This is a genomic window from Corynebacterium sp. UMB10321 (assembly GCF_030228725.1).
Taxonomy (GTDB): domain Bacteria; phylum Actinomycetota; class Actinomycetes; order Mycobacteriales; family Mycobacteriaceae; genus Corynebacterium; species Corynebacterium pseudogenitalium.
Genome location: NZ_JASOZC010000009.1, coordinates 57672 through 102603 on the forward strand (window position 1 = coordinate 57672; position 44932 = coordinate 102603).

General features: G+C 63.2%; 34 protein-coding genes (1 of these 34 running past the window's edge). 15 read left to right on the top strand and 19 right to left on the bottom strand.

The window, feature by feature from the left end:
• Positions 1-106: the 5' end (the start) of an OPT family oligopeptide transporter gene (locus QP752_RS08990; protein WP_284805297.1), read on the bottom strand. Its footprint begins 1895 nt before the window's first position; only the first 106 of its 2001 coding nucleotides appear in the window; the start codon lies at positions 104-106; its stop codon lies beyond the left edge, outside the window.
• Positions 107-184: 78 nt separating this feature from the next.
• Between QP752_RS08990 and QP752_RS08995 the strand changes: the two genes are divergently transcribed.
• Positions 185-1528, top strand: coding sequence for a dipeptidase (locus tag QP752_RS08995; protein ID WP_070975572.1), 1344 nt, complete (start codon positions 185-187; stop codon positions 1526-1528).
• 221 nt (positions 1529-1749) lie between these two features.
• Here QP752_RS08995 and QP752_RS09000 read toward each other — a convergent pair whose 3' ends face one another.
• From QP752_RS09000 to QP752_RS09010, 3 genes are read right to left on the bottom strand one after another with little or no spacing between them, the layout of a single operon-like run.
• Positions 1750-2022, bottom strand: coding sequence for a type II toxin-antitoxin system Phd/YefM family antitoxin (locus QP752_RS09000; RefSeq protein ID WP_070361863.1), 273 nt, complete (start codon positions 2020-2022; stop codon positions 1750-1752).
• Positions 2023-2032: 10 nt separating this feature from the next.
• Positions 2033-2860, bottom strand: coding sequence for a nucleotidyl transferase AbiEii/AbiGii toxin family protein (locus tag QP752_RS09005; protein WP_070361862.1), 828 nt, complete (start codon positions 2858-2860; stop codon positions 2033-2035).
• Positions 2857-3390: a type IV toxin-antitoxin system AbiEi family antitoxin domain-containing protein gene (locus tag QP752_RS09010; RefSeq protein ID WP_284805298.1), complete on the bottom strand. Its 534-nt coding sequence runs from the start codon at positions 3388-3390 to the stop codon at positions 2857-2859. The genes QP752_RS09005 and QP752_RS09010 overlap by 4 nt, the downstream gene beginning before the upstream one ends.
• A 593-nt stretch (positions 3391-3983) precedes the next feature.
• Here QP752_RS09010 and QP752_RS09015 point away from each other — a divergent pair.
• From QP752_RS09015 to QP752_RS09040, 6 genes are read left to right on the top strand one after another with little or no spacing between them, the layout of a single operon-like run.
• Positions 3984-7013, top strand: a complete 3030-nt coding sequence (locus tag QP752_RS09015) for a Na+/H+ antiporter subunit A (protein ID WP_252932177.1) — start codon at positions 3984-3986, stop codon at positions 7011-7013.
• The gene (locus QP752_RS09020) at positions 7013-7507 is read left to right on the top strand and encodes a Na(+)/H(+) antiporter subunit C (RefSeq protein WP_070361859.1); all 495 of its coding nucleotides are present in this window, start codon (positions 7013-7015) and stop codon (positions 7505-7507) included. Before QP752_RS09015 ends, QP752_RS09020 begins: the two co-directional genes overlap by 1 nt.
• Positions 7497-9281 (top strand): Na+/H+ antiporter subunit D, encoded by a 1785-nt coding sequence (locus tag QP752_RS09025; protein ID WP_284805299.1) that lies wholly within the window; start codon positions 7497-7499, stop codon positions 9279-9281. Before QP752_RS09020 ends, QP752_RS09025 begins: the two co-directional genes overlap by 11 nt.
• On the top strand, positions 9278-9799 hold the full coding sequence (locus QP752_RS09030) for a Na+/H+ antiporter subunit E (protein ID WP_070361857.1): 522 nt from the start codon (positions 9278-9280) through the stop codon (positions 9797-9799). Before QP752_RS09025 ends, QP752_RS09030 begins: the two co-directional genes overlap by 4 nt.
• 3 nt (positions 9800-9802) lie before the next feature.
• Positions 9803-10078: a monovalent cation/H+ antiporter complex subunit F gene (locus tag QP752_RS09035; RefSeq protein WP_070478203.1), complete on the top strand. Its 276-nt coding sequence runs from the start codon at positions 9803-9805 to the stop codon at positions 10076-10078.
• A gap of 13 nt (positions 10079-10091) precedes the next feature.
• Positions 10092-10514 carry a monovalent cation/H(+) antiporter subunit G gene (locus tag QP752_RS09040; protein ID WP_284805300.1) on the top strand — a complete coding sequence of 141 codons (423 nt, stop codon included), beginning with the start codon at positions 10092-10094 and terminating at the stop codon, positions 10512-10514.
• Positions 10515-11159: 645 nt separating this feature from the next.
• Here QP752_RS09040 and QP752_RS09045 read toward each other — a convergent pair.
• The 4 genes from QP752_RS09045 to QP752_RS09060 all read right to left on the bottom strand — a co-directional run bounded on the left by QP752_RS09045 (position 11160) and on the right by QP752_RS09060 (position 14709).
• Positions 11160-11549, bottom strand: a complete 390-nt coding sequence (locus QP752_RS09045; RefSeq protein ID WP_255365794.1) for a Panacea domain-containing protein — start codon at positions 11547-11549, stop codon at positions 11160-11162.
• Positions 11550-11865: 316 nt separating this feature from the next.
• Complete coding sequence (locus tag QP752_RS09050) at positions 11866-12999, bottom strand: glutamate--cysteine ligase (protein WP_284805301.1); 1134 nt, start codon at positions 12997-12999, stop codon at positions 11866-11868.
• 42 nt (positions 13000-13041) lie between these two features.
• On the bottom strand, positions 13042-13764 hold the full coding sequence (locus QP752_RS09055) for a LytR C-terminal domain-containing protein (RefSeq protein WP_284805302.1): 723 nt from the start codon (positions 13762-13764) through the stop codon (positions 13042-13044).
• Positions 13765-14493: 729 nt separating this feature from the next.
• Positions 14494-14709, bottom strand: a complete 216-nt coding sequence (locus tag QP752_RS09060; protein WP_070361851.1) for a DUF3263 domain-containing protein — start codon at positions 14707-14709, stop codon at positions 14494-14496.
• Between the two features lie 16 nt (positions 14710-14725).
• On the opposite strand from QP752_RS09060, the gene QP752_RS09065 reads away from it, so the two are divergent.
• The 4 genes from QP752_RS09065 to cls are packed head-to-tail and all read left to right on the top strand — an operon-like array spanning position 14726 to position 18129.
• Positions 14726-15298, top strand: a complete 573-nt coding sequence (locus QP752_RS09065) for a peptide deformylase (protein WP_070363431.1) — start codon at positions 14726-14728, stop codon at positions 15296-15298.
• Between the two features lie 15 nt (positions 15299-15313).
• Positions 15314-15841, top strand: a complete 528-nt coding sequence (locus QP752_RS09070; protein ID WP_284805303.1) for a hypothetical protein — start codon at positions 15314-15316, stop codon at positions 15839-15841.
• A gap of 9 nt (positions 15842-15850) precedes the next feature.
• Positions 15851-16642, top strand: coding sequence for an exodeoxyribonuclease III (locus QP752_RS09075; protein WP_284805304.1), 792 nt, complete (start codon positions 15851-15853; stop codon positions 16640-16642).
• Positions 16643-16644: 2 nt separating this feature from the next.
• On the top strand, positions 16645-18129 hold the full coding sequence (gene cls / locus QP752_RS09080; protein WP_284805305.1) for a cardiolipin synthase: 1485 nt from the start codon (positions 16645-16647) through the stop codon (positions 18127-18129).
• A gap of 198 nt (positions 18130-18327) precedes the next feature.
• Here cls and QP752_RS09085 read toward each other — a convergent pair whose 3' ends face one another.
• Both QP752_RS09085 and QP752_RS09090 read right to left on the bottom strand, forming a co-directional pair.
• On the bottom strand, positions 18328-20787 hold the full coding sequence (locus QP752_RS09085) for a hypothetical protein (protein ID WP_284805306.1): 2460 nt from the start codon (positions 20785-20787) through the stop codon (positions 18328-18330).
• Between the two features lie 4 nt (positions 20788-20791).
• Entirely contained in the window at positions 20792-24175 is a 3384-nt protein-coding gene (locus QP752_RS09090; RefSeq protein WP_284805307.1) for a Rib/alpha-like domain-containing protein, read from the bottom strand.
• Positions 24176-24473: 298 nt separating this feature from the next.
• Between QP752_RS09090 and QP752_RS09095 the strand changes: the two genes are divergently transcribed.
• The gene (locus tag QP752_RS09095) at positions 24474-25280 is read left to right on the top strand and encodes an endonuclease domain-containing protein (protein ID WP_284805308.1); all 807 of its coding nucleotides are present in this window, start codon (positions 24474-24476) and stop codon (positions 25278-25280) included.
• A gap of 101 nt (positions 25281-25381) precedes the next feature.
• On the opposite strand, the gene QP752_RS09100 is transcribed toward QP752_RS09095, so the two are convergent.
• Genes QP752_RS09100 through QP752_RS09110 form a run of 3 tightly spaced genes read right to left on the bottom strand, consistent with a single transcriptional unit; the run spans position 25382 to position 27529 of the window.
• Positions 25382-26110, bottom strand: coding sequence for an ABC transporter permease (locus tag QP752_RS09100; protein WP_071573089.1), 729 nt, complete (start codon positions 26108-26110; stop codon positions 25382-25384).
• A gap of 2 nt (positions 26111-26112) precedes the next feature.
• The gene (locus QP752_RS09105) at positions 26113-27057 is read right to left on the bottom strand and encodes an ABC transporter ATP-binding protein (protein ID WP_284805309.1); all 945 of its coding nucleotides are present in this window, start codon (positions 27055-27057) and stop codon (positions 26113-26115) included.
• Positions 27050-27529, bottom strand: coding sequence for an NUDIX domain-containing protein (locus tag QP752_RS09110; RefSeq protein ID WP_256005573.1), 480 nt, complete (start codon positions 27527-27529; stop codon positions 27050-27052). The genes QP752_RS09105 and QP752_RS09110 overlap by 8 nt, the downstream gene beginning before the upstream one ends.
• Before the next feature lie 59 nt (positions 27530-27588).
• Here QP752_RS09110 and QP752_RS09115 point away from each other — a divergent pair, with 59 nt between their 5' ends.
• From QP752_RS09115 to QP752_RS09125, 3 genes are read left to right on the top strand one after another with little or no spacing between them, the layout of a single operon-like run.
• Positions 27589-28950 (top strand): hypothetical protein, encoded by a 1362-nt coding sequence (locus tag QP752_RS09115; RefSeq protein WP_284805310.1) that lies wholly within the window; start codon positions 27589-27591, stop codon positions 28948-28950.
• Positions 28947-29951 carry a transporter substrate-binding domain-containing protein gene (locus tag QP752_RS09120; protein WP_284805311.1) on the top strand — a complete coding sequence of 335 codons (1005 nt, stop codon included), beginning with the start codon at positions 28947-28949 and terminating at the stop codon, positions 29949-29951. Before QP752_RS09115 ends, QP752_RS09120 begins: the two co-directional genes overlap by 4 nt.
• Complete coding sequence (locus QP752_RS09125; RefSeq protein ID WP_284805312.1) at positions 29938-32202, top strand: serine/threonine protein kinase; 2265 nt, start codon at positions 29938-29940, stop codon at positions 32200-32202. The genes QP752_RS09120 and QP752_RS09125 overlap by 14 nt, the downstream gene beginning before the upstream one ends.
• 610 nt (positions 32203-32812) lie before the next feature.
• Here QP752_RS09125 and QP752_RS09130 read toward each other — a convergent pair.
• From QP752_RS09130 to QP752_RS09155, 6 genes are all read right to left on the bottom strand, one after another.
• Positions 32813-33103, bottom strand: coding sequence for a hypothetical protein (locus QP752_RS09130; RefSeq protein ID WP_145945225.1), 291 nt, complete (start codon positions 33101-33103; stop codon positions 32813-32815).
• A 540-nt stretch (positions 33104-33643) separates the two neighbouring features.
• On the bottom strand, positions 33644-36082 hold the full coding sequence (locus tag QP752_RS09135; RefSeq protein WP_284805313.1) for a hypothetical protein: 2439 nt from the start codon (positions 36080-36082) through the stop codon (positions 33644-33646).
• Positions 36083-36095: 13 nt separating this feature from the next.
• Entirely contained in the window at positions 36096-39422 is a 3327-nt protein-coding gene (locus QP752_RS09140) for a YPDG domain-containing protein (RefSeq protein WP_284805314.1), read from the bottom strand.
• A gap of 173 nt (positions 39423-39595) precedes the next feature.
• On the bottom strand, positions 39596-40798 hold the full coding sequence (locus QP752_RS09145; protein ID WP_284805315.1) for an acetate kinase: 1203 nt from the start codon (positions 40796-40798) through the stop codon (positions 39596-39598).
• Positions 40799-42142 carry a phosphate acetyltransferase gene (gene pta, locus QP752_RS09150; protein ID WP_284805316.1) on the bottom strand — a complete coding sequence of 448 codons (1344 nt, stop codon included), beginning with the start codon at positions 42140-42142 and terminating at the stop codon, positions 40799-40801.
• Positions 42143-42990: 848 nt separating this feature from the next.
• A partial coding sequence (locus QP752_RS09155; protein ID WP_284805317.1) for a hypothetical protein occupies positions 42991-44932 on the bottom strand: 1942 nt, incomplete at its 5' end.

The window sequence follows — 44932 nt, forward strand, 5'->3', positions numbered from 1 at the left end:
ACCCGACTTTCAACCCCAAATACACATTCGCAGCAGTAAACACCAAGGTGATCAAGCCACCAATGATGATCCCGCGCAGCGTCAACTCACGCATCGTCGAGGCCATTGCAAGACCTTTCAATATATAGGCATAAAAACGAACGGAAAGGATTGTACTCCTCCGGTTGGTGGTACTTTCGACCACATGACACAAACAGCTTTTACCCCAAACCGCGACCGCATTTTCGACGACCTCTCCGCCCTCGTAGGCTTCAACTCCCCACACTCCACGCCTGAGCTTGCCGACCAGCACGAAGCTGCCTGCGCCTGGACCGTTTCCGCGCTCGAGGCCCTCGGACTGGACGTGACCCGCCACGCGACCGTCGATAATGCTGACACCATCATCGCCACCAAAGCCCCAGTCGGCGACGCCCCCACCGTCCTCCTCTACTCCCACTACGACGTCGTGCCTGCCAACAACCCCGACGCCTGGACCAGCGACCCCTTCACCCTCACCGAACGCGACGGCCGCTGGTACGGCCGCGGCGCCGCCGACTGCAAAGGCAACCTCGCCATGCACCTCGAAGCGCTGCGCCTCATCCAGGCCAACGGCGGCACCGACCTCGGCATCAAGGTCGTCGTCGAGGGCTCTGAGGAGCTCGGCGGCGACGACGGCCTCGGCAAACTTATCGACGCCCACCCCGACCTCTTCCGCGCCGACGCCATCATGATCGCCGACTCGGGCAACGCCGCCGTCGGCGTCCCAACGCTCACCACCTCCCTGCGCGGCGGCGCCCAGATCAACGTGACCGTCGAGACGCTGCAAGGCGCCATCCACTCCGGCTCCTTCGGCGGCGCAGCCCCCGACGCCGCCCACGCCCTGGTCCGCATCACCGACTCCCTCTTCGACGAAACCGGCCGCACCAGCATCGACGGCGTCGACTGCACCGCCACCTGGAACGGCCAGCCCTACCCAGCCGACACCTTCGCCACCGACGCCGGCGTCCTCGACGGCGTCGCCCTCAACGGCACCCCCGACGACAACCCCGCCGACATGGTCTGGGCCCGCCCCGCCATCACGATGATTGGGTTCACCTCCACCCCCGTCGCCGACGCCGTCAACGCCGTCAACCACCGCGCTGAAGCCCAATACAACCTCCGCGTCCCCGCAGGCACCGACGCCGCCGCCATCGCCAACGCCGTCAAGGAACACATCCACGCCCACACCCCCAACGGCGCCCACGTCACCGTGGAAATCTCCGGCGTCAACGAACCATTCGCCACCGACCCCAACCACCCGGCCATCGCCCTGTTCGGCGACTGCCTCCAAACCGCCTACGACGGCGCCGACCTCGCCCTCATCGGCTCCGGCGGCTCCATCCCGCTGACCATCACGCTGCAGAACCACTTCCCCGACGCCGCCATCGCCCTCTACGGCGTCGAAGAACCGCAGTGCGGCATCCACGGCGTCGACGAATCCGTCGACCCCACCGAAATCGAACGCATCGCGGTGGCCGAAGCGCTCTTCCTGCAGCAGTACGGGAAGTAGCCGGGTTTCGGCCGGGTTTCGGCTGGGTTTCGGCTTGTTTTTGCTGGCTGGGGCGCTGTCTGGGCGCCTGCTGGGCGCCCCCAAAACCCAAACTGTAGTAACAGGATGGTAGTAATCCCCATTTCGCACAACTTTTCGAGGATTACTACAATCCACCTACTACACTTTGCAGATTTGGCTGGTTCAAATGGGGCGGAGAGCGCGTCGAAAAGCTGGTGAATCTAAAGCTCCGACGGGTCGATGCCAAACTCAGCCAGGACATCCTGGAGGCTGATGCGCTTGCCACTGTCGGTCAGCATTCGCGTGAGCGCGAGTGCCAGGTCCAGGGCGTCCTGCCGCTCAGCCTCAAGCCGCTCAAACTCACCCGCCGACATGATGACGGCCACCGGCCCGCCACCGTCAATGATCACCTTGCGCTCATACAGGCCCAAACCAAACACATGGTGTGAGGCGTTTGCCGCAAGATCCGCGAGATCCACGTTGGAAGCAATCAATTCGGTACCCCTAACTGAAATCTATCCTTTTGACCAGGTCATTACTCCAGCGGATGGCGTCCTCTAGACCTAATATTTCGACTCCAGGAAGCGTCATATTCTCCACCGCGGCCCTATAAACATCGTCCCAGCCCTCGCCCCTAACAAATTCAGGCGGCCATGAGTGATCGCCTCTGTACTTGAACGTTTGCTCGCACAGCTCTTTCGCCTTGCTATAGTCAATATCTTCATTAGCCACGAGTATCTGCAAATCTACGAGATCATGCGCTCGCTGACTATCAGGAAATGTAGCCGCATGTATTTTCTGTGCAATTTGGTGTTCAGGCTTCACAACCGGTACAGGGTCCGGTGCATCAAACCCCAGGTCCATGAACAACGATGAGAGTTCATCCGAAATCTGCCTGTCCACAGAGTCCGCAACATGTAGCTCGTTATGCGCCACCTCAAACCTCACGGTCTTCCAGTCCTTCCCTTCGTACTGGAGCTTGATATCAAAAGGAGTCATTACATACTGCGGCGGAACCCCTGCAGGGCTGGGCTTCTTCACCTGCTTCACTCTTCCAGTAAAGCCTTGCCATCCCGCTTCAAGTTTGTCCTCCAGTTCATCCAAGAAGTGGTCTTCGTCCTGCTGTCGCGCGGCATCGAGATCCTTTGTGGCACGAGCTCCACTGCCGTAGCGAACAGCCATCGCACTTCCGCCTTTGACCACTCCCTGTGGAAGCATCTGCGCAACTACAACAAGCGCCATTACGTTCTCTCGCTGTGTCTCACGCGCCTGATCGTTTTCTATGTTTCTGATCTTCTGTCGTAAGGACACAATGTTTACCGGCCGGCTCATCCCACCAGCCCCTTCAGCTCCCGATACTGCTTGCCTCGAATAAACCCTTCCTGGTAGGCATCCTCCACCATCGCCTCCCAACGGTCGGCCATAACTGCTGGGCGAACCTCCACGAGCGCCTCCGCGACGGGCTGCGACGGAATACCGTGATATTTCTTCACTTGAGCGTCTGGTGGAGCGGACCTAATCCGCCATGTTCCAGGCATCTTCCGGCGGTGTCGACGCGGCGAAGCTAGATAGACATTCTTGGGATTGAGCTCACCGATCCCGGTAACCTGCAATGTGGTTTCCCCACATGCATGCACGCCAGCACCTAGCGTGAGAATAATTTCGCGGAGAAAATCAAAATCGTCGGCGGCAGGATAGTACGGATCCCGATACACGCCACGCTCCCGCTTCTCGACGGCCCCTCGCGCCGCAAGCTTCCGCAACTCAACATCAGGCACGCCCCGCACACGGGCGAGAGCCGGAGTGACATACCCGTCGTTTTCCAAAGCGATTTGTCGCAGCTTTTCCCTATACGTAACCATGGACAAACCGTACCGTTTTTGGTGCGGTTTGTCCATAGTCGTGCTCGCCTGGATCTTCGCCGCCCCAGCTCCGAGAGTTCATAGCGTGCGCTTAGAAGCGTGCGATGCAGGTCGCGCATTTCCACCGGCCAGAGACGGTTTTCGGCGACCAGCGTCGCACTCCTTTAACACCTCGGCACGAACGAGTTCACGTGAAAGCCACGGCGCGCGAGCCCGCCACCTCGGAAAAGTTCCCGCGATCAGCGTTGAACCCGGGAACTTTCTTTGTGGACAGGCGTCGCGACCTGCAGAAACGCAACCGATGGTCGACCGGAACCAGCCTGAAACGCAAAATGGTTCCCAGTCGTGGGAACGTTTTCGAAGGGGGCGCGGGCGCGAGGCGCAGGCGCACCAGGGGGCCAGACAGGCAGGCCAGCCAGGGCGAAAGCCGTTCGCAAAATGTCGGAGCTGTGAGTACAGTGAGATTTTGTTGGTCGCGCCACTGATCATGACGCGCCTTGTTTCTAGTTTCGACGGTGCATGGTGGGCAGCTGCGTTGCTGTGGCGCGCCGAAGCTGAAGAAGCTAAGGAAGCTGAACAAGGAGGCCCGGGTTGTGTTGACGCTACTTGTCGCGCTGTTCGTCGCGACGTCGGCGGCGCCGTTGTTGATCCGTACGATCGGTAGATCGGCGTTTGCGCTGGTGGCGTTGGTGCCGCTGGGCGGGTTCGCGTGGATGGTGTACCTGTTCGCAAAGGGTGTCTTTGTGGATGGTGGGGAGATCGTTTCGCGGATTCCGTGGATGCCGTCGGCGGAGTTGAACCTGGATTTCAGGTTGGACGCCCTGGCGGGCTTGTTCAGTTTGATTATTTTGGGCGTCGGCTCCTTGGTGTTGTTGTACTGCTGGGGCTATTTCGATTCGAATCCGCGCAGGTTGGCCAAGTTTGGCGGGGAGCTGACCATGTTCGCCTCCGTGATGTACGGGTTGGTGATTTCGGACAGTTTCTTGCTGATGTACGTGTTTTGGGAGTTGACGTCGATACTCTCGTACATGCTGGTCAGCTACTACGGTGAGCGGGCGTCGTCGCGAAGGGCGGCGATTCAGGCGCTGATGATTACGACGTTCGGCGGGCTGGCGATGCTCGTCGGCATTAACCTGCTGGGCTACAAGACGGGGATTTGGCGCCTCAGCGAGGTGTCGCAGTTTGCGAATATTGAGAATACGCCTGCGATTTCGACGGCGATTGTGCTGATTATGTTGGGGGCGATGACGAAGTCGGCGCAGGCCCCGTGGCATATTTGGTTGCCGGGGGCGATGGCGGCGCCGACGCCGGTGTCGGCGTATTTGCACTCGGCGGCGATGGTGAAGGCCGGGATTTACCTGGTGGCGCGCCTGGCGCCGGATTTGGCGGTGGTGAGTACCTGGCACCTGGTGGTGCTTTCGACCGGCGTGTTCACCATGATCCTGGGTGGCTGGCTGGCGCTGAAGCAGCGTGACCTGAAGCTGATCCTGGCGTACGGCACGGTGTCTCAGCTGGGCTTTATCACGACGGTGATCGGTATTGGGTCGCGTGAGGCGACGATGGCTGGCCTGGCAATTACGTTCGGGCACTCGATGTTCAAGGCGACGCTGTTCATGATCGTGGGCGCGATTGACCACTCGACGGGCACCCGCGACATCCACGAGCTGTCGGGGTTGGCGAAGCGGGAGCCGTTTGTGGCGTTTTTGGCGGCGGTGTCGGCGGCGTCGATGGCGGGTATTCCGCCGTTCTTCGGCTTTGTGGCGAAGGAGTCGGCGCTGGAGGCGGTCCTGAACGAGGAGATGCTGCACGGCATGCCGGGTTACATGACGCTGGTGGCGATCGTCGCTGGTTCCATCCTGACGATGGCCTACTCGCTGTACTTCTGGTGGTCCGCCTTTGCGACGAAGCCAGCACACAACAACGGCGAGTCGAAGGCGGTGCGCGAGATGCACCCGATCGGCCCGACCTTGTGGATTTCGCCGGCGGTGCTGACCACGTTGACGGTGGTGTGCGGTATCTTCCCGGTGCTGCTGTCGACGGCGTTCAACGAGTACCTGGATGTGCGCTTCCCCGGCGGCGAGCAGGAGGAGTTGGCGCTGTGGCACGGGATTACGATCCCGCTGGTGCTGACGGCCGTGATTGTGCTGGGTGGCGTCGTCATGTTCTGGCAGCGTGCGTTGCTGAAACCGCTGCAGACGGGCAAGCCTGCGCTCGGCAATGGTGACGCGTTGTGGGACGCGCTGCTCACGCAGCTGCGGACTGCGTCGCTGCGGTTGACGGCGTCGACGCAGCGCGGTTCCCTGGTGATCAACCTGGGCGTGATTTTCGCGGTGTTGGCCGTGGTGCCGCTGGCGGCGCTGGTGCTGGGCCGCTCGAACGATATTCGGATGATGTTGTGGGATTCGCCGTGGCAGGGCCTGGTGGTGTTCATCATGGTCTGCATGGCTGTCTTTGCGACGGTCCAACGCAACCGCCTATCCGCCGTGGTGATGGTGGGGCTGACCGGCTACGGCATGGCGACGATCTTTGCCCTGCACGGCGCGCCGGATCTGGCGCTGACGCAGGCGCTCGTGGAGACCATCGTGATGGTGGTGTTCATGCTGATCCTTCGCAAGATGCCGACGGAGGTCGAGCCCCGCAGCGACGACAACCGGGCCCGTGCCTGGCTGTCGATCCTGACTGGCGTGTCGGTTGTGGTGATCGCCATGTTTGCGATGAGCGCGCGCACCGCCGACCCGATCTCGGTGTTCATGCCGGAGCTGGCGCACGACATCGGCCACGGCCGCAACACGGTGAACGTGCTGCTCGTGGACCTGCGCGCCGCCGATACATTCGGCGAGATCACTGTGCTGGTGATCGCGGCGACGGGCGTGGCCAGCCTGATCTTCGGCACCGGCAAGTTTGGGCGCTCCTCGAGGCGCCCGACGCTGTCCACCACCAAGCCGCGCTGGCTGGCCAGCGGCGTGGATTCGGAGACGGCGCAGAACCGTTCGCTGATGGTGGACGTGGCAACACGGATCCTGTTCCCGTCGATGATTCTGCTGTCCCTGTACTTCTTCTTCGGCGGCCACAACGCGCCCGGCGGCGGCTTCGCCGGCGGCCTGGTGGCGGCGCTGGCGTTCACGCTGCGCTACCTCGCGGGCGGGCGCCAGGAAATCGAGGAGGCCCTGCCTGTGGACCCGGCGAAGCTGCTGGGCACCGGCATGCTGTTCTCCTTCGCCGCGGCGGTGACCCCGATGTTCTTCGGCAACCCGCCACTCACGTCCGGCTACACCACGGTCACGCTGCCGCTTATCGGCTCGTTTGACGTCACCTCGGCGCTCGTGTTCGACGCCGGTGTGTACCTCATCGTGGTCGGCCTGACCCTGCACATCCTGACCTCCATGGGCGGCTACCTCGACCAAGAGGAAGACAACCGCAAGCAGTACGCTCGCCAGCGCGCTCGTGAGCTGCAGGAGAAGAATAAACGACGCCGCGAAGCGCAGGCAACGAAGCGGTTGGCGCGAAAGAGGCGTCGAGAAGCGGTCACTGGTGACGGTGACGCGACGGCAGGGCGGGGCCGGGCGTCGACAATTGGGGCGCCGGTGCACACCACCGCGCGTGGCCGCGAAAGGAGCGAGTAATGGAAGCGAACCTGTTCCTGCTCATCGGGTCGGGTGTGCTCGTGGCCACCGGCGTGTACCTGATGCTCGATAGGGCACTGACCCGCATGATCATGGGCGTGCTGCTGCTCGGCAACGGCGCGAACCTGCTGCTGCTGCAATCCGGCGGGCAGGCCGGCTCCCCGCCGATCATTGGGCGCATGTCTACCTTGTTCGGCGAGCGCACCGCCGACCCGCTCGCGCAGGCGATGATCCTCACCGCGATTGTCATTTCGATGGCGATGGTCGCGTTCATGCTGGCCCTGGCCTACCGCCAGTACCGCTACCGCACCGACGACATCATCGAGCGCGACGAGGAAGACCGCGCGATCGCCGCCCGTCCGAAGACCCCGGCGGCGGCCCCCGACCACGACGCCTCCGACGACCCAGAGACCGGACGCATGAGCTCCGAGGGCGACGCCTTCGGCCCACGCTCCTTTGAAGACCCCGTCAAGGAGGCCGACGATGACGAATAACCTGTTCGAGTTCGCCCACTGGGCGCTGCCCGCCATGCCGATCCTCACCGTCATGCCGCTGCTGCTGCCAGCGCTGGCAGCGGCGCTGATCCTGGTCACCGGGCGCGCCGTCACCCTGCAGCGCACCATCGCGCTGACGACTCTGTTCGCGCTGGCCGTCATCTCGGGTGCGATGATCATCATCGCAGACGTCCACGGCATCCAGACCGTCCAGATGGGCGGCTGGGAAGCACCCATCGGCATCACGTTGGTGGCGGACCGCCTGTCCACCATCATGGTGTTCGTCTCCTCCATCGTGCTGTTCGCCGTCATGTGGTACGGCATCTCCCAAGGGCTTCGCGACGGCGACGAGGACGACCCAGTCGCCGTCTTCCTCCCCGTCTACATGCTGCTGTGCATGGGCGTGAACCTGTCCTTCCTCGCCGGCGACCTGTTCAACCTGTACGTCGGCTTCGAGGTCTTCCTCGTGGCCTCGTACGTGCTGCTCACTCTCGGCGCCTCGCCGGGGCGTGTGCGCGCCGGCATCGGCTACGTGATGGTCTCCATGGCGTCCTCGATGGTGTTCCTGTTCGCGCTCGCGCTGATCTACTCCTCCACCGGCACGGTGAGCATGGCGCAGGTCGGCCAGCGCATGGCCGAGGTCCCGGACGGCACGCGCGCCGCGATCTTCGCCACGCTGCTCGTCGCATTCGGCATCAAAGCCGCCGTCTTCCCGCTCGACGCCTGGCTCCCCGACTCCTACCCCACCGCCGCCTCACTGGTCACCGCGGTGTTCGCCGGGTTGCTCACCAAGGTGGGCGTCTACGCCATCATTCGCGTCCGCACCACCATTTTTACCGACGGCTCCCTCGACACCCTCCTCATGTGGGTCGCACTCCTGACCATGGTCATCGGCGTGATGGGAGCGCTCGCGCAGAACGACATCAAGCGTCTCCTCTCCTTCACTCTGGTCAGCCACATCGGCTACATGATCTTCGGCATCGCACTCGGCACCGTCGCCGGCCTGTCGGGCGCGATCTTCTACGCCGTCCACCACATCCTGGTGCAGACCTCGCTCTTCCTGGTCGTCGGCCTGATCGAGCGCCAGGCCGGGTCCGCGCAGCTGCGCCGCCTCGGCTCCCTGCTCTACACCGCGCCGCTCATCGCTCTGCTCTACTTCATCCCGGCGCTCAACCTGGGCGGCATCCCGCCGTTCTCCGGGTTCCTCGGCAAGATCATGCTCATCCAGGCCGGTGCCGCCGAAGGCTCCTGGCTCGCCTGGGTGCTCATCGCAGGGGCCGTCGTCACCTCCTTATTGACGCTCTACGCCATGATCCTCGTCTGGTCCAAGGGCTTCCTCCGCGACCGCGCCGACGCCCCCGAGTCCGTCGCCATGGCGCGGCCCTCTTCGCTTACCGAGCGCCACGACACCATCGCCGTCGACGACCGCGCCGACGTCGGCCGCATCCCCGTCGGTATGCTGCTGTCCACCGCGCTCCTCGTAGCGACCTCCGTGGCCATCACGTTCCTCGCCGGCCCGATCTCCGCCATTACCGACCGCGCCGCCGAATCCGCCAGCGACCAACGCATCTACCAACACGCCGTCCTCTCCGGCGACCCCACCAACCCGACCCGGGACCTCGACGCCTTCCGCCAACCCACCGACTCCGGCGGCGGCAAAGACGCGCTCGCCCGCAAGTCAGCGCGCTCCGCTGACGGAGAGGACGTCGTCACGACAGAACGAGTCCCCCTCCCCGCCAGCGCAACCGCCGAACCGACAGGAGCACACCGATGAACCACCTCCTCACCGGCATCCGAAACCGCTTCCGCGGCGCCTTCGTCCTCTGGCTCGCATTCATGTGGGTCCTCATGCAAGGCGACCTCACCTGGGGCAACGTCGCCGCCGGGCTGGCGCTCGGCGTCCTGATCGTGCTCGTGCTGCCGCTGCCGAACATCCCCCGTAGCGGCAACAAAATCCACTGGGGCAAACTGCTGCTGTTCGTACTGCAGTGGTTCGCCGACCTCATCGTCGCCTCCGCCAAGGTCTCCTGGCTCGCGCTGCGGCCCGCCGCCCCGCCCAAAAATGCCATCCTCCGCGTGCCCATGCGCGTCTCCGACGACCTGGTCCTCTACCTCGCCACCTGCGCCTACAACCTGCAACCCGGCGGCAGTGTCACCGACATCGACATCGCCAACCGCGAATGGACCATCCACGTCCTCCACGCCGACAACCAAACCGACATCGACCGCGAAATCGCCAACGTAGCCAAACTCGAGCGCCAAATGATCGACATCTTCGAAAGCAGGCGATAGCCCATGAACCCCCAGGTATACAACGCATTCCTCATCGTCGCCGGCATCTTCCTCGCCATCGGCTTCCTCGTGCTGGCCTGGCGAGTCATCGTCGGCCCCGACTCCATGGACCGCGTCCTCGGCAACGACGCCATCACCGCATCACTCCAATGCATGCTGGCCCTCTACATCTGCTGGACGCTCGACACCACCGTCGTCAACGTCATGATGGTGATCGCGCTCCTCGGCTTCATCGCCTCCCTGTCCGTCGCCCGCTTCCGCAAACGCGACAACTCTTAGGAAGGACCCACCAATGACACTCGCATTCTTCCTCGACACCGCCTCCCTCGTCTTCATCCTCCCCGGCGCATTCATGGTGTTCTCCGCCGCCATCGGCACCGCCCGCTTCCAATCCACCATGGCGCGCATCCATGCCATCACGAAGCCCCAAACCACGGGGCTGGTCCTCATGATCATCGGCACGATTATTCGACTCTCGAATGGGCAGGCCGGAGGGGCCGCCGGCACCGGCGAGGCTGTCGGCACCCACGAACTTCACGACATCGGTGTCATCCTCATCCTGCTCATCTTCGCCCTGATGACCAACCCCGTCACCGCGCAGCGCCTCGGCCGCGTCGCCCGCCGCGAAGGCCTCTACGGCAACCCCGACTCCCTCAGCCGCAACGACCGACCCGCCGCCTACCACCCCAAGCGCGTCGACCCCACCAAGAAGTAGGTTTTTGGCGCTCCCGCGCGAGTCGCGCGCACCACATTCCTGGATTCCGCGAACGCCCCAAGGTGTTTCCCCTGGTCGCGCGCACCCCTCGTGGGAATGTGGTGCTCAAGGTCCAGACCCACTAGGTACTTTGCTTCTCTACAGGGCAAACGGCATGGTGAGGGTCGTACCACAATACCCGGAATAGGTCACCGGATCGGAAGCCCCATAATCGGGTCTCGCCAGATAGGCGGAATCGAAACACGCACTCCTCCGCAGAGGGCAGCGCTTGGATGCGCTTTTGGGCGTCGACACTTAGGGTCGAAACGTGTTGGTCATGGTTTCGGGGTCGTTTCTTCCGGCCGGACATGACGGTCTCAGCAAGGCACTCTTTCCATGTCTTCCGTGAAACGCTCTCCAAAAATGTCAAGAGCTCTTTCGTCTCTTTGGCCTCCAGCGACCATCGGCACCAGATTTCACTGGGAGGGATGTCCAATTCAGCGACTGTCCACCGAACAGGCATTTCCCGCCAGGCACTTTGTGTCGCCTCACTGGGCACACTTTTATCGCTTGCCACCGGCGACAAGTGCGGAACACGCTTACCCCCGAAGTTGTTTTGCTGACGCGCAAGCTTCTTCCGACTACGCTTTCCCCCACCCACGCGAACTAGACCGCAGACGCCGACTGCATCGAACTGTAGAAATCCTGCATGACTTCCTGACTCACCTCATGTGTGGAAGGTGCCCCCACTGCAACGCCTTCACGGGCTTCCCGCCACGGCCGCTCGCCATGCGCGAGGTCGCTCAACTGTTGGCCAGTGAGATGTCCGTATGCGTCGAGCACAGTGTCGATCGTCTCCCGCTCATCGTTTGTGAGCCGGTGAGCATCGCCGGGAAACATTTCGGGAGTTGCGGTGAAGTGCCCACGGTGTTGGTTGTATAGTTCACGGCACACTGGGCCGTTCGCCCAGGCCTCGAAACGGGAGTTAAACAGCGGCTTCTCGTCCCAGACCAAGCTCCAAGCCTGTGCGTAGTAAACGAGTTTTTGCAGCTTCATGGTACTCAGGCTTTCCCCCTGACGCTCCAAAATGTATCTCGCCACATCATTCACGTTTGCCATGCTGTTCCCCTCTCAACACTTATCGACGCCAACCCTACCCCATCAAGCATCAACCAGCCCCTACGCGCACCACATTCCCTCACGAGCTTCCAACCACCTGGGCTTATTCCAGCCCGCTCTGCAGAAATCCAGGATTTTGGTGTCACCCCAGCTGGCACGCACACCACATTCCTGGATTCCGCGAAGACCCCAACGCATTCCCCCAGGTCGCGCAACCTCCCCGCGGGAATGTGGTGCACTAGGCCCAAACAAGCTACCCCCAGGTCATCTCCTGCATCTCCGCGCAGGTCGCGGCGACAACGTCATGCCAAGAGCCGGTCATCTCGTAGATGCGGCGTTGCCGCTGGTAGCCGGCGCCGCGCTGCATGATCTCCAGCACCAGGTTCAGCTCGCGCGTGCACCCAAGCTGCGCAGCCACAGGCTGCAGGGTGTCCACCAAGGTAACGAGTTCGTCGCGGAGCCAGCGTTCGTCGGTGTCGCGGCTGGTGATTACTAGGGCGTCGAGGCCGTAGCGGGCCCCGCGCCACTTGTTTTCGGCGACGTGCCAGGGCTGGAGCGTTGGGAGGGCTTCGCCGGCGTCGAGAAGCTGGTCGTAGTAGACGACCAAGCAGTGCGTGAGCGCGACGACCGCGGCGAGTTCGCGCAGGTTGGAGGTGGCGTCGCTGATGCGGACTTCGATGGTGCCCCACTTGGCGGCGGGGCGGACGTCGAAGTGCATGGAGCCGGTGTGGTTGATCACGCCGGAAGTGCGCTGGTCGTCCATGAATTGGACCCATTCGGCCCAGCTCTGGAACTGGTACGGCATCCCGGCGGTGGGAAGCTGCTGGTAGAGCATGGTGCGGTTGGAGGCGTACCCGGTGTCCAGCCCGTCCCAGCCTGGGCTGGATGCGGAGATGGCGAGCAGGTGCGGGTAGTGCGTCATCACCGCGTTGATGATTGGCCAGACGCGGTCTTCGTGACTGATGCCGACGTGGCAGTGAATTCCCCACAGCAGCATTTGCTGACCCCAGTACTGAGTACGGTTGATCATTTCCTTGTAGGAAATTTTGGGGCTGAGGGTTTGCTCGCGGAAGTCGGAAAATGGGTGGCCACCGCTGGCCCACAGGTCGAGGTCGCGGGCGTCAGCTTCAGCGCGCACGACGGCCAAGCTCTCCGCCAGCTTGTCGACGGCCTCTTTCGTGTTCTTACATACCGGCGTCACCAGCTCGACCGTGTTTTGGAGGAACTCCCGCTCGAGGTGCACGTTGGGGTTGGTGGCGGAGATGGCGTCGATAATTTCGGGGGCGCGGGGTACCAGGTCCCGCGTCTCCTTATCAACGACACAGATCTCCCACTCCACTCCCAGTGTTGGCTCGGGGGAACGGGCGAACTCGCGGTATGGATCCATAAGTAGCCAGTCTAAACGCTGCGCTGGGCCCGCGCGGGGGTTTTATTCTCCCGCGAGGACGACAGTGATCGCCTCCGGCTTCTCGACGGCCTCTCGCGGCAAACTCGTATTCGCCGGCACATCCGTCGTCGCCCGAGGCGTACCGCCGATGCGCTGCGCCAACTCTGCAGCGATGGCGTCCGCGCCCGGGGTGTTCGGGTTGAAGAACACGAAGGTTTGTGGGAACGCGCCGTAGGTCTGCTCCGGCATGTTCATCGCGGCGGCATCGTTGGAGCGGTTCGCCACGTTGTACTGGGCGGCGAGGTCACCGGCGGTGCGGTTCGCCAGATCCGGGATGCCGGAGTTGTTGTAGACGTACACCTGCGCCTGCTCGCGAGCCAGACCGGCGGGGGCTGGCGCTGGCTGCTCGGCTGGCTGTGTCTGCTCAGCTGGCTTTTCCTGCTCGGTGGGTTTTTGCTCTTCGGTGGCTTGCTCTGACGGGCTCGCCGGCGCCGAGATCGCGGTTGTTGCCTGGGTGGCTTGGGTTGCTTGGGCGGTCGTGGCTTCGGTGGTGCCCGGCGCGGCTGCCTCCTGGTTTCCGTCGCCCTTGTTCATGGCGTAGATGCCCCACAGCAGCAGAAGTGCCGCGACGGCCAGCAGGATCATCGCGACGCCCCGCTTCGGGAACGCCGCCGCCGGCGCCGCTTCGTAGTTTTGGTCGTAGTCGTCCTCTTCGGCGCGGCGGTGGGCGCCCTGGTACTCGTTCTCAGGATTCACATTAGTCACATGCGCCACTCTAAACGTTTTTGCACACGTTTACACCTTCCCACGCGCACCGCGTTCCCGGTTTCGCCAACCGTCAGTACATTCCGGTCGAGGTGTTTAAGGAGTGCGACGCTGGTCGCCGAAAATCGACCGGGCTGGGTGAAAATGCGCGACCTGCATCGCACGCTTCTAAGCGCACGCTACGAGCGAAAAAGGTATCAAACCTGGCGGTTGCGAGCCCGTGTCGGCCGCAAGTTGAGCGCTACATACAGTGCTCTCTCCTGTCGCTTTCGTTCCGGTCGAGGTGTTTAAGGAGTGCGACGCTGGTCGCCGGAAATCGACCGGGCTGGGTGCAAATGCGCGACCTGCATCGCACGCTTCTAAGCGCACGCTACGAGCAGTTTGGGGCGAGGAGCGGGCCGGGTGCGCACCAAATTCCTGCATGGAATTATGCGACCTGGACTTTCGCAGATCCGCTTGCCGAAAAACAGGAATGTGGTGTCTGAGTGGGAGGGACGCGCACCAGATTCCTGGTTTTTGGCGGGCACGTTTGGAAAATCCCAGGTCGCTAGGGGAAAACCCGGAATCTGGTGCGCGATCACGCCGGGTCGGGGAACAATCTTCGTAAACAAACGTCGCGACCTGGAGAAACGAAAGCGTTGGTCGACCGGAGCCGGTCCCAAACGCAAAATGGTTCCCGGGCGCGGGAACTTTTTCAAAGCACGAGGGGCCAGAGCGAGCGGAAAACGATCACCGGTCGCGGAGGCGCTGCAGGCGGCGTACGAGTTGTGGGAATTCGGAAAGGGCGGAGGGGTCGTCGAGAAGGAGGTTGAGTTTTTGGTAATAGCGAACCGGTGTGAGCCCGAGCTGGGTGGTGATGGCCTCTTCTTTGGCGCCGATGGCGCGCGGGGCGTGGGCCTCGAAGGTGAGGATGGCGCGGTCCGAATCTGAAAGCTGCTCAGGCATGCCTATTATGGTAGCCATGACCATTCGACCGATCGTTATTTATGGCGACCCTGTCCTGCACAACCCGACGAAGCCTGTGGAGCAACCGGTCGAGGAGCTGCAGGAACTCATTGCAGACATGCACGAAACCATGGACGCCGCCAACGGCGTGGGCCTGGCCGCGAACCAGATTGGTGTGCCGCTGCGCCTGTTCGTGTACCACTGCCCTGACGGCGACACGATGCGCCGCGGCACCGTGATCAACCCGGTGCTGGAGACCAGCGAGATCCCGAAGACCATGCCTCGCGACGACGGCGAGGACGACGAAGGCTGCCTGTCCGTTCCGGGCGAGGGCTTCCCCACCGGCCGCGCGGACTGGGCCAAGGTCACGGGCCTGGATGAAAACGGCAACGAGATTGAGGTCGAGGGCACTGGGTTCTTCGCGCGGTGTCTGCAGCATGAGGTCGGCCACCTGGACGGCTTCGTGTACACGGACGTGCTCACCGGCCGCTACAAGCGCGAGGCGAAGCGCGCGATCAAGGCGAACGGGTGGACGGAGCCGGGCAACACGTGGCTGCCGGGCACGGACGAAGACCCGTTCGGGCACTAAGGCACTAACAGCAAGATGTTCCGCCAAGAAGCGCCCGCTGTCGGGGGCAGGGTGACGGTTCGCTACCGCACGGAGTCCGGGGTCAATGAGGCGATCGGGGAGGTCGTGGGGTTGGACCCGCTGCGGGTGCGCCGCCGCGATGGGCGCGAGGTGACGATCACGGAACCGGTGGCGGTGCGTTCGCTGGCGCCGAAGACGGTTCGGAATTCGGAGATTCGTCGAAAAGAGGTGGAGCTCGCGGAGGCGAACCCGGCACCGGTGCAGGAGTGGGTCGAGGGGTGGCTGGCCCGCGCGGGCGCCGCGAACCCGCAGGATAATACGGCAGTGCCGTTGGGCCCGTCGGCGGCACTCGCACCGCTGCCACTCACCGAGCTCAAAGATTTTTACGACGCCCACTCCCTCCCAGTGCGCCTGTTGGTGCCGGAGCGCATCGGCAAGGCGGCGGAGAAGCACGCGGCGCGACACCCGGAGCTGTGGGAGGTCGGCCCGGAGGAGATCGTGGACGATGACCACCATCGGCGGCGTGTCCTGCGTCTGCGCTAGGGTATTGGCATGCGCATCGCCACTTGGAACGTGAACTCTGTACGTACGCGGGCGGAGAGGATCGCCGCTTTCCTCGACCGCAACGACGTCGACGTGTTGGCCATGCAGGAAACGAAGACGAAGGACGCCACGTTCCCCTACTCAACGTTCGAGGCGGCGGGCTACGAGGTCGCACACGTGGGCTACGACCAGTGGAATGGTGTGGCCATCGCGTCGCGGGTGGGGCTGGAGAACGTGCGGACACACTTTGAGCGCCAACCGGCGTTCGCGAAGAAGGGAGATCCGGTTGTGGAGGCCCGGGCGGTTGGGGCGAGCTGTGGGGGCGTCGATATCTGGAGCTTGTACGTGCCGAACGGGCGCGAGATCGGCGACCCACACTACGACTACAAACTCGAGTTCCTCTACTCCCTGCGCGAGACCGTGGACCCGCAAACGTTGCAGCTGTTCACGGGCGATTTCAACATTGCGCCGCGCGACGAGGACGTGTGGGACATCGCCTGGTTTGAGGGCAAGACACACGTCACGGAGCCGGAGCGCGCCGCGTTCCAGATGCTGCTGGAGTCCGGCTTGGAGGAGATCCGCCACGCGGACCCCTACTCGTTCTGGGACTACAAGTCCATGCGCTTCCCCAAGAACGAAGGCATGCTCATCGACTTCCACTTAGCGACGCCCCCTCTCGCCCGCCGCCTGCAACAGGCTCGGGTGGACGTGGCGGAGCGCGACGGCAAGGGCGCATCGGATCACGCGCCCGTCATCGCTGATTACGACACCGCCGACCTCGCACTCGACCAGGTGCGGTAGCCATGTTGTCTCTGTTCAGTGGCCTCTCCCTGTGGCAGCTCATCGCCATGGGCATCGACTACGCCATCAAGTTCGTCATGATTGGCGTGGTGCCGTCGAACCGCAAGCCGTCGAGCGCGAACGCTTGGCTGCTACTCATTCTGCTGCTCCCGTTCGTGGGCCTGCCGCTGTACCTGCTGATGGGGTCCAAGTACGTCTCGCAGCGGCGCCACCGCATCCAGAAGGAAGCGAACGCCGTCCTCAACGACGTCTACTCCGACATCCCCGACATTCCCGCCGGTCAGCAGGCGAACCCAGAAGTGACCTCGATGATCACGCTGAACCGCACCCTGACCGGCTTCCCCGCCGTGCACGGCAGCGCGGTCGCCATGTGGGCGGATTACGAGAAGACGATGGTGCGGATTGCGGAGCTCGTCGATAAGGCGGAAGCATACGTCGACATCGAGATTTACGCGGTGGCCTGGGACAACACCACCGCCATTGTGTTTGAGGCGTTGGAGCGTGCCGTGGCCCGCGGCGTCCACGTCCGCCTCCTCTTCGACCACATCGGCTCCATGAAATACCCCGGCTTCCGCGCGCTCAAACGGCGCCTGACGAAGGCCGGCATCCACTGGCACCTCATGTTGCCGCTGAGCCTGCTCAAGGGCCGCTTCCGCCGCCCGGATCTGCGCAACCACCGCAAACTCATCATTATCGACGGCCACACCGCCATGATGGGCTCCATGAACCTCATCGACCGCACCTACCTCACCCGCCAACACCGCGCCGCCGGACGCCAATGGGTCGACGCCTTCGTGGAACTCCAAGGGCCCATTGTCACCTCCATCGAGGCGCTGTTCGCCGTGGACTGGTACTCCGAATCCGGCGAACCCATCGAGCTGACCGCCCCCTTGGACCTTGGCGCCCCCGCAGACGCGAACCTGGTCCAGCTCATCCCATCAGGGCCCGGCTACCAGGCCGAACCGAACCTGCGGATGTTTAACACCCTCATCCACCACGCCAAAGAACACCTGGTGCTGTGCTCCCCCTACTTCGTCCCCGAGGACTCACTGCTGGAGGCCATCACCACCGCCTGCTACCGCGGCGTGCGCGTGGACCTGCTCGTTGGCCAGAAGGCAGACCAGTTCATGGTGCAGCACGCCCAGTCCTCCTACTACCAACAACTCCTCGAGGCCGGTGTGCGCATCTGGGAGTTCCCCGCCCCCTACGTCCTGCACACCAAGTTCCTGCTCGTCGACCCCACCTCGAAGGAGCCCGGCGCCGCCGTCGGCGTGCTTGGGTCCTCCAACATGGACATTCGTAGTTTCTCACTCAACTACGAAAGCTCACTCTTAATTTGCGACGGCCCCCTCCTCCGCAACCTCAACCAACTCGCCACCACGTACTTGTCGGTGACCCGCGAGCTGACGCTGGAGCGCTGGAACACGCGGCCGTGGTACCGCCGCTACATCGACAACGTGATGAAGCTGACCTCGGCGCTGCAGTAGTTCACTGGCAGTGCCAAAGGACGCAACCACATCCGAAAAACCCGGCAAAAGCCCAGGTCACGGAAAACTGGTTGCGTCCTTTGGCACTGCCCCACAGCCAGGCGCACCAAATTCCGTCACAACTGACCAGCGACCTGGGAAAACGCCGGGACCCTAGCCAGAAACCAAGGAATTTGGTGCGTCGGGCGAATAAGCGACCTACTTGTTCGCCATCACGGCGGCGGCCGCGCCGCCCAGGCCCAGGATGCCGAGCAGCACGCCGACAACGATCAGGATCGTGTTGCGGGTCTTCTCGTCGACGCCGCCCTTGTCGTCGGTGGCTTTGGCGTCCTGCGTGGTTGGGTCAGCTGGCGCCGCGGTGCTCGGGGCCGCTGAAGGCGACGGCTTCGCTGACGTGGTTGGTGGCGTCGATGGCCGCTTAGGTTGCTTCAGTTCCTTGGTGTCCGCGAGGTTGCGGCGGTTGGTGTCCTGGAAGTCGCCGAGCTTACCTTGGGAGAGCAGTGCGGATGCCCGCTGGCCCAGCACGGAGTCACCGAGCTGGGTGCTGACTTGGCGCAGCTCGTCCTCGGTGTAGTCGAGGAGGCTGATGTCGAAAAGCTCGCTGAAGACGATTTCGCCGGACTCGTTTTCGATCTGGATGTAGACCGGCACGTAGGAGCCGTACAGGCGCTGCGTGTCCGGGATTGGGATCTGGATTTCCTTGCGGGACTGCGGCCCGGCTTCCTTGGCGTCGCCGATGCCCTTGACCTTGATGGTCTGGACTGGGGAGATGCGGGAAAGTTCCTTGCCGTAGAAGGCGCGCACGGTGAACTCATGGTCGTGGTAGCCGCGGTTGCCAATGGTGCCCACAACCTTGTTGTCGGTGCGCACGGTGGCGATGCTGTTCTCGTCGGCCATGTAGAAGTCGGCCTTGCCGTCGTTCTTGAGGGCAGCGGCGGCGTCGAGTTCGCGGGCGTCGCGTTCGATGCCGCGGCGCTTCTCGGCGTCCTTGTCCGACTCGGAGTCGGACTCGGCGGGCTTGACGGAGACATCACCGATGCCGCCGGCCTTGACGTTGAGGTTCTTCCACTCGGACGGGACTGACCATTCGCCGACGTAGCAGTCGGGGGCGCCGGCGCAGCCTGGGTGCGGGGCCTCCTGGTTGCCGCTCTTGTCTTCCTCCTGGTAGTCGAAGGTGACGAACTGGTAGGCGTAGTTCATGGCGGATGGGCGATCGCTGAGCCAGTCTCCGTACTTGGTCCATTCGTAGACGGATTGGCGCTTGCCGTCGACCCACAACATGCCGTTGTGGTTCAGGCCCAGGTTGTGACCGAGCTCGTGCATGATGGTGTTGCGTACTTTGTCCTCGGCGCCCATGCGGGCGTTCTTGGACACGTAGAAGCTCGTGCCGCCGATCAGTGCGCGGCCGGTGGCGTAGTTGATGGAGCCGTTGGCGGAGGGGGCGTCCATAAGGTCGCCGATGACACCGGAGCGGAAGATGCCTTCGCGCTCTTTGAGCAGGTCCACCGACGTGGTGATCAGCTCCGAGCCGGACGTTTCGGGCGAGTTGAAGTAGTGGTCCTTGTAGTCAAGGATCGGCCCGCCGCGGTATTCGTCGTCGCGGGCTTCGAAGTTCTTGGAGTAACCCTTACCTGCGTCGATGTGCAGGTTGTAGCCGTGTGCGGCGAACTTCTTCACCAGCTGGTCCAGGATCAGGCCGGACGGGCGGTAGACGTTCGTGTTCATCTTTGAGCAGGCGTCGTAGCGGGCGAAGCCTTCGGGGTTGACGGCGAAGCGCGCCGCTTCCTGGCAGCCCTCGGTTTCCCACTCGGACTTCATCCAGTTCATCTGGAGGAAGATGTCTTTCTCATACGGGTTGGCGCCCCAGCGGTGCAACGGCATATCGACGCCATTTACATTCGCACCCTGCATTTCCCAGATGTCTAGCAGGCCGTCACCATCCGAGTCCAGCGCCCCCAGCTGCGTTTCGATCTTGACCGTCATCTCGGCCTTCATCGTCGCGCCAGGCTCGACGGTCTGGACCCAGGTGCCGCTGAGGACTTCACCACGTTCCATGTTTTTGTTGTCAGAGCCCGCGTTCCACTCTGGGAGAGTCGCCGGATCCTGAGCGGTGGCAAGTGCCGTCGCACCCGGGAAGTTCGCGTCGACTCGGTAGGCGGACTTGTCCTCCCCGCGCAGGCTGTCCCCAAACTGCGCGGCGGTCATGGTGCCCTTCATTGGCTTGGCGTGGTTGTACATGCGGATCGCCAGCTCACGGGCGGTTCCGGCGTTGTTGGTCAGCTCGGTGACCACGTTGATCTCGTCGCCTTTGACGGTAAAGGTGCGCTTCATGGTGACTTCGCGTCGCGGGTCGGTGTGCTCCAGCACCGTGACGCCGTCCTCGGGGGAGCTCTCAGTCGTACTCTTCGCGATCGGCGCCACCACGCGCCCATCGGCCCAGCCGATCACACCGACCTGGTTCTCCAACTTGCCCGCAACCGACTTCGGGTTCATGTAGGTCAGGGTTGCCTCGTGGTAGCTCTTCCGGATGTGGAGCTGGGTCTGGATGGCATCATCATCTGAATTGACGGGGGACGCCGTCGCAGGCACGGCCGACACTGCGCCCATGCCGAGCGCGAGCGTCACTGCACCTGCAATCACTGTCTTGTGAAAACGCATCCTTTTACCTCCTCAAGCCCAGGTCACGCATAAGGTGTCTGAGATTCGACTGAACAACTGGGACTTCCTGCAGCGCGAGCAAACCGGCGCCTACCAGGAACCCAAGTGCACCGAGAATTACAGTAATCCACCCCGCTGCCGAACTCCCAGTCTCGGGGGCTGGGTCCGGCTCCGGCGTTGGCGCCGGGGTACTCGGGGTCGGTGTCGGCGTGGACGTGGGTGCTTCTGTCGATGGTGTCGGCGCAGCGGTCTGGCGCGGCTCACGCACGTACGCCGGCACCTTCACGGTGCGCTGCGAGCCGTCCTGGTAGGTCACCACAACCGGCACCTCAACCTTCGACTTCGGCTTCACCGACGCGTCCGGCAGCACCTGCAACCTGCCCGAATACTTATCGACGTGCACCTGCCACCCCTTGGCGGCGAAGCTGGCGTCGATACCAAAGGTGGTCTCAGGCGGGACGCGCTGGCCCTGCGGTGTGGAAGCCAAGTCGCCGGCGTTGACGTAGATGTCGCTCCAGCGCGGGCGCTCTTCGTCGGCGATGGCCTTCTTGCGCAGCTCGGCGTCGATAGTCTCCTCGGAGCCATCGGGGTACTTCACACGCACGCGCACGTTGTACTTGGCGCCGCCCGGCGCGTCTTTCGGTAGCACGGCGGTGATGCGGCCCGTCTTCGTATCGACGCTCACATCCAACCCAGCGTTCTCCTCAATCGAGAACGTGGTGTTTTCCGGCACCGGGGTCAGCATCTCGTAGGACGTGCGGGTGCCGCCGGTCAGCGTTTCCGGCGCGTACCTCGGCGTGAATGTCTCCGCGTCCGGTTTGCTGTGCTTCACCCCGACGTGGAATGGCACATCGGTGGAACTGCCGTCCGGGTAGGACACCGTCACCACCGCGTCCAGCGGCCGGGCACCATTTTCCGGCGCACGCACGACCAGGTTGCCGGTGTCACGGTTCACGGACACCTTCCACCCATTGAGGTTCTTGTTGCCCTCGGCGTCCTCGAAGAACACGAAGTCGGTGCCCTCCGGCACGTTGCGAACATCCGTCCTATGCAGGACGATCGGCGTCCCCGGCAGCACCTCGCGGCCAGTTTCATAGGCGTGGTTGTAGCTGCCCGCGATCTGGCGCGGCAGGATGTTGAAGTAAACGGGGACGTGCTGGGTGGAGCCGTCGCTAAAGCTGGCCTTTACCATCACTTGCACGACGTCACCGGCCTCCAGGTCGTCGCCAGTGGCCTTGAACGTGACCATGCCTGGCTGCTCGCCGTCCTCGGCGGTGCCCTCCCGCTCAACGACGCTCGCGTCAGTTTCGCCCTCGATCGAGTAGGAGACCTGCGCCTCTTCCGGGATCGGCTGGTTGAAGAACACCTCGGCGCCCTGCGTCAGGGTCGCCAGCGGCGCGTGGCTGCGGGTCTCTTCGCCCAGGCGGACGAACACGTCCGGGTACTGCAGCTTGTACCCTTCGGCGTACGGGGTTGGGTCGAGCACGTTGACCTTAATCACGCGCTGCTCGCCGGTGGAGAGCCGTACCCAGTACCTGCGCTCACCCTTCGATCCGCCCTCGGAGCGCGGCGGCTTCAAGAACACCTCGCCGTCCCTACCGATGGAGACCCAATCCGGCACCCCACCGGCTTTCAGCTCATCCTTCGTCGAGACGATCTCCATGCCGCTCGCGATTTCATCCGGGCTCATCACGTTCGTCTCAAGCGTCGTCCCCGCCTTCACGTTGATCGGCGTCCAATCCTCCGAGAAATCAGACTCGACGTGAAGCGTCGCCAGCTCTTCGTACAGCGGGTCCCACACCTTGAAGGAGAACTTGTGATTCCACTTGTCACTACTGCCGACAACACGCACGTTGCCATCCGGCGTCAGCGACACCTGGTAGCCCTCCGCACCCAGGAACTTGGTATTCGGGTCCAACTTCGCCGACGGCACGAACTCGTACACCTCGCCAGGCTTTACGCTCTTCGAGGTAATCGCGAACTTCGGCTTCTCATGAGGAGTACTGTCCGGCGAGAAGGGGTTCGTCCCCAAGCTCACTTCGTCCTCGTTGCTCACACCATCGCCGTCGAAGTCCGCGGCTGGGATGGAGAACACACGCTCGTCCTCGCCAACAAACCCGATCAAGAAATCCTTCGCATCAGACGAGTTATCCGGGTAGTCCACCTCCACGCGCGCATGCGTGATGAAGGTGTTCATGAACCACTTCGAAACCCGCTCAAACTCCGGCTTCGAGTTCCCAAACTCCTGCTCGTAGGCCTCCGCGAACGCCTCCAGGCCTTTCGCCTTCACAACGAAACGGTTGCCGTCGGAGGCGTCAACAAGCGCGTGGTCCAGCGCCGGCGACTTCCTGCCGTTCTGCTCGCCCTTATACCGAATCGAGCGCACCTTCACCTCAGCATTGCCGAACGGCGTCCCGCTTCGGAACTCCTGGCCTGGCTTCAGCCGCACCAGCAGCTCGCCCGGGTACGGGTCGTACTGCTCAGCCATGTATGGCTTCCGCGTCGTCGTAGTCGGCTTCACACTTGTCGACGTCGGCTTCGCCTCAGTACTCGTCTGCTGCGCGCTGCTCGGCTTCGGCTTCGGCTGCGGCTGCGAGGTGATGCTCGACGGCGACGGCTTTGGCTGCGGTTTTGCGCTCGTCGTAGTTGAAGTAGGCGTCGGCGTTGTCGTCTCCGGAAGCTTCGGCAACGGATTCTTCGCGACACCCCTATCCCTGGCGTCGAACGGGTTCGCCCCCTTCCTGGCCTCCTCGCCATTCGACACACCATCGCCATCAAAATCCCCATCCGGATCGTTGGCGAGGCGGCCGTCGAGACCCAAGAGACGCAGCGGCAACACCGCGCGCTCCTGCACCGAGCCATCCGTGAACTTAATGTCGAAGTCCAGTTCGTTGATCTTCGACTGGTCATCCAAAAACTTCTGAGGATTCCACTTATAAATGGAGTCCTTCCCCGACAGCACCTCTCTGTCATAAACCCCGGCGATTACCCCAGTCTCCGGGGCCCACACGCTCACCTGGTAGCGACGCGGAGCATCAGCGCCGCTGGTGGGCGAAGGCCTCCACGCCACTCCTGAAAAACCAATCTTTTTATAAAGCTTCTCCACCCTGGATATCGTCGCCAGGTCTCCCGACTCCAGCTCACTGCGGCCCAGCTTCCCGGGCCTGACCTCCAACAGCTTGTATTTGATTGGATTCGTCTCGGCCAGCGCCGGGCCCTGCGCCTGCGCATTTGCCTGCACCTGCAGCTCTGTTGGCCCTGCAACCTGCACCAACGGCGTCACGATCAACGCCGCCGCCGCAACAACCACACCCCTCCGCAACCGGGTCCGCACACGCGAACCCGCCCGGCGAGCCTCACCTGCTGCCCGGCCGCGATTATTCGCCACAACGAATCCTTTCTGCAGCAAAAGCCAATGACACTCCCAGGGTAGTCCCCATTATTCGTTTTGCCTAAACCTCCGCAACTTTCTAAATGTTTTCTCATGTGGCGGGTGTGGTTTGTGGGTCAAGAAAGTTCCCCACCAAATCTGCCCAGTGCCAAGAGACGCAATTCCCAAAACAGACACCGCCATAACACCTGGTCACAAAAGTGCTAGAGCTTATTGGTTGCGTCCTTTGGCACTGTAAACAGAAATTGTGGAAGAACAAGGAAACCAGGCGCCCATCCAATGCGTCTAAACAAATATGAATTACAGACAAACACCGCAACCGGAGGCACTACAGATGATCCTCGACTACGCACAACAGTGGCCGACCCACATCGCCAGCGGCTACTCAGCTCTCACCCTTTACAGGTTGCCCTACCTTACAGACGCAGCCCCCGTCACATTCATCGGCCCGACCAGTAAGACCCGCTCCCCTACCCCAACAACGCCCGGACTCAAACGCCGGGGAGCCGACGGTATCGCACTCACAACAGTGCACCACTTCGGACACACGATCTACGCAGCGGCCCCCGCGTACGCCACGATTCAGGCGATCCAGATGCTAAAAAGCGGAGAGCACTCTCCTGCCGTCATCACGCCCGAGGGGCTCGACCCCCTCCAAGTACGGGCAGTGCAGCTGGTGGATTGCGTTCGCAGGCACCTCAACGTTTCAACATCTTCGCTGCGCCAAGCAGCGGACTGGCGCGTGGAGAAGCGATGGCTCAACAAGGTACTCAAGCTTTCCAGCAAGCTCGCCGACTCGCCGCGCGAAACCGAGCTGCGCCTGCTACTCCACGCCGTAACAAAGCAACGCCGACTGAAGCTGAGTGAGCAAGTCCCTGTATATAGGGGCCGCCGCCTCGTAACGACGTTCGACTTCGCCATCGAACCGCTCAAAATCGGGATCATGTATGACGGCCAGCACCATTGGGAGTATGACCAGCGTCAGAAGGATGCCCGAATCAACTTGGATCTGGCGTTGGAGGGCTGGACCGTGGTCAGGTTCGCCGCCGCCACGTTCCATGAGGTGGTCCCCCGGATGGAAGAATTACTTGACCGAATGTGAACAGTGCCAAAAGACGCAAGCCTATAAATATAGCCCTTTTATAACCAGCGGTTTTAATGGGGTACTCTTAGGAGATTGCGTCTTCTGGCACTGCTATCAAGCTACGCGTCCCGCGCCTCCGTCAACAGCACGCCGATCACCCACAACGCCACGGCCCACACGGCGAAGATGCCGAGGGAGGCGCCGAGCTCCCAGTGTTGGGTGGGTTGGTTCATCATGAAGGCGATGAGGTTGTTGAAGGGCAGGAACTTGGCAACGTCTTGGCCGTATTTGGGGATGAAGCCGACGATGGTCTCCAGGAGGAGCATCATGGACAGGCCGATCACGATGGCGGCGGACGTGTTGCGGACGATCCAGCCGACGCCCTGGGTGAACAGGGTGAGCAGCGCCATGCCGAGGGGTACTGCCCACAGGGCGCGCTGGGTGGCGCTATTTGTGGTCCAGCCTGCGGGGACGGCGGTGGTGAGGTCGGCGAGGATGAACGCCACGACCACGGCTAGCAGCGTCGCAACCACAACGCCGACGACGCCCACTACGACTTTGGCCAGGGCGACTTGCCAGCGCTGCGGTGTGAGTCGGAAGTTGGTGGCGGGGATGCCGAATCGGTATTCGGTGGTGACGGTCATGGCGGCTTGCACGATGACGACGATCCCGATGGTCATGGAGACGGTCGAGACGACGGTCAGGGGTGTGTAGGGCATGCCGGAGGTGTTGGCCAGCCAGCCGAAGAGTGCGCCGTAGATGCCGGCGACGATGATCATGGCGGCGCTGGTCCACCAGAAGGAGCGGGTGCTGCGGAGTTTGGTCCACTCGGAAAGTATGAGGTTCATGGTTACTTGCCCTCCTGGACTGTGCGGGATGCGAACTGTTCGGTGCCTTCGGTGGATTGGATGTAGGCGTCCTCGAGGGAGGCGTGGTGTTCGCTGAGTTCGGTGAGGATGACGCCGGCTTCGAAGGCGATGCGCCCGATGGTTTCGGGGGTGGCGTCGTTAATGGTGAGGTTGGGTCGGCCGTCGGCGTCGGTGCCTGGGCTGATGCTGGCGCCCGGCGCGCCTGCCTCCACGGCCACCTGCAAACGAGAAAGCCCATCATCAGCGGCACGCACCACAACGCGGGAGCCGGAGTGGGCCTTGATGAAGTCGTGGACGGAGGTGTCGGCGACGAGTTTGCCCTTGCCGATCACGATGAGGTGGTCGGCGGTCTGCGCCATCTCGGCGAGGAGGTGAGAGGACACCAGGATGGTGCGGCCTTCCTGGGCGAGCGCGCGCAGCAGGGAGCGGACCCAGCGGATGCCTTCGGGGTCGAGGCCGTTGACGGGTTCGTCGAGGATGAGGTATTCGGGGTCGCCGAGCAGGGCCGCGGCGATGCCGAGGCGCTGCCCCATGCCGAGGGAGAACCCGCCGACCTTCTTGCCCGCCACGTCGGTCAGCCCGACGAGGGAGAGGACTTCGTCGACGCGGGAGGCGGGGATGCCGGATGCTTGCGCCTGCCACAGGAGCGTCGCGCGGGCGGAGCGGTTGGGGTGTACACCTTTGGCGTCGAGGAGCGCGCCGACTTTTTGGGCGGGGCGCTTGAGGTTGCGGTAGCTGGTGCCGTCGATAAGACAGCTGCCTGACGTGGGCTTATCCAGGCCGACGATCATACGCATGGTGGTGGATTTGCCTGCGCCGTTGGGGCCGAGGAACCCGGTGACGATGCCGGGTTTGACGCGGAAACTCACGTCGTCGACGGCGCGGACGGGGCCGTAGACCTTTGACAGGTTTTGGACTTCAATCATGCGAAACAGTATGCCTGAGAATGTCCGGCAGCGCGGCACGCAGCCCCGGGTGTAGGGCGAGTTCTTCGAGTTTTTTCAGGGGAACCCAACGCAGCTCAACGCTTTCTTCGTTGGCGGTGGTCTCGAGTGGCTCGCCGGAGCGCACGCGCGCGAGCACGGTGGTGTAGGTCCAGCCACTGGGTGCGGGGCCGGAGGTGACGAGCTCCTTATCGACGTCCACTTCGCCCCCATCGATGCCGCATTCTTCTGCTGTTTCCCTGAGCGCTGCTTGGGAGGCCGTTTCGTGTGAGTCGCGGGCGCCGCCGGGGATGCCCCACGTGTCGCCTTGGGCGGTCCAAGGGGCGCGGTGTTGCATGAGCACGACCGGCTCGCCGCCGTGCGTGGCCTGCAGGAAGAGCCCCGCGGCGCCGTGTTTGCCCCACATTTTCTGTCCGTTGGGCCCTTCGACCCATCCGTTGCCGTCTCCTTGCATGTGTTCCACTGTAGGTCGTTTCCTAGAAATAGGTCGGGCCCGGTGGTTATGGTTGAGGAATGACTGTCACGACGCCACCTCCCAGCGACGCCTGGTTGGATGATCTTGCGCTGCATCCGCAGCAGCGCGCGTCGAGTGGGCCGATTCGCGCGGCGCGGCGCCTGGCGGACTTCGTGATCACCACGCCGGGCAAGATGCTGGCGATGATGCTGGTGTTGACGGTGGCGGTGGGCGCGATTGGGTTCGCGCAGAGCCAGTCGATGAGTAAGCGCCAGCACGCGCTCGACGTCTTGGTGCAGACCACGGAGCCGATGAACCACTACGCGCACGTGCTGCTCACGTCGCTGTCGCAGGCGGACACGGTGGCCACGACGGGCTTCGTGCAGGCAGGGTTGATGACGCCGGATGAGGTGAAGGCGTACTTGGCGTCGATAGATCAGGCGGTGATCGCGGCGAGCGACATCTACGAGGGTGCCTCGGAGCTGACGCGGCCGGAGGACCAGGAGCGAATCCAGAACCTGGTGCGCTCCATCCAACGCGACCTGCCGCTGTACGTGGCGTTCATGGAGCGCGCGAAGGTGAACCAGCGCCTGGGCAACCCGGTGGGCGTGTCCTATATGTCGGAGGCGTCCGGCATGATGCGTGAGCGGATGATTACCTCGGCGAACACGCTGTTTGCGCTGACGCAGCGCCAGGTGGCGGTGGAGATGGTGCGCCTCAACGCGCCGCAGTGGGTGCCGCTTTCGGGTCTGGTGGCGGCGCTGTTGCTGCTGGCGGGGGCGCAGTGGTGGCTGTGGCGCACGTTCCGCCGCCGTTGGAATAAGGGCTTCGTGGCGGCGACGGCGGCGATGGTGGTGGCGCTGGCGTGGGTTGCGGGCTCGAACTTCATTTCGTGGCGCTCGGGCGTCATCGGGTTTGAGCAGGCCGCGGCGCCGCTGCGCCAGCTTACCGACGCCCGCCTCCGCGCCCAGGAGACCCGCACCGACGAGACGATGGCGCTGCTTCGCCGACAGTCCGTTGCGGAGTCGGCGGAGTCCTTCGAGTCCACGTACCAGGGGGTGAGCGCGGCGTTGGATACGGCGTCGGATGCGCCGGAGGTGGCGTCGGCAAGAAGGGCGCTGGAGCAGTGGTCGCAGGCGCATGGCGAACTCGTCTCGACGCTCGATGCCGGCCGGTTTGAGCGCGCCGTCGACGTGCTGATGGTCGATAGTGCGTACCACCCGAGCGCATCCACCGCGTACACGGAACTGGACGCGAACATGGTGGAGTTGATTGAGTCGGCGCGCGCCGAGATGCGCAACTACATCCACACCTCCCTGGACGCGACAAGGCTGGTGTCGACGGTGGTCGCGCTGCTGTCGCTGCTGGCGGTCATCAGCATGTGGTTCGGGGCGCAGCGGCGATTCAGGGAGTACGTATGATGCGCAGAGCTGGCTCGTTGTTGGTGGCGCTCGCGGTGGCGGCGGGCACTGTGGGGTGTGCGCCGCGGTCCGCACTGGAAGACTTACCGACGGGGGCGGCGTCCACGGCGCACGAGGCGATCCCGTTGCCGCCCGGCGCACTGCTGGACGGGGCGGGCAAGCAGCCGTCGATCGAGTTTGTGCCGCACGGCCTGGACTGGGAGGGCTCGCTGCGCCCGCGCCCATCCGCCCCGGAAGATGACCCCGCCCTGGAACAGATCCGGGAGCGCGGTCGGCTCATCGTGGGTGTGGAGCAGTCCCAGTACCTGCTGTCCTACCGCGATATGGTGCGCGGGCAGCTTCGCGGATTCGAGGTGGAGCTGGCCCGGGAGATCGCCCGCGACCTTTTCGACGACCCCGAGGCGGTGGACTTCCGCTTCGTGGACTCGGCCTCGCGCGCGGAGCTGCTCCGGGAGGGGCGCGTGGACATTGTGATCAGGACGATGTCCATTACCCCGGAGCGCGCCTCCAAGGTGGCGTTCTCCACCCCCTACCTGAAGTCCCAGGTCAGGGTGCTGGCCCCGATCGATCGCGGTATCGCGAGCATGGACGACCTGCCCGAGCGCACCGTGTGCGTCGTCGACCGCACGACGCTGCTCAACATCGTGCGCACCCTCGCTCCGCACTCCCCGGTGCTGCGCACCCGCTCCTGGTCCGACTGCCTCATGGCCACCCAGCAGTTCCAGGCCGACGCCATCATCGCCGACGACGCCATCCTCGCCGGCATGCTCGCCCAGGACCCGCACACCGACATCCTGCCCGACGCGTTGGCCACCCAGTACTACGCCGTCGGCATCCCGCTTGAGCACGACTCAGTAGTGCGGCAGGTCAACGCGACCATCGAGCGCATCCGCTCCGACGGCACCTGGCACCGCATGTTCCAGGAGTGGCTCTCCGACTCCACCACAGACCCCTACCCCCCACCGCTGATGTACCGGGAGGAACCCAATGAGCACGAATGACCCAGGCACCGAGGCCGTCGCCTTCGACCCCTTCGCCGACGACGACGATGACGACGACCTCTTCGAGTACGACGACTCCATGTCCGCCCTCCTCGAGGACCTCGAGGCGCTGCGTCAGGAGAAGCGGCAGGAGGATACCTCGCAACGCTCGCGGCGCCGCGCACTCGACCGTTTCCGCGAGCTGCGCGGCACGAAGCGCGAAACCCGCACGGTTGCCGACGGCATGGTCGAACTGCCCTGGGTCCACCCCATCAACCCCACCGACGCCCTTCGGGACCCCTCTACCTTCGAAGGCGTCCCCGCCCCGGCGCTGAAGCCCGGCGACCTGGTCGCCGAACAGTACGAGGTGCTCGGCACCATCGCACACGGAGGCATGGGCTGGATCTATTTGGCCACCGACCACTTCGTCTCCGGGCGAAACGTCGTGCTCAAGGGGCTGCACTCGGCCCGCAACAAGGACGAGGAGGCCGCCGCCGTCGCCGAGCGCGAGTTCCTCGCCGACATCACCCACCCCGGCATCGTGAAGATTTTCAACTTCATCGACGACCCGCGCGTGCCCGGCGGGTTCATCGTCATGGAGTACGTAGGTGGGCCGTCGATAAGCAGGTGCGAGGTGGACATCGCGATCGCCTACATCCTCGAAGTGCTGCCCGCGCTGGACTACCTGCACTCGCGCGGCGTCGTGTACAACGACCTGAAGCCCGACAACATCATCGTCACCGAAGACCAGGTCAAACTCATCGACCTCGGCGCGGTCTCCGGCATCGGCTCCTACGGCTTCATCTACGGCACCAAGGGCTACCAAGCACCCGAAGTAGCTGCCGACGGCCCCTCCGTCCAATCCGACATCTACACCATCGGCCGCACCCTCGCCGCCCTCATCATCGACCTCCCACACGACGCCGACATCCCCACCCCCACCACCGAACCCCTCTTCCGCCGCTACATCTCCCTCTACCGACTCATCGCCCGCTGCTGCGCCCCCAACCGTGACGACCGTTTCGACTCCGTCACCCAACTCGAAGCCCAACTCCTCGGCGTCCTGCGCGAAGTGCTCGCCATCCGCGACGGCCGCACCTTCCCCGCCCAACACTCACTCTTCTCCCCGCAGCGCCGCACGTTCGGCACCAAGCACGTCGTCTTCCGCACCGACCAACTTATCGACGGCATCACCCGCACCGTCACCATCACGCCCCAGGAAGTCAACATCGCCCTGCCCGTCCCACTTGTCGACGCCACCGACCCCGGCGCCGCCACCCTGCAGAGCACCACCTACTCCGAGCCCTCCGAAACCCTTGCCGCCCTGCGCCAAGCCCTCGCCGAGGACCGCCACCCCGACTCCATCGAAATCCCCTTCGCCGTCGCCCGCACCCTCCTCGACCTCGGCTTCACCACCCAAGCGCGCACCTGGCTCGACTCACTTGACGAGGGCCTGCGGAAGAATTGGCGCTACCACTGGTACACCGGCATCACCAACCTACTGACCAGCAAATACACCGACGCCCAGGTCGCCTTCTCCCGCGTCCTGCAAATCCTGCCCGGCGAATCCGCCACCAAACTGGCGCTTGCCGCCGTCGCCGAACTCCTCCTCCAATCCGCCGACCTCCACGACACCGCGCTGTTGGAACCCCGCGTCGCCCGCGGCGCCGCCGGCATGAACCGCCACCTCGACGAACTCCCCAACACCGTCTTCGAGCACCTCCACGAAACCGGCTCCCTCGACCCCGACTGGTCCATGGTCACCACCAACCCCGCCATGCTGCGCTTCCACGCCATCCGCCTCTACGCCCTGGTCTGGAGCACCAACCCCACCACCGTCTCCTCCGCCTTCGGACTGGCCCGCCAACTCATGCACGAAAACCAACCCGAGCTTGCCGCCGCAGCCCTGGACCGCGTCCCCGTCGCTTCCCGACACAACCGCCTCGCCCAACTCACCTCCATCCTCCGCCTGGTCACCGACCCCACCGAGGACCGCATCCGCGAGGCCGCCCTTCGCCTCCAACGCATCCCCAACACCGAACCCCGCTACCTCCAAATCAAAGTCTTCATCCTCCGCGCCGCCCTCACCTACACCCTCGACGGCCACCAACCCGACCCCTCCCCCATCCTGGACACGAGGTTCACCGCCCACGAGCTACAAAACGAACTCGCCAGGACCCTGCGCGCCCTGGCCAGAGTGGCGCCCTACCTCCAACACCGCTTCGACCTCGTGGACATGGCCAACAAGATCCGTCCCGTGACGTGGTTCTAGGGTTTGCTTGGGTTTCTAGGCTTTCGGGTGCTGCGCGCACCACATTCCAGGGTTTCGGCGGGCGGGTTTTACGTTTGCCCAGGTCGTTGGTTTCTCGGGAGTGAATTTGGTGCGCGCCTCACTCGGCCCTGCACCACATTCCGGGATTTCGGCGGGCAGGTTTTGCGTTTCCCCAGGTCGTGGGTTTCTCGGGAGGGAATTTGGTGCGCACCCCACTAGGGGCGTCGAGCGTACACCCCTCTCACCCGAGAATTTCCCATTATCCACCTACCCGCATCAGGACTTATCCAGCTGGTCACATTTTCAATTGCACGCAACGCGCGATCAACATTTTCAAGCTCCACCTCGCGATCCGCCTTGACTAGGGGCTCGTGATGGGCACACCGGTTCCTCAACCGATAAACAATCTGTATCTCGCTTACAAACTCTTCAATAGAATGACGATGTTTAATGGCCGAGATAAGCTTCGGGTGGATAGTCGCACTATGTCGGTTATCAAAAATGTGAACCCAGAAATCGAGTGCCAACTCTACAATCACCCGCCCCGGAGGCGGATCCACTTCTCCCGCACGCCTTTTAGCCTTTGCTATACCCCCGCTTGTCAATGCTATTAAAGTTCAGCCCAGCGGGATTCGACGAAGAGTTTATATTGCCATACCACCTCTCCCCCCCAAGCTTTAACAACACATCGATCAATCCAATTGCGCAGCAGTACTTCAAAATGCTCAATGTCTTCAAGGAATGCTTTGGCCAGTTGTGCATTCCAAAGGTATAAGTCGACAGGATTTTTCTGGCCCGAAAAGGTCTCCATACGCGGAACCGAGAACCAACACTCTAGGTCAGCGAGCGAAGCGGAGACTTCCGGGTTCTGACAGATCGGCTGGTTCTCTCGTACAGTCATAGCGCGAAGTATATATACCAAACGATATTGGCGTTAGTGTCACTCCATTGACTTACTCCTTCGAATCCGATAGCCTCGACCAACGAAGGCCCCAGGACGATCCCTGCATTAAGTTGCAAATCGCTGGGGTCATTGCTTTTCCGTCTCTACCTGGCACCACATTCCAGGATTTCGGCGGGCAGGTTTTACGTTTTCCCAGTTCGTAGGTTTCCCGGGAGGGAATTTGGTGTCTCCGCCTGAGGCGCCGGTGCCAAAAGACGCATTCGCCTTTTATCTTGTCCTTTTACTACCAGCACGTTTGAACATCTGGTCCAATTCGAGTTGCGTCCCTTGGCACCGCCTCCTAGCAAGGCGCACCACATTCCAGGATTTCGGCGGGCAGGTTTTGTGTTTCCCCAGGTCGCGGGTTTCTCGGGAGGGAATTTGGTTCGCATCCCACCCGGCCCGACACCAAATTCCTCAATTTCCCCTACCCCAAAGAAATTCCCCCAGGTCACAATCTGGACCTGGGGGAATTTGGTACAAACCCAATCAGCGAGCTTAGAAGCCGCCTAGGCCGACGGCTGCGGCCACAATACCGAGCAGCGCCAGCAGGCCGACAACGATGCCGGCGATGGCACCGCCGGACAGGCCACCCGTTTCCCCACCCTTGCCTGGGTTCTGCTGCTGCGCAGTCGAAGGCGCAGGGTGGGCGGTTGGGCGAGTGGTCGGCTTGGCAGGGCGCGCGGGAGCCGGGGCGTCGTAGGTTCCGCTCGGCGCGGCGTTCAGTGAGGTCACTGGTGCTTGGCCGGCGCGGGTCGGGATGACGGCGTTGGCCTGGGTTGCCAGCGGCTTGGTTGGGCGTGGCCCGGCACCGCCTTTCGCCTTGCCCACGGTCTGCTCTGCCCGCTTGAGCAGGTCGGACTTCTTCTTGCGAAGTTCCCGTATGAGCTTCGCGGTGTCTTCGCCGTTGTAGTTGAGGGCGGAGAACTCGATGGTTTCGTCGGCAACAATATCGTTGTCCTGGTTAAACACCCGGAATGTGATCGGCATGGTGGAGCCGGTGTAGCCGGCGGTGTTGGTGATCGGGACGCTGATGGGCAGTTTGGACTCGTCACTGAGGGCGCCTTCGATGGTGTATTCCTGCTCGTAGCGGCCTCCTGGGTAGGTGGCCTGGAGGCGGAACTTGTGGATGTCGATGCCCAGGTTGGACAGCTCCAAGGCGATCTTGGAGTCGGTGCGGTTGGCGATGATGATGTTGCCAGCGCGCTCCTCGTTGCGCACGCGCAGGCCGGCCTTGCCGTTGTTGAATTCGGCGGAGTAGACCTCGAGTTCGCGGACGGTTGGTTCGTCGTCGGCGTGTTCGTGGTCGTCGTGGCCGGGGGTGCCGGTGGTGCCGTTGGCGCGGCCGATTTGGCCGCCGATGAAGGCGAGGTTTGGCCAGTCGGGGTCGATGTCGTAGTCGCCGGTGTAGCACTGGACGGTCTGGCATGCCTTCGGCAGCTTGCCCGTCGGACGAGAGCGCTCGTTGGAGTAGCGGAAGTCAGTGAACTGGTAGAGGTAGTTCATGACTGAGAGGTAGCCGGGCACGTAGTCAGAGATTGGGCGGCTGGTGTCGGCGAGTGGCCCGGAGTGGGTCAGGCCGAGGTTGTGGCCGAACTCGTGCAGGATGGTGTTGCGCAGCTGGTCCTGCGAGGTCATCATGCGGTTCTTTGCGACGTAGAAAGCGCCGTCCCCGATCAGTGCGTTGCCTGAGGAGAAGTTGGTACGGGTTTGTTGGTCGCCGATGACGCCGACGCGGAACACGGTCTGGCGTCCGTTGAGGAGGCGGTCGCGGTCCTCGAGCATCTTGATACCGGGGACTTTGCCTTCGAAGTAGTACGGGGTGAAGTCTTCGGTCGGGCCGCCTTGTGGGTGCTCGAGGCGCATTGGGTTGTAGTAGTCGCCGGCGTCGATGTGCAGGTTGATGTTCTGCTGTGCGAAGGCGTCAACGAGGTCGTTGAGGGTTTGGCGCGACGGGCGGTACACGTTGGTGTTGGCTTCGGAGCAGTCGAGGAACTTGCGGAAGTCTTCCTCGGTTGGCGCGTATTTGCGCTGCTCGGAGCACTTCTTGGTTTCCCATTCGGACTTCATCCAGTTGAGCTGGAGGAAGAGGTCGACCTTCTTGGGGTCGGCGCCCCACTTCTGGAGCGGGAAGACGTTGCCGTTTTCGTCGGTGAAGCCGTTTTCTTCCCATTCGTCGGGGAAGCCGTCGCCGTCGGTGTCGATGGTGCCTTGGGCGACGTCGAGGGTCATGGCGGTGGTGGCGCGCAGCGTGCCGTCGGCGGGTACGTCTTGTTCCCAGACGCCGGCGACGAAGTGGGCGTCGTCACCTGTGCCTCCGTTGATGGCGTCGTGGCGCTGTTCGCCTTTGCCCTTGCTGGTGGCGCCCATGAAGTCGACGTTGATTTTGTAGGCGTTGCTGACGTCGACGTGGTAGCCGTCGCCGCGGGGGACGCCGGTGACTTGGAAGTCGCGGTCGATGATGCCGCTGGCCATCTCGACGCGCATGTTGGCGGCCTGGCCGGTGGTGTTGCGCAGGTCAACGGTGACTTGGATGGAGTCGTCGCCGACGACGAACGTGCGGGTCATCTCGACGCCCGAGTTGGGGTCGGTGTGGCGCAGCACGACGCGGTCGGTGTTCCCGACGGGCTTCGCTTCGACGACTTCGGTGGCGTTGCCGACGTAGCTCATGGGCGAGCCGTTGACGGCGCCGTCGATGTAGAAGGCGTTCTGCAGCAGGCGCGTGGTGCTTTCTGGGTGATTGAAGTACATCCAGGACACGCGCGCTTTGTTCACGTCGACGCGGAAGTTGCCGACGTTGGAGTCGCGGTTGACGCCGATGGCGAAGCTGCCTGGGGTAATGGCCGCATCCGCGTGTGGGGCCACGACGATGCCTGCGGCGACGCTAACGCCTGCGAGTATCGCTGCGATGCGTTGTTTGTTGGTTTTGCCGGTCACTGTCGTTGTCCTCTCAGCGCTGCTGGTTGATTGGGAATGCTAGGAATGTGCGGAAGAAGTCGCGGTGCTCGTACAGGGAGTAGCCCAGCCCGCCCAGGAAGGCGAGCAGGCCTAACACGAAGCCCGCGATCTTCGCGCCTGGCGGAATCTCACTGCTTGTCGACGACCCCTTCTCCACCTCCTGCGGCCCCTTCACCACCTGCACTCGGAGGAGCTTGGTGGCCTGGGAGCCGTCCGCGAAGCTGACCACGACTGGGACTGGCACGATGCCAGGCGCCGTGCCAGCAGGTGGCGTGATGGTGAGTGCGCCGGTGGTGGCGTCGATGTCGATCTTCCAGTTGGCGAGCGCTTTCGGTAGCTGGCCGAGGGCAAACGCCTCCTTGGCGGCCCCGGCTGGCTTCGGCACTACGTAGGTGGTGGCCTTGCTTGGGTGCACCTTGATGGTGTCGGTGAACTCCGGGGTCGCCTCGGCGAGGGATGGTTTGCCGTCGCTGGTCAGCACGGAGATGCGTGCGTTCGCGATGGTCGTGGAGCCGTCCGGGAAGCTAATGCGCACCGGGACTTCACGCACGCCGGGGACCGCGTTCGGGCGGGCGCCGACGGTGAGGGCGCCGGTGGTGGCGTCGATACGGGTATCGAGGCCGCCGACTGGGTTGAGCAGCGAGTAGTGCGCGCCCTTCAGCGTCGGGGTGAGCGTGGTGGTTTCGCCTGCGCGGACCTGGGTTGGGTCGTACGCGTTGGAGACTGCCCCGCCCATCGCCTTGACGGCGGTGGCTTGCGCCTCGACGAGCTTCTGGGAGCCGTCCTCGAAGGTGACCACGATCGGGATCATGGTGCGGTCCCCGACATGCGCCGACGCGGGGGCGGCGACGGTGAGTGCGCCGGTGGTCGCGTCGACGGCGGCCTTCCAGCCCTCCGCGGCGAAGTCGGCGGAGATGGCGTAGGTGGCTCCCTTCGGTGCGACCTTCGGCTCTTGGGTTACGGCGTTGGCGCCGATGGCCACGCCGATCGGGGTCCAGGACGGCTGCTCGCGGTGGGCCTGCGAGTCGCGGGCGACGTTGAGCTGCACTACCTTCGAGCCGCCGTCGGGGAAGTTGATGCGCACGCCCAGGTCGTAGCCCTGGCCGGGCTTGGCGTCCTTCGGCAGGGTGACCTTGATCTGGCCGGTCTTCTCGTCGACGTCAACGCGCAGACCAGCAACGCCGCCGAGCGCAGCTGCGCCTTCCGGTTCGAACTTCACGCCGGTCGGGATGTCGCCCTTCGGGGTGATGGTGACGGTGCCGTCGTCGCCGACGACGGCGTCCTCGAAGTCCAGGTTGGACGTGTAGGCCTGCGGTTTCGCGTCGCGCACGCCGATTACGGCCACGACCGTCTTGTGGGACTCGTCCGCGTACCGCGCAACGACTTCCACGTTCAGCGGTTTCGCGTCCTGCGCTGGGGCGGTGGCGGTGATGGTGCCGGTGGTGGCGTCGATAAACAGGTCCCAGCCCTGCAGCTTGGAGGCCTTCGTCAGGATGGCGAACTCGGGGTCGGAGGCAGGGTCGAAAGGCTCGGTGAGGTTGACCTTGATGGTTTCGCCTTCGAAGGCCTCGCGGCGCTCGTATTCAAACTTCTGCGTTTGCGCGAACTGCGGCGCAAGCACCTGGAAGTGCGCGATGATCTCCTTCGTGCTGCCGTCCGGGTAGGTGACGGTGACGGGCACCTCGATGGTGCTACCCGCCTCCGCGGTCAGGTCCGCGGAAAGGGTGATCTGGCCCGTGTGCTGGTTCAGCTTCACGCCTTCGGACTTCGTGCTAAACGACGCCTCCTTCGGCAACGGCTGGCGCTCAAAGACCATGCCGTTGTAGCCCAGGCGGGCGTACGGCGCAGGTGAGGTGGCGGTGCCGCCGGCGCGGACGTAGGTGTCCGCGTAGGAGGACTCGTAACGTACGGAGTCCTTGACGGCTGCGGTGACCTCGACGGTGATGGTGTCCTGCTCGCCCTTCTCAGTGCGAACCTTCATGGTGTAGGTGCCCGGCTTCGCGTCACGCGACGGGGCGGCGTACACGGCGCCGTTGGCGAAGACGGTGAACCAGTCCGGGTTCCCGGGCTCCGCGAGCACTCGCACGCCCTGCGTGGAGCGGACAGGGGTCACGCCGGTTTCCTCGCCTGCGCGGACCTTGATGGGGTTCCACTCGAACTGGTCCGGGGCAACGGGGCCCTCTGGGTCCGATGGGTCTGCTGGGTCCGATGGGTCTGCTGGGTCCGATGGGTCTGCTGGGTCCGACGGATCTGCGGGCTCGGACGGCTCACTTGGCTCACTTGGCTCCGGTGCGTTCTCGTCCACCGTCAACTCGAAGGAATCACGCTTGTGCGTGCCATCCTCCGTGACCTTGTCCACGACGACCTCGGAGGTGCCCTCCTTCGTCGGCGTGCCGACGATCGCGTTCTGCTCACCGTCGTACTTCAGGCCATCGGGCAGGCCCTCGACCTCCACGGAGGAAGCGTCCTCGACGTCGAGCGGGATGTACACGTCGGTGCCGGGGCGCACTGGCGGGACTTCGGAAGGTGCGATGTCGGCGTCCTCCGGCTCGCCGAGCTCAGCCGAGTCGGCGACCGTGATGGTGAACGTTTCCTCGAGCGGGTCGCCTGCGCCAGTGACGCGCGCAGTCACGTTGAACGTGCCGGTCTCAGTTGGGCGGCCGTTGATAAAGAGATAGGAGCCGGAGCCAAGGCGGGTCTGGGCGGAGGTGCTCAGGCCCGCGGGCAGGCCCTCAAACTCGATGACGGCGTCAGCCGGGACGTTCCACGCCATTACGCGGCGCGGCTGGATCAGGCGGTTCTGCCAGTACTTCTGGTCCTTGATCGGCTCGATGGTTGGGCCGTCAGCAAGGGTGACGTTGGCTTCGACGTGTTTGACGGAGTCGTCAGCAAAGGTGATTTTTACCGGGACCTTGAACGTGGTGGTGTCGATGCCTTCACCGGCGGTGGCGTTGAGGGTGCCGTCGTCGGAAAACGTGAGGTGCCAGCCGGTGGGCGTCGAAAAGCCCTCCGAGAGTTCCCACTTCACGGGGGTGCCGATTTTGTTCCAGGCGGCGGTCCAGAAGTTGCGCTTCAGTTCAGGCCTCGACGTGGCGGTCTCACCGGGCGCGACGACGAGGTCCGGGAACGTGACGTCCGTACGGGCCGCCTCAGTGCGTGGCGTTTTCCATGATGTGGACTCAGCAGTGGGCTCCTGCGCCGTGGCTGTACCTGCCACCACCGGCGCACCTGTGATTACTAACGATGCCCCAAGTGCGCATGCCGCTACCGACACCCCACCTCGCCGCTTCGCCCCGTTGCGACCGCTCACGTTGCCCATCATCGTTCCTTCTTAAAACTGTCCGTAAATTGCTAAACGCTACTCAGTGTACTCACTATGCAGACATTTGCTTTTACAGCTGTTGACATGCCGTTTTAAATTCTAACGAATAACGGCCGTACAACAAAGGTGTTGAACAATGACGGGATGCAGCTCACAGCGCCGCCAATAAGCTACGCGCGACGCGCGAGCGCCGCCGCCTTCTGCGCAATGGCGAGCTCCTCGTTCGTGGGTACGACGAGGACTTTCACGCGAGAGTCGTCGGCGGAGATGATGCGCGGGCCGTCGTTCGGCAGGGAGTTGCGCTCGGGGTCGATCTTGATACCGAAGGCCTCCATATTGTCCAGGGCGTCCGCGCGCACGAACTTGTCGTTCTCGCCGACGCCCGCGGTGAACGTGATCGCGTCCACTCGGCCCAGCGCCACCATGTAACTGCCGATGAAGCTGCGCAGCCGGTTGATGTAGACGTTGTAGGCGAGCCAGGCGTCGCCGTCCTCGTTTTCGATCATGGCGCGCAGCTCGCGGAAGTCGTTCACACCGGCCAGGCCTTTCACCCCGGAGCGCTTGTTCAGCAGCTCGTCGATCTCGTCGATGCTCATGCCGGCGTGACGCGCCAGGTGGAAGATGACACCCGGATCGACATCCCCCGAGCGCGTCCCCATGACCAGGCCGGCGAGCGGGGTCAGCCCCATCGACGTATCGATCGCGTGCCCGTTCGCCACCGCAGAGCACGAAGCACCGTTGCCCAGGTGCAGCACGATCTGCCGGGTGTGGTTCGGGTCCGTCCCAATCAGCGCCGGTACCTGACTGGAGACGAACTCGTGGGAGGTGCCGTGGAAGCCGTAGCGGCGGATCTGGTTCTGACTGGCCACCTCGGCGTTGATGGCGTACAGCGCCGCGGCCGGCGGCAGGGAGTGGAAGAAACCAGTGTCGAACACCGCGACGTGCGGGATGTCCGGCAGCAGCTCCCGGGCCACCTCGATGCCGTCAATGTTCGCCGGGTTGTGCAGCGGCGCCAGCGGCACCTGCTCCCGGATCATGTCCACGACGGGATCCACAATGATTTCGGGCTCACTGAACACCATGCCGCCGTGCACCACGCGGTGCCCCACCGCCACCACGTCGAGGTCCTTCGGGCTCACGCCGCGCAGCGCCAGACGGTGGAACGCCTCCTCCAGTCCGTCCTTGTGCGTGGGGATGGATTTTTGCAGCACCCAGCGGTCTTCGCCGTGTTTGATGGTGATGCGGCCTTGGGGTTCGCCGATTTGCTCGACAAGCCCGGAGACAAACGGCGCATCCGAGGCCTCCGAGTTCGGGTCGACGATCTGGAACTTCACCGAGGAAGAACCAGAGTTAATTACCAGTACGTAGCTCATCTACTTCACCCCTGCCTGAATCGCAGTCACGGCCACAGTGTTTACAATGTCATCGACCGTCGCGCCGCGCGAAAGGTCGTTGACCGGCTTGTTCAGCCCCTGCAAAATCGGGCCAACCGCCAGCGCGCCACCAGTACGCTGCGCGATCTTGTACCCGGCGTTGCCCGCCTCAAGGTCGGGGAAGATGAACACGTTCGCCTGCCCCGCCACGGGTGAATCGGGTGCTTTCTGCTTCGCGACGCCCCCATCGCACGCAGCGTCAAACTGGAGGGGGCCGTCAATAATTAAGTCGGAATTAATAGCACGGGCGGCGGCAACGGCCTCGACCGCGCGCTCCACGTCGGGGCCCGCGCCGGAGCTGCCGGTGGCGTAGGAGAGCACCGCAACCTTCGGCTCGATACCGAATTGAGCGGCGGTCAACGCGGAGCTGACGGCGATCTCGCCGAGCTGCTGCGCGGACGGGTTGGGATTTACGGCGCAGTCGCCGAACGCCCAGAGGCGGCCCTGCATCACCATCAGGAAGATCGACGACACCACGGAGGCCTCCGGGCGCGTCTTGATGATCTGGAACGCAGGCTTAATTGTCTCCGCCGTGGTGTGCACCGCGCCCGAGACCATCCCGTCCGCGCGCCCGGTGTGCACCAACATGGTGGCGAAGTAGGAGACGTCCTGCATTGTCTCGCGGGCCTGATCCAGGGTCACACCCTTGGATTTGCGCAGTTCAGCGAAGGTCTGCGCGAACTCCTCAGCCAGGTCGGAAGTGCGGTGGTCCAGCAGCGTCGCCGCCGAAACGTCCAGCTCAAGCTCCTGCGCCTTCGCGGTGATCGCGTCCACGTCCCCCAGCAGCGTCAGCTTCGCGACGCCCCCCGCCAACAATCTGTGCGCCGCCTCGAGCACGCGCGGGTCCTCACCCTCCGGCAGAACGATGTGCGCGCCGACCTCGCGGGCCTGGTCCAACAGGTGGGAGCCGAAGACCAGTGGGGACATCACCGGCGCGACCTCCGGGATGGCGAGGTCGACCGCCTCCTGCACGTCCGTGACCGTTGCGAGCAGCGTCGCACCGTGGCGTTCCACTATCCGCTGCGCGAGGGTGGCGCGCTGCGGGGCGTCGATAAGCACGATGACTGCCGCGCCGAGCGCTGCGGCGAGCTCCGCATCAAACGAGCACTCCCCCTGGCCCACGAACAAGGTGGGTTGTTCCTGGCCCTCGCAGGCGGCGTACGCCCCGGCGAGTGTCTCCCCCGTGACGTGGATGGTTTGAAGGCCGTGCCGTGCCGCGAGCGCGTCAGCATCAGCACTGCCGAGGTTCGTGTTAGTGCAGGTAAGCAGTAGATGATGAGCCATAACCCAACCTTTACGATCGTGGCGGACATAAATGCGTATCATTCTACAGACCCATCACGACACGCGGGCAGTAAAATGGGGCCTAGTTCACATTTGTTTGCTTTCTGGCGCTGGGTCTCAGTTGTAGCGGTGGCGGTGGCTGGCTCCCTGGCTCGCTAGCTCGCTGGTGCGCCTTCAAGAAAGTTCCCGCGCCTGGGAACCATTTTCGGTTTTAGGCCGGTTTCGGTCGACCAACGCTTATGTTTCCCCAGGTTGGGACGCCTGTCTACGAAGATTGATCCCCGTTCACAGTTGAGCCTGGGAACTTTTCGGGGTTGGCGGGGTGGCGGTCCATGACTTTCGTTCGTGTCGAGGTGCTAAAGGAGTGCGACGCTGGTCGCCGAAAGCCGCCCCTGGCCGGTGAGAATACGCGACCTGCATCGCACGCTTCCAATCGCACGCTTTGAGCAATTTGGGATGTGCTCGAGCCAGGCTATAACGCCGCTGAGCACGTACGGCACTGTGGAAACCGCACTCCGCCTCCTCAATTCGCGCGGTCATCGCGTGACTTTCGTGCTGTTTTCGCGTGATCCTCGTTCGTGTCGAGGTGCTAAAGTAGTGCGACGCTGGTCGCCGAAAACCGCCCCTAGCCGGTGAGAATGTGCGACCTGCATCGCACGCTTCTAATCACACGCTTCGAGCAATTTGAGGCGCAGGCGCGCGACGAGCCATTACCACGCCCGTAAGAATGCAAAAAGCTGCCGCCCGCCACAAATGGCGGACAGCAGCGTTTCACTGTTCAAAGAGCGATCAGTAAGCGTTTAGCTCGCGGTCACCCGCGAGGGGTCGCTGCGGGCTAAACGTGTCCCTTACTTCTGCTCTTTCTTGGAGGACAACTGCACGGTCTTACCGGACGAACCCTTCAGCTCCAGGTCCTTGACCGAGGACGAAGGACCACCAGGCTTGCAGTTGTCGTAAATGACCGTGCCAGCCAGAATGCCAGCAGCAATCAGCACGATGCCCGCAGCGACCATGCCCAGATCCGCACCAACGGTACGCAGCTGTGCATTGATCTGCTCGACCTGACGTGCCATCTCCGGGTTGAAGATGCCAGCCTGCTGCTGGATGTGGGTGTTCGCAGCCTGCAGCTGAGCGCTTGCCTGTGCGGCGAAATCGCTCAGGCCAGGGATCTGAATCTGGGAAGCCAGACCCAGTGGCAGCAGCGCGATCAGCGGCAGACCGAAGCCCACGGCGGATGCGGCACAGCGACCAGCGTTGATCTTGCCATCATTGCCGTCGAATGGGTTGAGGCCCTTCTTCAGCTCATCGCCGTTATTCACGCCGTCGCCATCGAAGTCACCGTTCGGATCGAAGATGGACTTGCCGTCCTGGCCAACCAGGGTGAAGGACGCCTTCACACCAGTGTGCTCGCCAGTGCTGTTCTTCACTGTGAGATCCACCGATGGGTTTGCAAGCGGTGCAAACTTCTTCGTGAAGTCGTCCCAGCCCTTAGCGTCAGCCGTCTTGAAGGCCTTCATGAGGTCCTCCGTCGACGGGGCCTGACCAGTAACATTCGCGGAAGCATCAGTGTTGATGTCCCACTTCGCACCATGCAGCTCGCCACCGGTGCGGTCGGTGATCGTCGCCGTCGTGTCCGCCGGCGTATCGACGGCCTCTCCGACCTTTTCGCCATCCTTCTTGTTCAGCTGAACCTTGGCAATACCCTTGTCACCAGGCTTGACCTCAGTCTTCGGGTAGGACGCAACAACGTTTTCGCCGAGCTTGTCACCCTCGGATGGGTCGGTTTGGTCACCGGTTCCCGGCTTGTTTTCCTCGCCACCTGGGTTCTGGGCCTTGTCGACCTCGATCTCGATCTCAGCCTTGCCACCAGGCAGGTCCGGATCCTCGACGACCAGCTTAATCGGTCCTTCGACATCCTTACCAGGTGTGACGTAGACCTTGCCGTCGTCGCCGACGCGGACCGGCACGTCCTTGCCGTTCTTGTCGGTTGCAGACTCCTTGGTGTCGCCATCCTTGTTGTTAATGATGACGCCGGTGTCCTGCTCCTTTCCGTTCGGCACGACGGGCTTCTTGCCGTCAGCGTTGACGTTGGTCTCTGCCTTGCCGTTGTCGTCGCGACCCTTCTCGTGGCCATTGACGTCAATCTCAACCTGAGTCTTGCCTTCAGGAAGACGTGGGTCCTCGATTGTCACCGTAATCGGGCCATCAACGTCCTCACCAGGCGTGACGACAACGTTACCGTCCTTGTCGATTTCGACCGGGACGTCCTTGCCATCCTCGTCCTTCGCGGAGATCTTGGTGTCCTTGTCAGGATTCTGAACCTTGACACCAGTGTCCTGCTTCTCGTTGGTCGGGTCGACCGGCTTCTTGCCGGAATCATCAACCTTGAAGTCAGAGTTGTTGTCATCGCGACCCTTCTCATGACCGTTGACCTCAACCTCGACCTCGACCTTGCCACCAGGCAGGTCAGGGTCGGTGACCGTCACCCTGATTGGACCATCAACATCGGTACCTGGAGTGACGTGGACGTTGCCGTTCTCATCAATCTCGACTGGAATGTCCTTGCCATCCTCGTCCTTCGCGGTAACCTCTGTGTCCTTGTCCTCGTTGTGGACCTTGATACCGGTGTCTTGTTTGTCGTCAGTCGGGTTAACAGGCTTTGTACCAGTTTCGTCGACTGTGGTCTTCGGCGTCTCCGGCTGCTTCTCCGAGCCGTTGTCGTCAACACCCTTCTTGTGGCCGTTGACCTCAACCTCAACATCCTGCTTGCCACCGTCAAGATCCGGATCC

What these genes read in the sequence shown, in the direction of transcription:
- QP752_RS08995 (WP_070975572.1), top strand. Translation starts at nt 185, where the DNA reads ATGACACAAACAGCTTTTACCCCAAACCGCGACCGCATTTTCGACGAC.
- QP752_RS09005 (WP_070361862.1), bottom strand. Translation starts at nt 2,860, where the DNA reads ATGAGCCGGCCGGTAAACATTGTGTCCTTACGACAGAAGATCAGAAAC.
- QP752_RS09010 (WP_284805298.1), bottom strand. Translation starts at nt 3,390, where the DNA reads ATGGTTACGTATAGGGAAAAGCTGCGACAAATCGCTTTGGAAAACGAC.
- QP752_RS09020 (WP_070361859.1), top strand. Translation starts at nt 7,013, where the DNA reads ATGGAAGCGAACCTGTTCCTGCTCATCGGGTCGGGTGTGCTCGTGGCC.
- QP752_RS09025 (WP_284805299.1), top strand. Translation starts at nt 7,497, where the DNA reads ATGACGAATAACCTGTTCGAGTTCGCCCACTGGGCGCTGCCCGCCATG.
- QP752_RS09030 (WP_070361857.1), top strand. Translation starts at nt 9,278, where the DNA reads ATGAACCACCTCCTCACCGGCATCCGAAACCGCTTCCGCGGCGCCTTC.
- QP752_RS09035 (WP_070478203.1), top strand. Translation starts at nt 9,803, where the DNA reads ATGAACCCCCAGGTATACAACGCATTCCTCATCGTCGCCGGCATCTTC.
- QP752_RS09040 (WP_284805300.1), top strand. Translation starts at nt 10,092, where the DNA reads ATGACACTCGCATTCTTCCTCGACACCGCCTCCCTCGTCTTCATCCTC.
- QP752_RS09045 (WP_255365794.1), bottom strand. Translation starts at nt 11,549, where the DNA reads ATGAAGCTGCAAAAACTCGTTTACTACGCACAGGCTTGGAGCTTGGTC.
- QP752_RS09050 (WP_284805301.1), bottom strand. Translation starts at nt 12,999, where the DNA reads ATGGATCCATACCGCGAGTTCGCCCGTTCCCCCGAGCCAACACTGGGA.
- QP752_RS09060 (WP_070361851.1), bottom strand. Translation starts at nt 14,709, where the DNA reads ATGCCTGAGCAGCTTTCAGATTCGGACCGCGCCATCCTCACCTTCGAG.
- QP752_RS09065 (WP_070363431.1), top strand. Translation starts at nt 14,726, where the DNA reads ATGACCATTCGACCGATCGTTATTTATGGCGACCCTGTCCTGCACAAC.
- QP752_RS09070 (WP_284805303.1), top strand. Translation starts at nt 15,314, where the DNA reads ATGTTCCGCCAAGAAGCGCCCGCTGTCGGGGGCAGGGTGACGGTTCGC.
- QP752_RS09075 (WP_284805304.1), top strand. Translation starts at nt 15,851, where the DNA reads ATGCGCATCGCCACTTGGAACGTGAACTCTGTACGTACGCGGGCGGAG.
- cls (WP_284805305.1), top strand. Translation starts at nt 16,645, where the DNA reads ATGTTGTCTCTGTTCAGTGGCCTCTCCCTGTGGCAGCTCATCGCCATG.
- QP752_RS09085 (WP_284805306.1), bottom strand. Translation starts at nt 20,787, where the DNA reads ATGCGTTTTCACAAGACAGTGATTGCAGGTGCAGTGACGCTCGCGCTC.
- QP752_RS09095 (WP_284805308.1), top strand. Translation starts at nt 24,474, where the DNA reads ATGAATTACAGACAAACACCGCAACCGGAGGCACTACAGATGATCCTC.
- QP752_RS09100 (WP_071573089.1), bottom strand. Translation starts at nt 26,110, where the DNA reads ATGAACCTCATACTTTCCGAGTGGACCAAACTCCGCAGCACCCGCTCC.
- QP752_RS09105 (WP_284805309.1), bottom strand. Translation starts at nt 27,057, where the DNA reads ATGATTGAAGTCCAAAACCTGTCAAAGGTCTACGGCCCCGTCCGCGCC.
- QP752_RS09110 (WP_256005573.1), bottom strand. Translation starts at nt 27,529, where the DNA reads ATGCAAGGAGACGGCAACGGATGGGTCGAAGGGCCCAACGGACAGAAA.
- QP752_RS09115 (WP_284805310.1), top strand. Translation starts at nt 27,589, where the DNA reads ATGACTGTCACGACGCCACCTCCCAGCGACGCCTGGTTGGATGATCTT.
- QP752_RS09120 (WP_284805311.1), top strand. Translation starts at nt 28,947, where the DNA reads ATGATGCGCAGAGCTGGCTCGTTGTTGGTGGCGCTCGCGGTGGCGGCG.
- QP752_RS09125 (WP_284805312.1), top strand. Translation starts at nt 29,938, where the DNA reads ATGAGCACGAATGACCCAGGCACCGAGGCCGTCGCCTTCGACCCCTTC.
- QP752_RS09130 (WP_145945225.1), bottom strand. Translation starts at nt 33,103, where the DNA reads ATGACTGTACGAGAGAACCAGCCGATCTGTCAGAACCCGGAAGTCTCC.
- QP752_RS09140 (WP_284805314.1), bottom strand. Translation starts at nt 39,422, where the DNA reads ATGGGCAACGTGAGCGGTCGCAACGGGGCGAAGCGGCGAGGTGGGGTG.
- QP752_RS09145 (WP_284805315.1), bottom strand. Translation starts at nt 40,798, where the DNA reads ATGAGCTACGTACTGGTAATTAACTCTGGTTCTTCCTCGGTGAAGTTC.
- pta (WP_284805316.1), bottom strand. Translation starts at nt 42,142, where the DNA reads ATGGCTCATCATCTACTGCTTACCTGCACTAACACGAACCTCGGCAGT.